This window comes from Nodosilinea sp. P-1105 (assembly GCF_012911975.1).
Taxonomy (GTDB): domain Bacteria; phylum Cyanobacteriota; class Cyanobacteriia; order Phormidesmidales; family Phormidesmidaceae; genus Nodosilinea.
Map to the genome: position 1 here is coordinate 1 of NZ_SMDQ01000040.1, position 51777 is coordinate 51777.

The 51777-nt window shown below is 55.1% G+C and carries 37 protein-coding genes; 12 read left to right on the forward strand and 25 right to left on the reverse strand.

From position 1 onward, the window contains the following. Window positions 1-405 precede the first annotated feature (405 nt). The 4 genes from E1H13_RS16450 to E1H13_RS16465 all read right to left on the reverse strand — a co-directional run bounded on the left by E1H13_RS16450 (window position 406) and on the right by E1H13_RS16465 (window position 4985). Window positions 406-1383 carry an ABC transporter ATP-binding protein gene (locus E1H13_RS16450; protein WP_206070607.1) on the reverse strand — a complete coding sequence of 326 codons (978 nt, stop codon included), beginning with the start codon at window positions 1381-1383 and terminating at the stop codon, window positions 406-408. An 18-nt stretch (window positions 1384-1401) separates the two neighbouring features. Next, window positions 1402-2310, reverse strand: coding sequence for a nickel transporter permease (gene nikC / locus E1H13_RS16455; protein ID WP_240966678.1), 909 nt, complete (start codon window positions 2308-2310; stop codon window positions 1402-1404). A gap of 2 nt (window positions 2311-2312) precedes the next feature. Beyond that, a complete protein-coding gene (locus tag E1H13_RS16460; RefSeq protein ID WP_169614624.1) occupies window positions 2313-3236 on the reverse strand; it encodes an ABC transporter permease in 924 nt (307 codons plus the stop codon). Between the two features lie 102 nt (window positions 3237-3338). Beyond that, window positions 3339-4985 carry an ABC transporter substrate-binding protein gene (locus E1H13_RS16465; RefSeq protein ID WP_169614626.1) on the reverse strand — a complete coding sequence of 549 codons (1647 nt, stop codon included), beginning with the start codon at window positions 4983-4985 and terminating at the stop codon, window positions 3339-3341. A gap of 450 nt (window positions 4986-5435) precedes the next feature. On the opposite strand from E1H13_RS16465, the gene E1H13_RS16470 reads away from it, so the two are divergent. Beyond that, on the forward strand, window positions 5436-5753 hold the full coding sequence (locus tag E1H13_RS16470) for a hypothetical protein (RefSeq protein ID WP_169614619.1): 318 nt from the start codon (window positions 5436-5438) through the stop codon (window positions 5751-5753). A 186-nt stretch (window positions 5754-5939) separates the two neighbouring features. On the opposite strand, the gene bcsA is transcribed toward E1H13_RS16470, so the two are convergent. From bcsA to E1H13_RS16490, 4 genes are all read right to left on the reverse strand, one after another. Then, the gene (gene bcsA / locus E1H13_RS16475) at window positions 5940-8471 is read right to left on the reverse strand and encodes a UDP-forming cellulose synthase catalytic subunit (RefSeq protein ID WP_169614628.1); all 2532 of its coding nucleotides are present in this window, start codon (window positions 8469-8471) and stop codon (window positions 5940-5942) included. After that, the gene (locus E1H13_RS16480) at window positions 8471-10981 is read right to left on the reverse strand and encodes a cellulose biosynthesis cyclic di-GMP-binding regulatory protein BcsB (protein WP_169614630.1); all 2511 of its coding nucleotides are present in this window, start codon (window positions 10979-10981) and stop codon (window positions 8471-8473) included. Before E1H13_RS16480 ends, bcsA begins: the two co-directional genes overlap by 1 nt. Before the next feature lie 107 nt (window positions 10982-11088). Continuing rightward, complete coding sequence (locus tag E1H13_RS16485) at window positions 11089-13362, reverse strand: tetratricopeptide repeat protein (protein WP_169614632.1); 2274 nt, start codon at window positions 13360-13362, stop codon at window positions 11089-11091. A gap of 17 nt (window positions 13363-13379) precedes the next feature. Then, window positions 13380-15119 carry a carbohydrate porin gene (locus E1H13_RS16490; RefSeq protein ID WP_206070609.1) on the reverse strand — a complete coding sequence of 580 codons (1740 nt, stop codon included), beginning with the start codon at window positions 15117-15119 and terminating at the stop codon, window positions 13380-13382. 145 nt (window positions 15120-15264) lie between these two features. Between E1H13_RS16490 and E1H13_RS16495 the strand changes: the two genes are divergently transcribed. Further along, window positions 15265-15993, forward strand: coding sequence for a hypothetical protein (locus tag E1H13_RS16495; protein WP_169614634.1), 729 nt, complete (start codon window positions 15265-15267; stop codon window positions 15991-15993). Window positions 15994-16002: 9 nt separating this feature from the next. Here E1H13_RS16495 and E1H13_RS16500 read toward each other — a convergent pair whose 3' ends face one another. Next, window positions 16003-16656 carry a hypothetical protein gene (locus E1H13_RS16500; protein WP_169614636.1) on the reverse strand — a complete coding sequence of 218 codons (654 nt, stop codon included), beginning with the start codon at window positions 16654-16656 and terminating at the stop codon, window positions 16003-16005. 555 nt (window positions 16657-17211) lie between these two features. Between E1H13_RS16500 and E1H13_RS16505 the strand changes: the two genes are divergently transcribed. Beyond that, window positions 17212-18117, forward strand: a complete 906-nt coding sequence (locus E1H13_RS16505) for a lysophospholipid acyltransferase family protein (RefSeq protein WP_240966679.1) — start codon at window positions 17212-17214, stop codon at window positions 18115-18117. A 401-nt stretch (window positions 18118-18518) separates the two neighbouring features. Next, window positions 18519-19961 carry an FAD-binding domain-containing protein gene (locus E1H13_RS16510; protein ID WP_169614638.1) on the forward strand — a complete coding sequence of 481 codons (1443 nt, stop codon included), beginning with the start codon at window positions 18519-18521 and terminating at the stop codon, window positions 19959-19961. 14 nt (window positions 19962-19975) lie between these two features. Here E1H13_RS16510 and E1H13_RS16515 read toward each other — a convergent pair whose 3' ends face one another. Together E1H13_RS16515 and rpe are read right to left on the reverse strand one after the other, a co-directional pair. Then, window positions 19976-20152, reverse strand: coding sequence for a hypothetical protein (locus tag E1H13_RS16515; RefSeq protein ID WP_169614640.1), 177 nt, complete (start codon window positions 20150-20152; stop codon window positions 19976-19978). Between the two features lie 410 nt (window positions 20153-20562). Further along, window positions 20563-21264, reverse strand: coding sequence for a ribulose-phosphate 3-epimerase (rpe, locus tag E1H13_RS16520; protein ID WP_169614691.1), 702 nt, complete (start codon window positions 21262-21264; stop codon window positions 20563-20565). A gap of 221 nt (window positions 21265-21485) precedes the next feature. Here rpe and E1H13_RS16525 point away from each other — a divergent pair, with 221 nt between their 5' ends. Beyond that, window positions 21486-23441: a GTPase gene (locus E1H13_RS16525; protein ID WP_169614642.1), complete on the forward strand. Its 1956-nt coding sequence runs from the start codon at window positions 21486-21488 to the stop codon at window positions 23439-23441. Here E1H13_RS16525 and E1H13_RS16530 read toward each other — a convergent pair. Both E1H13_RS16530 and E1H13_RS16535 read right to left on the reverse strand, forming a co-directional pair. After that, window positions 23398-23718, reverse strand: coding sequence for a hypothetical protein (locus E1H13_RS16530; RefSeq protein ID WP_169614644.1), 321 nt, complete (start codon window positions 23716-23718; stop codon window positions 23398-23400). The two genes, E1H13_RS16525 and E1H13_RS16530, sit on opposite strands and share 44 nt — an antisense overlap. Window positions 23719-23885: 167 nt before the next feature. Further along, window positions 23886-24476 (reverse strand): SRPBCC family protein, encoded by a 591-nt coding sequence (locus E1H13_RS16535; RefSeq protein WP_169614646.1) that lies wholly within the window; start codon window positions 24474-24476, stop codon window positions 23886-23888. A gap of 100 nt (window positions 24477-24576) precedes the next feature. Here E1H13_RS16535 and E1H13_RS16540 point away from each other — a divergent pair, with 100 nt between their 5' ends. After that, window positions 24577-25077, forward strand: coding sequence for a pyridoxamine 5'-phosphate oxidase family protein (locus E1H13_RS16540; protein WP_169614648.1), 501 nt, complete (start codon window positions 24577-24579; stop codon window positions 25075-25077). A gap of 152 nt (window positions 25078-25229) precedes the next feature. After that, window positions 25230-27332 carry an FAD-dependent oxidoreductase gene (locus E1H13_RS16545; RefSeq protein ID WP_169614650.1) on the forward strand — a complete coding sequence of 701 codons (2103 nt, stop codon included), beginning with the start codon at window positions 25230-25232 and terminating at the stop codon, window positions 27330-27332. Window positions 27333-27394: 62 nt separating this feature from the next. Here the strand turns inward: E1H13_RS16545 and E1H13_RS16550 are convergent, their stop codons facing one another. Further along, the gene (locus E1H13_RS16550) at window positions 27395-28006 is read right to left on the reverse strand and encodes a superoxide dismutase (protein WP_169614652.1); all 612 of its coding nucleotides are present in this window, start codon (window positions 28004-28006) and stop codon (window positions 27395-27397) included. A 417-nt stretch (window positions 28007-28423) separates the two neighbouring features. On the opposite strand from E1H13_RS16550, the gene E1H13_RS16555 reads away from it, so the two are divergent. From E1H13_RS16555 to E1H13_RS16570, 4 genes are all read left to right on the forward strand, one after another. Next, the gene (locus tag E1H13_RS16555) at window positions 28424-28666 is read left to right on the forward strand and encodes a hypothetical protein (protein WP_169614654.1); all 243 of its coding nucleotides are present in this window, start codon (window positions 28424-28426) and stop codon (window positions 28664-28666) included. 26 nt (window positions 28667-28692) lie between these two features. Continuing rightward, window positions 28693-29640, forward strand: coding sequence for a class I SAM-dependent methyltransferase (locus E1H13_RS16560; RefSeq protein WP_169614656.1), 948 nt, complete (start codon window positions 28693-28695; stop codon window positions 29638-29640). A gap of 108 nt (window positions 29641-29748) precedes the next feature. Continuing rightward, the gene (locus tag E1H13_RS16565) at window positions 29749-30753 is read left to right on the forward strand and encodes a protochlorophyllide reductase (protein WP_169614657.1); all 1005 of its coding nucleotides are present in this window, start codon (window positions 29749-29751) and stop codon (window positions 30751-30753) included. A 232-nt stretch (window positions 30754-30985) separates the two neighbouring features. After that, entirely contained in the window at window positions 30986-35107 is a 4122-nt protein-coding gene (locus E1H13_RS16570) for a TIR domain-containing protein (protein WP_169614665.1), read from the forward strand. Window positions 35108-35247: 140 nt separating this feature from the next. Here the strand turns inward: E1H13_RS16570 and E1H13_RS16575 are convergent, their stop codons facing one another. The 9 genes from E1H13_RS16575 to E1H13_RS16615 form a co-directional block, all read right to left on the reverse strand. After that, entirely contained in the window at window positions 35248-35790 is a 543-nt protein-coding gene (locus tag E1H13_RS16575; protein WP_169614667.1) for a hypothetical protein, read from the reverse strand. Between the two features lie 2 nt (window positions 35791-35792). Continuing rightward, window positions 35793-36842 (reverse strand): ATP-binding protein, encoded by a 1050-nt coding sequence (locus E1H13_RS16580; RefSeq protein WP_169614669.1) that lies wholly within the window; start codon window positions 36840-36842, stop codon window positions 35793-35795. Between the two features lie 171 nt (window positions 36843-37013). Further along, the gene (locus E1H13_RS16585; protein WP_169614671.1) at window positions 37014-38477 is read right to left on the reverse strand and encodes a DUF1802 family protein; all 1464 of its coding nucleotides are present in this window, start codon (window positions 38475-38477) and stop codon (window positions 37014-37016) included. A gap of 6 nt (window positions 38478-38483) precedes the next feature. Then, window positions 38484-40370 (reverse strand): hypothetical protein, encoded by a 1887-nt coding sequence (locus E1H13_RS16590; RefSeq protein WP_169614673.1) that lies wholly within the window; start codon window positions 40368-40370, stop codon window positions 38484-38486. 62 nt (window positions 40371-40432) lie between these two features. Further along, entirely contained in the window at window positions 40433-41152 is a 720-nt protein-coding gene (locus E1H13_RS16595; RefSeq protein WP_347404175.1) for a hypothetical protein, read from the reverse strand. A 721-nt stretch (window positions 41153-41873) separates the two neighbouring features. Then, window positions 41874-43190, reverse strand: a complete 1317-nt coding sequence (locus E1H13_RS16600; RefSeq protein WP_169614695.1) for a DUF58 domain-containing protein — start codon at window positions 43188-43190, stop codon at window positions 41874-41876. A gap of 5 nt (window positions 43191-43195) precedes the next feature. Continuing rightward, the gene (locus tag E1H13_RS16605; RefSeq protein ID WP_169614674.1) at window positions 43196-44146 is read right to left on the reverse strand and encodes a MoxR family ATPase; all 951 of its coding nucleotides are present in this window, start codon (window positions 44144-44146) and stop codon (window positions 43196-43198) included. Further along, window positions 44143-45333 (reverse strand): hypothetical protein, encoded by a 1191-nt coding sequence (locus tag E1H13_RS16610; RefSeq protein ID WP_169614676.1) that lies wholly within the window; start codon window positions 45331-45333, stop codon window positions 44143-44145. Before E1H13_RS16610 ends, E1H13_RS16605 begins: the two co-directional genes overlap by 4 nt. Window positions 45334-45335: 2 nt before the next feature. After that, window positions 45336-45920 (reverse strand): DUF4129 domain-containing protein, encoded by a 585-nt coding sequence (locus E1H13_RS16615; RefSeq protein ID WP_169614678.1) that lies wholly within the window; start codon window positions 45918-45920, stop codon window positions 45336-45338. 159 nt (window positions 45921-46079) lie between these two features. Between E1H13_RS16615 and E1H13_RS16620 the strand changes: the two genes are divergently transcribed. Continuing rightward, window positions 46080-46520: a hypothetical protein gene (locus tag E1H13_RS16620; protein ID WP_169614680.1), complete on the forward strand. Its 441-nt coding sequence runs from the start codon at window positions 46080-46082 to the stop codon at window positions 46518-46520. Here the strand turns inward: E1H13_RS16620 and E1H13_RS16625 are convergent. After that, window positions 46517-50677 (reverse strand): PAS domain S-box protein, encoded by a 4161-nt coding sequence (locus tag E1H13_RS16625; RefSeq protein WP_169614682.1) that lies wholly within the window; start codon window positions 50675-50677, stop codon window positions 46517-46519. The two genes, E1H13_RS16620 and E1H13_RS16625, sit on opposite strands and share 4 nt — an antisense overlap. Before the next feature lie 40 nt (window positions 50678-50717). Next, entirely contained in the window at window positions 50718-51710 is a 993-nt protein-coding gene (locus E1H13_RS16630) for an EAL domain-containing protein (protein WP_169614684.1), read from the reverse strand. Window positions 51711-51777: the final 67 nt, after the last annotated feature.

Consider the following 51777-nt stretch of genomic DNA (forward strand, 5'->3'; position numbering starts at 1 on the left):
TGCTTCCCCCGATGGCTGGTGCCGTTCTTGGAGATATCGTGAGACCCACAGGTCGGACAGGTCATCTCAATAGCCATGCGCTTGTCTCCCTGGTTATCGTGGTGGCGTAGTCTGATTTTCCTCCGTCCCGTGCATTAATGCACTACCGAAATGGTAATAGGGGTGGATGGGTGGGAAGGGGGTTTCGGGTTTCGGGTTTCAGGATCCCCTCTTGGGAGGGGTAGGGGTGGGTGGGTCGGGGTTTCGGGTTTGCGGTTCTCAATTTTGAATTTTGAATTTTGAATTTTGAATTTTGAATTTTGAATTTTGAATTTTGAATTTTGAATTTTGAACTCTTTGCTCACTTCATTCTGCTGCGCCCGAGCTACGCCCAACGCTTTTCCCTCTTCGTTCTTCGTTCTTCCCTCATGGCCGCTCGGGCTTGACCCAGCAGGCGACCTGGTGCTCGGGGCTAATCGCTTCTAGGGTGGGATCTTCGGTGGTGCAGCGGTCGATGGCATATTGGCAGCGGGGGGCGAAGGGGCAACCCTGGGGGTAGTTGGCCAGGTTAGGGGGCAAGCCAGCGATCGGGCGCAGGCGGGTTTGCTGGGCGGCGTCGAGGCGGGGAATGCTCTGCAGCAGGCCCAGGGTATAGGGGTGGCGGGGATTTGCGTAGAGGTCAAGCAGGGGGGCCTGCTCGACAATTTGACCGGCGTACATCACCAGAATCCGATCGGCGAGCCCTGCCAGTAAGGAGAGATCGTGGGTAATCCAGACTACGGCCATGCCCAGGTCGGCTCGCAGCTCTTTAATCAGCTCCACAATTTGGGCTTGAATGGTGACATCTAAGGCGGTGGTGGGTTCGTCGGCGATCAGTAGCTTGGGGTTGCAGGCCAGGCCCATGGCAATCATCACCCGTTGCCGCATGCCCCCAGAAAATTGGTGGGGGTAAGCGTTGATTCGCTGGGCGGCGTTGGGGATGTGTACCCGCTGCAGGAGATGAATGGCATGGGCCTTGGCGTCAGCGGAGCTTAAATTGGTATGGCGACGGATGGCTTCTACCAGTTGTTTACCAATCCGCAACACCGGATTCAGGGAAGACAGCGGATCTTGAAAAATCATTGCCATCTGGTTGCCGCGAATCTGCCGCAATTGCTCAAGGGGGAGCTTCAGCAGATCTTGCCCCTCAAAGTACACCTGGCCACTGACAATTTGGCCGGGGGGAGAGGGCACCAGCCCCATCACCGAGAGCATGGTGATACTTTTGCCCGACCCCGATTCCCCCACAATGCCGACGGTTTCCCCGGGGTTGACCTGAAAGGAGACCTGGTTGACGGCTTTGACCGTGGCCGCTTTGGTGACAAAGTGGGTGCTCAGGTTTTCCACAGACAGTAATGGGGGCATAGGCACAGGTTAAGCAGGTTAGGACTGGCGCTGCTGGGGATCGAGGGCGGCCCGCAGGCCATCCCCCAGCAGGTTAAAACCCAGGACGCTAACGGCGATCGCCAGGCCTGGAAAGGTGGTAATCCAGGGAGCACGGCGGAAATAGTCCCGCCCGGCGGCCAGGATCGCCCCCCATTCGGGGGAAGGGGGTTGAGCCCCCAGCCCCAGAAACGACAGGGCCGAAGCCGATAGCACTGCCACCGATACCCCCACCGTGGCCACCACAATGATCGGCGACAGAATGTTGGGAAACAGGTGACGGAAAATTAGCCGACCATGGCGAGCCCCGAGGGTTTTGGCGGCCCGGAAGTACTCTTTGTTTTTCTCGACCAGCACCGCCCCGTAGGTGATACGGGCATAGTAGGGAATGGAGCTGATGCCCACCGCAATCACCGCATTGCGCAGGCTCGGCCCCAGCACCGCCACCGTGGCCAGGGCGATCAGCGTTTCTGTGAAGGAAAACAGCACATCCATGGCGCGCATCAGGATGTTGCCCAGCCAGCCCTCGGTGTAGCCAGCCACCAGGCCCACCACCACCCCGACAGTCATGGAAATGCCGACGGCCACCAGGCCGATCATCAGGGTAAGACGGCTGCCGTAAACAACTCGGCTAAATAGGTCGCGGCCAAAGTTGTCGGTGCCAAACCAGTGTTCGGCACTGGGAGGCGATAGGGCGGGGCCGACGTTCATCTGGCTGGGCTCAAAGGGGGCGATCGCCGGGGCAAAGATGGCCACCGCAAACAGCAGGAGCAAAATCACGGCACCGACCTTGGCCCCTGGGCTGCGCAACAGGGCCTGCAAAAACTGCCCCAGCCGCTGGGCGCGGGACGGGGGAGTGATGGCTTCCAGGGACTGATCGGCGACCATTGCTGGCTTTAAGTTGGCCATAGTTACTTGTAGGTAATGCGAGGATCAATCCAGACGTAGAGCAGGTCGAGCACCATAGAGACCACCACCACGACCGTGGCAAAGATCAAAATAAACCCCTGGATGGTGGGGTAGTCCCGCTGAAAGATGGACTGAATCGCCAGGCGACCAATGCCGTTCCAGGCAAACACGTTTTCCACCACGATCGCGCCCCCCATCATATAAGTGAACTGTAACCCCAGCATGTTCACTACGTTGACCAGCCCATTGCGCAGGGCATGGCGAGACAGCACTGTTCCCTCTTTCAACCCCTTGGCCCGGGCCGTGCGCATGTAGTCCTGGGTGAGCACATCAATCATCGAAGACCGGGTCAGCCGCGACACCGATGCTGCATTGGCCAGCCCCAGGGTGATGGCAGGTAAAATCAAATTGCGCAGGCTGGTGCCCGACACCGGCAACCAGCCCAACTGCATGGAAAAGATATACATCAACATCAGCCCCAGCCAGAAGCTGGGCACCGAAATCCCCAAAATTGCCGCCGTCATCAGGGTGCTGTCGATCCAGGTGTCCCGCTTGTAGGCCGCAAAAAACCCTGCCGTCACCCCCACTACAATGGTGACCACCAGACTGGCGGTGGTCAGCAACAGGGTATTGGGCAACCGCACCAGCAGCAAATCCAGTACGGGCTGATTGCCGCGAATGGTGGTGCCAAAGTCCCCCTGCAAAATTCGCCCCATATACATAATGTATTGCTCGTAAATGGGGCGATCGAGCCCCAGGTTGCGGCGAATCTGCTCCAGTTGTTCCGGGGTGGTGGACTGGGACTGGGCATACATGATCTGCACCGGGTCCCCCGGTACCAGGTGGATCAACAGGGTAACTGCGATCGTGGTGATCCAGATGGTGAAAATGCCGCTGAGCAGGCGTTTAAAGAAGTAGCGGGTCATAAACAGGGGGTAAAAATCGCGATCGCGTCCAGCAGCGTCTGACTTAGGCCGTCGTCTACTGGCTGGGGAAATCCTAAAAGGACTTCCCCAGCCAAATTGTATCTACTGCAACCGCACATCATTGAACAAGGGGCGGTTAAACGGACCCACCTTGTAGCCCTCCACCTCGGTGCGGGTGGCATAGACCCACAGAGAGCCGGGGGTATAGAGGGGCACATGCACTGCATTGTCCAGCAGATAGGCCATGGCCTCCTCCACCGCCTCTCGCCGCTCATCGGTGTCAATGGTGGTGCGGGTGGCTTGCAGCAGCTCGTCTAGCTCCTCGCTTTGGTAGCCGCTGTAGGCCCCAGGGGAGTGCCACAGCTGGTGCAGAATGTCGGGGTCAAACCAGGCCCAGTCCATCATGTCGAAGGTGCTGGTGCCCGTGGTGCGCTCATTTTCCTGTTTCACCCGGGCGTTCAGGCTGCCAATGTCCATGGTTTCGATGCTGGCGTCAATCCCCACCTCCGCCAGCTGACTTTGGAACACCTGCACCATGTTTTCCCGGTTGTCCCCGGTGGAGGTCATCAAAATCACCTGCATCGGGTTATCAGGGCCGTAACCCAGTTCCTCTAGCAGTTCCATGGCCTGTTCTGGGTCGTGGTCATAGCCATGGTCGGCACAGAAGTCCTGATCGTTGCCAAACACCCCCCGGCTGATGGGGCATCGCTCCCGCTGCACCAGATCTTCGCCAAAGGACACCTGAATGGCCGCATCCACATCCACGGCGTAGGCCACCGCCTGCCGCGCCCGAATATCGTCAAAGGGAGGGCGAGAAATGGTGAATTCAAAGAAGAAGTTTTGGCCAGTATTTTCAGCCACATGCAGATCCAGGGTGTCGTCATCCCGCACCACGTCGAGATCATCCAGGGGCGGGTTGACAATTAACTGCACCTCGCCAGTTTGCAAGCCCCCCAGGCGCGCCTGGGCTTCGGGAATTTGCCGCACCACCAAGCGATCGAGATAAGGGGCACCAGAATTCTCTACCGGACGGCCAAAGTTTTGATAATCGGGGTTTCTCTCCAGCACAATTTCGTCCCCCCTGGCCCAGTTGACCAGCATCCAGGGGCCTGTACCGATCGCCGTGGAAACCCCAAACTGTCCCTCAGCCTCCTCATTGCTCTCACAAATCATGCTGGCGAAGGGATCTGCCATAAACGATAGAAAGGCCCCAAAGGGCTGCTCAAAGTTGAATTCTACCGTCAGGTCATCAACCACATTTACCTCAGAAATCGGCCCCCAGGCCCCAGCGGTCACACTGGGGTTGCTGTCATCGAGGGCGCGATCGGCGGTGTATTTGACGTCGTTAGCATCAAAGGGGGTGCCATCGTGGCAGGTAATCCCCTCATTCAGCAAAAATGTCACAGACTGGCCGTCTTCACTCATCTCCCACTCCTGGGCCAGGTTGGGCACAATGTCCCCATCGTCGTCAAAGGCCAAGAGGGTGTCGTAAAGCTGGTCAAAAATCTGCCAGGACAGGGTAGTGGTCGTGCGGTGAGGATCCAAAGAATCCGCATCTCCATAGCGAGCCCACACCAGGGTTCCCCCCTCAGGGGCCTCTCCAGTGGCGTCAGGATCAGGGGTTGTGGTGGTCTCTGGTGTGCAACTGGCCAACAGGGTCAGAGCCAGGGCCGCACCCCCTAGAACTTGTCCAGGACGAGGGGCAATTAAGGCTGACCAACGGGGGCTTGGGGAAGTTCGAGCTTTCATAGGTTTGTGGATAGGCTGATTAGCAAAATGACTTAACGTCAGCGAGGAGGGATATCTCGTCTGCACCCATGAAGCAGGCCACAGTCAGGGCTAAACGCCTCGGACATTAAGGCTAGTGAAGTGGTGGTAATGTATCGCTAACAACAACCCTATTGAGCAAATTTAGACTTTTCTTTACGCTAATTTACTCGGCGCTGATTCCTGAATAGCCGTCACCGCAGGGTTTGCAGCCTGATTACAAGGCCTGTCAGCCGGAGGCTACTGCCTATGCAATTCCTGCATAACTGCACCCTGGCGGTGCGAGCCTAAAGCATCGCTACAGTAACTCGAATTGTAGATTTGTCATGCTTCCGAAGCATGTTAGTTTGCCAATCAAAAGCATTTCAGGAGGTAATAATGCCAGGGAAAAATGGTTCAGATCCTTCGAGGAAGCCGCGACGAGAAGTGCCTATGTCACTGCCTTTAGGATTGGCGATTGGCGCAGCGATCGGGGTGGGGCTCGGTTTAGTGATGTCAAATTTAGCCCTGGGTATCGGGATCGGTTTAGCTATGGGGGTTGGTGGCGGCGGCGCTATGGCCTACCTTGCTTCAGGGAAGCCGCGACGGGAAGCCTCTATGTCGCTAGTTTTAGGACCGGCGATCGGCACTGCGATCGGGGTTGGGCTCGGTTTGACGATGTCAGATTTAGCCCTGGGTGTATTAATGGGCTTAGCGATCGGGGTTGGCGGTGGCGGCGTTACGGCCTACCTGTATGCTATGGGTAGCTAAGGCGTCGGATACAGATGTGCTACTGGTGGATGCACAGGCTACTTTGACTTGGGAGCTTTGACCGTATGTTTACTCAGTTGTCGAAGGCATTTCACTAATTAAGTTGCCCACATGATTCTGGAATGCGACTAGGCCACCTTTTGCGTCCCAATGTGGAAAGCTGCCTTTCTGCCCTAGCCGTGGGGGTCAGTTGGCAGCGGGTAAATCACAGAGCAGGGCTTTGATCCGGTGGCCTTGTTGAGCGTTCAGTACCTTGGGGAAGGAGAGATCGAGGGTGACCGCAGTTTCAGAGCGGTGCACCCGATCTAGCTGGGCCACCAGGCGTACAGGCTGCTTCCCCTGGGAGTTGATCAGTAACCCTACCGGCTCTCCAACACCAAAGATTTCGGGATGCAGCACCAGCCTGGGGTCTTGCTCTAGCGCCATTTTCAGTCCCTGACTGTTGACCGCCTGGGTCGTCGACCCCAGATAGTGCCCCTGACTATAGAGTTGACTGGGCGCCTGCACCTGCTTAAAAACTGGCGGTGATAGGGATGGTTTGGGGTCATAAAAGACCCGAATCAGACTGGTCAGCAAAAACCGAATGGACTCCAGGGGCTTATCGGCATTGTGGCGCACTTGGGAATACCACTGATTCACATCCGAATACAGGACGAGCACCAGGGCATCTTGCTGGGTTTGGTCCAGATGGTCAAAGGCCACGGTGACCACCACCTCTTGCTCACTGCGGGGGACGACCCGCAGTACCTTACCACTGAGAAACACCCGACGGTTGCTGTCGCCACAAATTTCCAGATCAACCACATCGGGTAGATTGGGCCAGTCCGGCAACCGCAACTGCGCCCCAGTTTCGCTAATGTCTATGGTTTTCCCGGATAAGGTTGTCTGCCCCGAAAACAGGGTCACGGCCAATTGACGATCCAGGCGATGGGACTCGCGCATTTGGGGTTGTTCCAGGGCCACTAAGATGGCTGCACTCAGCAACATGATATTGATCACACACCAGGTGGCATTGATGATCACAGCATCCACATCCTGGAGCTCTGTAATTATCCAGTAGGGGACCAGCACCAGGGAAATTAAGCTGAGCCCACCGATGATCAGCAGCACCTGGACGGAGTGCCAATCAAAGCTGCGCTTGGACACTTGTAGTCCTTTGTCGGTGACATTGAAGCGCCCCATCTTGGGATTAACCAGGGCCATAAAGGTGACCAGGCCGTCCTGAAAAGCCATGGCATACTCAAAAATTTCGTTCCAAAAGGAGAATCGCACCCCTTTGTAAACGATAAAATTAGCGTTCAAGGCCAGCAAAATTGACGGTAAGGCATAGGTCAGGGTTTCAAGTCCCAGCCCTCGCACTGAGTTAATGCCAAACATCAAAAAGGCAATGGGGGCGATCGCATACATCAGCCGCGGAAACCCAAAGAAAAAGTGAGTTGTCGCCGAGGTGTAGCAAATCCGCTGGGGAATAGAGAGTTGGCGGTTAAACAGGGGCCACTCCAGGCGCAAAATTTGCGCCATGCCCCGAGCCCAGCGCACCTGCTGCCCCACATAAGAAGAAAAGGTTTCTGGGGCCAGACCTGCCACCATAATTTTGTCGTAGTAAACCGTCTCGTAGCCCTTCGAGTGCAGACGCAGGGAGGTGTGGCAATCCTCGGTCACCGTTTCTACGGCGATCCCCCCCACCTCTAACAGGTGACTTTTGCGGACCACCGCTGCCGAGCCACAGAAAAATGAAGCATTCCAAAAGTCGTTGCCTTTTTGCAGCACCTTATAGAACAACTCGTTGCCCACGGGTATTTTGCCCTGGGTCAGCAGGTTGCGCTCGAACGGGTCAGGATTATAGAACCAGTGGGGGGTCTGCACCAGAGACACCTTCGGGTTTAAGAAAAAGCCCACGGTTTCCAGCAGCAGGTTGCGGGTGGGAATGTGGTCACAATCTAAAATCAGCACCAGGTCCCCTGGGGTGCGCCCCAGGGCATGGTTAATGTTGCCGGCTTTCGCATGGTCATTATTGGCCCGGGTGACCAGGTGGCAGCCCAGGTCCTGACAGATTTGTCCCAGTTTTGCCCGACGTTCAGGATACTGGCGGCCATCATCCAGGATGTAAACCGCCTTTTTGTCCACAGGGTAGTCAATGGCTAGGGCCGCTAGGGCCGTCTTCCGCACAATCTCCACATCTTCGTTGTAGGTGGGGATGTAAATATCCACCCTGGGCCACTGGTCTTGGGGCACCGTTGCCATGGAAACCGGTTGCCGCTGGCGCAGCTTTAGGGTTTGAAAGTAGGCCAGCAGCAGCGTGGCGATCGCGTAGAGCTCAGCCCCATAGAGTAGCAGGCTAAAGGTGGTATTGAGCCAACCGTCAAAGTTTAGGGTATAGACGGTGCGGTAATACAGATAGCGGGCGGTCACCACCAGACTCAGCCATACCAGCAGCAGGTGAAGTTGTTCACTGAATTGGTGGTCTTGGTAGCGCTGCTCCAATCTGACTAGAAGCCACCCCAGGGCAATCAGAAACACCGCCAGGGCAAACTGTTGACCCAGGGGTAATGGCGTCACAATCAAAGGGATTGCCAGCACCAGGGCCAAAGCCATCAGCACCAGGGCACTGCGCTGACTGCCGCCAAGGGTCGCCTCCAGTCGTTTGGGTAGGCTGGCAATCAAGCGAGTCAGCCAAGACCGTGGTGGCTGAGACAGCTCAGGGGACACGTGGGTCATTAGATTCCCTCCGATTGGCTAAGGCGGTTCAGAAACAGTTGGGACAAGCTATAGAGCACTAGCGCCAGGATCACTATGCTGCCCGGTACCAAGAACCAGTTCGCTTGCAAAAAGGTGATTATTCTTGCCCCCAAACCACTGCGATGAATGGTGCGCGGTGATTGTTGGGCTAGGGTCGTAACCTGGTAATCGGCCTGGTTATATATCGAAGGGTTCGGTGTCGTCCGTTGGATGATAGCGGTATCGCCAGTCAGCCGAGAAAACAGCCCATCCTGACGCAGGGTTGCCTGTACCTCCTTCAGGCCTGTGGGGGTTTGAGCCGTCAGCCCTAGCAATACCCGATCCTGGCGCCAGGGGGACACTGTCGCCATAATCACCCCGGCGGAGTCTGGTAGGGTCTGCAATTGGGTTTGGTTGTGTTGACGGCTAAATTGGTCCCCCAAGCTAAACCCTGACTTGCTTTCTAAGGCTTCAGGTAGGGGAAAGTCATCTTGTAAGCCAATGGCCACCACATGCCCCTGGCGAGCTTCGCTGGGCAAGTCCCTAGCTGCATAGGCCTGCAGTTTGACGGCTTGCCCCTGGCTTAAGCGCCCCAGCCGCCCGCTAGCAGTCAAAAGCGTGACGATATCTTCGTCCGAGGGGGAATCTGGCAGCACCAGGGCAACAGCGGATAAATCTTGGGGGGCCGTAAACGGGAATCCAGTTTGCAGCAGTTTTAGATCTGGCAACTGAACCTGATTGATTCGATTTAGCTGAAAGCTGCTGTTACTGTGCACGGTGCCCCAGGTGGGTTGGTCCGGCAATTCACCACAGGCAATGGGGGCATCGGGGAACGTGTAGAACTGCACCGCCAGCTTGGCATCCGGGGTAACCAGATCCGGGGGAATATCAACGGTGATGGCGTCAGTGCCTCCATTGGCCGATCGCAGCCTTTCGCCGCCAATCCCTTCGCCGTTGAGCAACACCGACACGGACGATCGCTTGGGGTCAATCCCAGGGCCATAGCTGTAGCGCAGGGTAAAGGTACTGCCCCGTTGCAGTTGCTCATCGGGCAAGATTTTGAAGGGAATGTCCACAGATGGCGGAATGGGCAATCCATTGACGGTGACATCTTGGAAGGGTTGACCGTTCGCCCCTTGCAGATCACCCAGTTGTAGTCGCCGCCGGTCCTGGGGTAAATAACCAGGCCAGTCTCGCGGCCCAGGAGAGGCCACTTCAGCCACCTCATTTACCAGGGCCGCTTGCCCGGTCAACAACTGGCGATCGCCCGTCTGGGTCAGGGCCTGCACTGCCTTAAGCACGGCTTCTGGGGCATTCCCCGTGGCCACCAGCACGGGCACCTGCCCATTGCTGGTGGTGGTCAACATCAACACACCCACCGTATGGGGCAGCGGGTTCCCCCCTCCGTCCAGCACCTGCTGGTCCTGGATGGTAAAGGGCAGGTCTAGGTCGGCGAGCAGGGGTTGTTCCGCTGGGGTGCCAATCACCACCAGGCTATCCCCGGCTTTCACCTGGTTCATCTGGCTGGCTAGTTGAGTGTCCAGGGGCCGACTGTTGGTTAACCGGCTGGCCACCGCCTGATAGCGACTGGCGGCTGTCAGCCACACACTATCGACGGTTTTGGGCCGCAGGTAAGTGAGCCGGTCTGCCTCTAGGCCCAGGGGATCTAAGAAGGGGGAGGGGTAGCTGGCGAGATCTAAGGTCATCGGTTGGGGCCGATAACTGATCACCACCTGGGAGTCGGGCAAAATTTCTGTCCAGAGGGTGGGATCGGTGGGGTCGGTGCAGGCATCAGAGGTGTGCTGTTGCACCACCATGATCAGCGTATTAAAGTCTTCAATCAGATCAGTGGGTACATCGAACAGCACATTGCCAATCTCACTGTCCTCACGGTTGAGGGGCACGCTACCCAGGTGGCGATTGTTCAGCCGAATGGTCAGGTTAGAGCGATCGCCATAAAGGGCGGGAGAATGGCGAAAGCGAACCAGTACCTTGGCCGACTCCACTTGCCAGTGGCGGGGGCGGCTAAAGCCCAACCGGGCCTGGGATAGCACCCCTTGCAGTTGGAGGGCATTCCCCACCACCGGGGCGCGGTTGAATTGCAGGACATATTCACTGAGGGGCTCGGGTTCAGGGGAGGTGGCCTCCGCAGGTTCTGATGTAGGGGGCGCGGCTGGACTGGGTGCTGCCGGAGCCGGTGCTGCCGGAGTCGGTGTTGCCGGAGCCGGAGCCGTTGGACTGGGGCGGGGGGCGGGAGCCGCAGGTTGAGGGGCTGGTCTTGGTCGAGGTTGAGGCCGCACCACAGGGGCCTGGGGGGGGGATTGAGGCAGTCGATGTCGTTGGATCACGGCATCTTCCTGCTGTTTTACGGCATCGCCTGACTGGGCTTGGATAGGGCTGAGACCCACCAGAGAGACCAGCAAGGCCAAGAGTAGACCGGCCCCTAATAACCCCCAGCGTCGCCCATGGCGACTGGGGCGAGGTAGCAGACGGCTTAACCAGTTACGCATAGATGGCTCCTTATATCGGCTCTGATCAGAGCGCTCGCTTCCCATGAGGGTGGACAGTGACTAGAAACTTTGGACTAGAAACTTTGGATAAAAGCGGGATAACCGCCTCAAAAGCGTTCCCACGGGGGCTGAATGCCCCGCTGCTGAAGCAGGGTTTCTTGAATTTGTTGCCGCTGGCGAGACACCTGGCCATCGACGATACCCCGGGCCCGCTGGTCTTGCTGCCAAGCCCGCAGCTGCCCCAGGGCGGCTAGGGGCCTACCCTGTACGGCATTGAGAGCCGCCAGGGAAGTGCGGGCCGTGCTGTTCTGGCTGTCCTGGGCCAGAGCCTGTTGGTATAGCCGGTCAGCCTGGTCATAGTTGCCCAGCTGAAATTCCAGTCCCCCCAGGGCCAAAAGGGCATCGGGGTTGGTGGGCTGGCGCTGAAGTATCGCCTGGTAGCTTTGACGAGCTTGCTCATCATTTCCGGTTTGCTGGGCAATTTCTCCCTGCACAAAGTACAGGTCCAGATGGTTGGGGTTGGCGGCTACCAATTGAGCGGCCTGGGCCTGGGCCTGGCCAGGATTGGTGGTGGCTAGTACTTGCAGCGATCGCAGTTGAAGCTGCCCATTGCCGGGGTCAACGGTCAGCAGGCTCTGGTACAGGCCCGCCCGCTCTGGGCTGGGTGGCAACACAGTCACCAGGGTGATCAGCTCGGTTGGCGGCGGAGCCGTGCCCAACTGTTGCAGCCCCTGGGTGAGCCCAGCACTGGCCTGGGCTTCGGTGATCAGCCCCGCCTGGTAGGCGAGGGCCGTGCGGCCCAGGGGATAGGCGACATTCTGGGGGTGGGCCGCGATCAGCTGGTCGTACAGGGCCAGGGCTTCGGTAAAGCGGCCCTGGGTTTGGTAGACCGAGGCCAACCCCTGGGTGGCCCCAGCGCGAATGGGCGGTAGCTGGGTGGTGTTGAGTAGGGCCTGGTAGCGCTGGCTGCTCTGGGCTAAATTCCCCTGGCGTTGCTCAATATCCGCCAGCAGCAGTTGGACCGTATCTGGGTCACGACGACCGGCGGGGGTATTAGTGTATGTGGCCAGACTGGCCTGGGCCTCAGGCAAGCGCCCCTGCTGGGTGAGGACTTGAGCGATGCGGAAATGCAGGAAGGCGGCATCACTGCCCCCCGCCGCCAAACTTTGGTAGAGAGGTAATAGCTCGGGGAGGGGCGGGTTGAGTCGGCTGAGCAGTTGGCCCATCGTACGTACCTGCACCCCATCCCCAGGCAGAGAGGGAAATGTGCTGCGCACCTGCTGGACCAGGGCGGCATGGCTCAGTTGACCGGTTTGGTAGCCCAACAACTGTCGCTGTAGGGTCAGGCTGGCATCAGCGGGCTGTTCTGTGGCCAGTTGGTCCACCAGTTGCAGCGCTTGCCGCTGGTGTTCTGGCTGGTTGCCCAGGGCAAAGCTGGCTTCTCGACGCACACCAGGGGACAAATCAGCGGTAGTGGCTAACACCTGACCGTAGAGGTTCGCGGCCTCCTGGTTATAGCTGGGCTGCTGGCTGTAGTCCCCCACCGCCGTCAGGGCCCTCGCCAGGGTAAGGCGGGCATCGTTGCGGTTCCGTAGCGGTTGGAGCAGCTCCAGGGCCGCTGGAAACTGGCGGTTGGCGGCATAGGTGCTGGCCAGGGCACCCCGCAGCCGCATCTGCTGGGGATTGGGGTCTGGGGTGCGGCGTAGCTCTTGTTCCAGAATTTGAACAGCAGCGTCTATTTGTCCACTTTCCCGCAGGGCCTGGCCATAGGCGATGGCGCGATCGCCCTGAATGGTGCCCCCGGCTGAACGATAGCGATCAAATAGGTTGAGGGCAGTGCGATAGTCGCCGCTAAAGGTGTGAGCTTCTGCTGCTGGCCCCAGGATGGTGGCGTCATTGGTGTGGGGTAGCACCTGGCTATAGTCAGCCAGGGATTGGGAGAACAGCCCCTGATAGTAGTAAAGCTTGGCCCTTTGGGCCCGGGCCGTTTGATCCTCTGGCTGCAACCGCAGTAGCCGAGTCAGCGCATCAATGCCCAGGGGTTGCCACTGGGGCCGAAATTCCCCCAAGAAGCCAATGGTGCTGAGGGCCAGGCGGTTATCTGGGTCTAGGGTCAGGATGCGTTGGTAGATGTCTAGCGCCTCCGCTTCTCGACCGGCTCGGCGGTAGGCAATGGCCAACCCCTGGAGCGCCTCAACGTCGTTGGGATTTTGCTGGGTCAATCGCTGAAACGTGGCGATCGCCACGTCAACCTGTCCCTCTGCCAGTTGGGTATACCCCCGACTGAGGCTGGCTGAGCCCTGAGCCCAAGCCAGGGAACCGGTCCCCAGCCATAGGCCCGCCGCCAGGATCGTCATCGTCAGGGGTTTGACTATAGCCATGGGTTTACAGTTCGACATTACAGCCCTCCTCCCTGGAAAGAATGGCCCGGCAAAAGATTGACATTGCCTCGAATTCGGAATCCGGCATAGGATTCACGAAACTGGTCTCGCTGCTGAAAAGTAAAGCCCAACCGAATGTTGGGGGTGACTTCAAAGTCGTAAAACGCCTCCAAGACATCTGGGCTGCGGCCAGGCTGAACGCTGGTGGGCAGGTTGCGGCCATAGGCTAACCCCAGCCGGTCATTGGGCATAAACACATCCAGGGCATTGACGCCGAAACTGTAGGTATCTCCAGCAAAGCCCAGGGTGCTGTTATTCAGCCGCCCATAGCGGCCAAACAGACCAATATTGGCCTGGGGAATAAACCACTCTGCATTGACCCCGTAGCCCTCCAGGCGATCGCCAGTGCCTTGAAATTGGGTATCCCGCGAGCTGATGTAGGTGCCTCGCACAATCAGGTCCCCGGTGCGGAGCCCCACTTCCCCGGCAAAGCCGTCTAGGGCAAAGTCGGAAAGGCTTGGGGAGGAGGAAAACACCGCTGCATTCGCCGTAATATCGTCGGTGATCGCCCACTGTACCAGCCCCCCAGGGCGGGAAGCGGTGGCGTTGGCCCCGGCAATCAGAGCTGGATTGGTATGGAAGGTGGCATTGAAGAAATCTCGAGCAATATCTTTGGCAAAGCTGTTGCGATCGAAATAGGAGGTCAAGTCAAGCTGGCCGAGGCGAAATCTGACCCCCGGTGCCCCAGGTAAGGCGGTGGCCAGATAAAGTTCTGTCAACTGCACCCCATCCTGGTTGGTCAGGTCGGGGCCAGTGGTCAGGTCAAGGGCCCCACCCACCAACACGTTGGGGGTTAAGAAGGTATCTCCCGACAGGCGGGCCCGAGCTGAGGACTGATCCCCCTGCAAGACATACAACCCCTGCAGGTTGAGGTTGGGAGTAGTCACGGCTTCAGGTTCCAGATCGGTCCCCGAAATGGCGGTGGCCGTCCCAATGGTATTCGTCCCAGTGGGATGACTACCACTTGGGGCTGCAGACAGGGGCGGTTGGGCAGCTCCCACCTGCCAGGCTTCAGGGGCAGCCATACTCGGCCCTTGCCAGCCAGAGGCAGCCGGGGTTGATCCAGGGGCGAGGGGAGCCGACGTCGGTGGAGGTAGCGAGTCTTGGGCAACAGGGTACTGATGCCAGGGTGGGCTGGGGGCTGGGCTGGGTTGACCAGCCGGGACTTGCGGAGCAGGGCTATATCCCCAAGGGACCATGGTCCCGGCATAGGGCTGGCCAGGGGGGGGCGATGTTACCCCCGCCCCCGGTTGTCCCTGGCTGGGGAATGCCGCCGCTGGTGGCACCCAGGCCGGAACATAGCCCCCGGCCCCCTGAGCATCGGCCCCAGGGGGCACCATGCCAGGGCCATAGGGCAGCCAAACCATCACCCACTGGCCTGTCGGTGGCAGGGTGGGATAGGCCGGATAGGGCATCCCTTGCCCCTGGCTGCCCTCCCAAGGGACACCTGGGTACCCTGCTGGCGGCATGACCGGCGGGGTGGGCGTTTGGCTGGGCATCTGCGCCAGGGTAGGGGGATCAAAGTCATGACCTGCCCAGTCAACCTGCTGATCAAATGCCAGGTCCAGGGGAAGGTCGAAAGCCCCCCTGTCGGCCAAAGCTGGGTGAGCCACCGTCCCCAAGGCCACCATCAAGCCGGGCAGGGTACCAACGAAATGGTAGGGCAAATTGTAAATAGGTTTAGAAAGGAGGGGCATGATAGCGTATGTCTCCGTTTTTATAAGCCTGGCCGTGGGAGCTCGAACTAAGGGCAGGAATCATTAGGCCATTGCCAGGAGAGTACCCAGGGGGCTGTCCAAAAGCCCAAATTGATTTCTGTTTTGTTGTAAATTGCTGAGAATTATGAAAAGGTCATTTATTGCTATGGTGCTGGTGGCGGTGCTGGTGGCGGCGATCGCACTCCTGACCACCGCCTGCACCTCACTCCCCTTCAACCGCAATCAGACAAATGCCCAGCCATTAATTGCCATTGATCAAATTACCGAGGCAGGCGGCCCCGGCAAATTCAGTGTATTTGGCCAAGCGGCTGTGCCCGATCAAACATCGGTGACCCTATCGGTTGTCCGCGATTTAACCAAACCCACCGATCAACTCGATGCTGAGAACACTGAGTTGTACAGCATTTTGGATCGAGCGTCAGCGGTGGTGACCGATGGCCGCTGGCAAGCTGATGTGTCCCTGTGGCAGGTGACTGACGCAGGCGACTACCAGGAAATGTGGCAACTCATGAACCCTGCTGCGGTCGTCCCCAGTGAAACCATCCACTTTTTAGTCACCGTAGATCCTCAGACGTTTGCTCAAACCGTGGCCCCTACCCTGTCCCAAGATTTCAGTACCAGTTCAAGCCCTCTGCTTAACGTCACCCCTGAGGGTGAAACCTACCTAAGAGTCAGTCAGGACTGGCGGCTGGCGGCTCCTCAACCCCTAAATGGGGAAGGCATTGACCCCTCGCCGCCAGCCTGGGACCGAGCGGCTTCAGACTCAACCCAGTCAGCCTTGACTTCAACCCCTGAACTGCCTTTCTCAGAGTCGGATAACTTACCGTTGTCGTCAGACAATGTACTAGAATAATCGGCTGACCTAGGCCGCTAGATTGCCAGTACGATGCCCCCGCAGCTCTTCTACTTGCTGGGAGAGCTGCTGCAACTGTTGCAACAGGCTTTCTAAAGGCTCGGCAGCGGTTTGGCGAGCACTCCCCCCTTGCGGGCTGCCGTAGACTGGGGCTGAAGCCTTGCCATAAACCATCTCTAGCGGTGGCTCAGCTGGGTTGACTGCAGCTGCCACCGGCAAGGGTTGAACCTGGGGCTCGGGCGGCATCACCAGGTCTTCAGCGGCGGCAGCCAACGGTAAGTCAGGCTGTAGAAAAGGCTTTAAGTCGTGGAGTCCCAAGCGGGCCTCTGAAAACTTAATGCGTTCCAGTTCCGCCTGATGAATGGTTAGGCTTCTGGTCAATTCGGCATTGTTCGACTCAACGGTGGCGAGCTTGCGAGCTGAATGCCGCCATCCCAGCAGGCCAAATATCCCCATCCCAACCGCTACACTAAACCCACTGGATACGGCCAGATAGGGAGCCGCTAGGTGTTGAATTTCAGATGAATAAACTGACCGATTTTGCAGCTCGATATTAATCGTATTGGACTTAAATAGTGCAAAAGGAATAGCCGAAGCTGAGAAAATAGCCCCCGCCACACAAGCAGAGGTGAATAGGGAACAAGCAAATGGCGAATGACTCATTTCAGGTAAACGTAAATGTGGACAGGAGCATGACCAAACCCATCTCTACCTGGAGCTTTCCCACAGGTAGACCTCCAGGTCTGGACTTGGATTTGGTTTAGATGGCATCGAATAGTTTATCCAAGGGATTTTGGAGTATTCCATCAAAGAAATATCTATGCCTTAGATGCTAGACTCCATCAGAGAAAATGGTTTTGCTAAAAACCTCGGTAGGTGCTCTGGATAGATTCTTGATTGAAATACTATTAATCAAGCACTATTAATTAAACACTGCCAATTAAACACTGCCAATTAAACACTGCCAATTAAACACTGCTAATTAAACATGCTTGATCAAATGAGAGAGCGATCCCAGTGCCAATGCACTTTGGATAATTGGGGGCTTATGAAATACCTTAGCAAAGGTAACTGGCGGCTATGTAAAAAAACTGTAAGTGATTTCTAGGTTGAGTAAAGAAAAACTAAGGATTTAGCCCTAACCCTATAATCTTGGCATCAACCGGATGGTGGCTACCGTGGCCTGCTATTCTGGCAAAGCCTTTCTGTGGATTGGGTATGCCCCCTCAAACCAAATTTACTGACCTGGGTCCAGCGGCCATGGAGATGGCCAATCTTTTGATGCAAGCGGCTCAGGCTCCTGAGGGTAGCCTGACGGGTTGGTCGTTGGCGGATCGTAGCCCAGCGTACATCGACCGCATGCTGCCGTTTATGGACTGGGTTTACCACTACTATTTCCAGGTCAAGACCGATGGCTGGGAGCACATTCCGGCGGCGGGGCGACTGCTGCTGGTGGGCTCCCACAATGGTGGCCTGGCCGCCCCAGATACGGTGATGATGACCTATGACTGGCTGCACCGATTTGGGGTCGAACGTCCGGCTTATGGCTCGATGGATCAGCGCATGTGGCAGATTTTTCCAGCGGTGGCCCGGATGGCCACCTGGGTCGGGGCGGTGAGGGCTACCCCGGCTATGGCAGTAAAAGCCCTGCGCCAAGAGGCGGCAGTGTTGGTATACCCGGGTGGCGCTCGGGATGTGTTTCGGCCCTACACCCAGCGGGGGCAGGTGTGCTTCTTTGGACAGAAGGGGTTTATTAAGCTGGCCCTGCGGGAACATGCCCCGGTTGTGCCCCTGATTTCCCACGGAGCCCACGATACATTCCTGGTGCTGGCAGACTGGTATCCCCAACTGTTAGCCCTGCACCAGCAGGGGCTGCCCTGGTTGTTTGGGGTCGATCCAGGCACAATGCCAATATATCTGGGCTTGCCCTGGGGGCTGTCGGTGGGACCTTTGCCCCATATCCCGCTGCCAATACCTTTGCATACCCGGGTTTGTGCACCCATCAGGTTCACGTGGACCGGACCAGAGGCGGCCCGCGATCGCGCCTATGTGGATGCCTGCTATGAACAGGTGCAACAGACCATGCAAGCCGAGTTAGATCAGCTGTTTGCCCTGTATGGCTAGGGATCTTAATTAATCAGGCGATGGCAGGTGCCGGGTTCTAGGTGTCAGGTATCAGAACTGGTTCGTCGACTTAAGGGCCGACTCAGATGCAAGCATTGCTGGATTGAGGGATGAACCTTCAAAAGCGACACCCCCGCATGGCCCCCTTTTCTGGTATGCCCGTAGGGCTATAATCCCCCCATCCGGGGGGACTTTGAAGTTTTTACCCCCCAGGATTGGGGGTTGGGGGGCAAATCATACCTGTGCTAAGCAACGCCCAGATATATACCCCCTAAACGTTTGAGCAACGTTAACATATCCAACGTGGGCTTCTGGCGGTCAGGGATGGCTGGTTAACTCCCCCTAGGCCAGGGACCCTACCTCGTTTTTGGCCAGGTGTCGTATAAAAATTTTAGGGTGGTATGGGCGACCTCATTTTGTTTTGGCACCGTCGGGATTTGCGCTTGACAGATAACCTGGGGTTGGCGGCGGCGGTTGACCGTACGGCCCAGGTGGTGGGTGTTTTTTGTCTTGACCCTGGCATTTTGCAGGAGGATGACATCGCCCCCGCCCGAGTCGCCTATATGATCGGCTGTTTGCAGGAACTCCAGCAGCGCTACAGCAAGGTGGGCGGGCAGTTGCTGGTGCTGAAGGGCGACCCCCGACAGAAGATCCCCGCTTTAGCCCAAGCCCTGCAGGCCGCTGCCGTCTACTGGAATCGAGATGTGGAGCCCTATTCCCGCCAGCGGGATAAGGCGGTGGTGGAGGCGTTAAAAGAGGCTGGCATTGAGTTTCAAACCACCTTTTGGGATCAGCTACTGCAGCCGCCAGGGGCCGTGCGGACGGGGGCGGGGGAGCCTTACTCGGTCTATACCCCCTTTTGGCGTAACTGGGTGAAGCAACCTAAATCGGAGCCAGTGCCAGCCCCCCCTACCCTGGAACCGCTGACCTCGAATCAAGTGCAGGCGGCAGAGCAGGTGGGCTGTATGGCGCTGCCTACGGCCCAAGACCTGGGGTTTGGCTGGGATAATGGCTTTCCGGTGGAGCCTGGGGAATGGGCGGCCCAGCAGCAGTTGGAGACGTTCTGTGAGGCTGAGCGGGCGATCGCCAGCTATGACCAACAGCGCAACTTTCCCTTCGAAGATGGCACCTCGCGCCTGAGTGCAGCGCTCAAATTTGGGGCCATTGGCATTCGCAGCGTCTGGTCTGCCGCTGATGCCGTTTATCAGCGCTGTCGCAGCGATGAGTCTCGCCAGAATGTGCAAACCTGGCAGCAGGAGCTGGCCTGGCGGGAGTTTTATCAGCATGTCATGTACTTTTTCCCAGAGCTGGCAGCAGGCCCCTACCGAACCCAGTGGAAGGACTTCCCTTGGGTGAATAACCAGGATGATTTTCAGGCCTGGTGTGATGGTCGTACCGGCTACCCAATCGTCGATGCGGCCATGCGCCAGCTGAATCAGACTGGCTGGATGCACAACCGCTGCCGCATGATTGTGGCCAGCTTCTTAACCAAAGACTTGATCATTAACTGGCAGTGGGGGGAAAAGTACTTTATGCAGCACCTGGTGGATGGGGATTTATCCGCCAATAATGGCGGCTGGCAGTGGAGTGCATCCAGCGGTATGGACCCTAAGCCCCTGCGGATTTTTAACCCCGCTAGCCAGGCTAAAAAGTTTGACCCGGAAGCGGAGTATATTCGCCAGTGGCTGCCAGAGTTGAGGACCTTGGACACAGGTTGGCTGGTGACGGGGAAAATTCCACCCCAGGAACGGGAGCGGGTTAATTACCCGGCCCCAATTGTGGACCATAAAACCCAGCAGGCTTACTTCAAAGACAAGTACAAGGCCCAAAAAGCGGCCAGCTAACCCCTGCTACCCCCTTAGTCAACAACCCGTAACCGGCCTTGGCTCAGGGCGTCATACACTCGATTAATTAAAGCAGCATCACTAGGACTCAAATCACGCTGGGAAAACAGTGCCATCAATGTTTGTTGATCGTGACGGGTGAGTCGACGGGTGGCAAACATTCTTTCGATGGTCTGCTCTAGGTTTGACATAGTCATGCACTCTGATGGTTATCTACATCGATCCACCCTGGGATTGGGATCAGTCATTACCCAAGGTCCGTAACGCATCCTAGCGTAATGACTCAATTTTATAAAAAGAATTCTTAAGCTACCTCAGCAAAATAACTGATTTCAGCTGCGTAGCCTGGTTGGAAGCCCCGGAAGAATGGGTGGTTTCACCGCTTCGGATGCTGCTTACCTAAGGCAGCGACTGACAGAATGGCGTAAAAATTGACTACCTTTGCTGAGGGTATCAGGAAGGGTTAGCCGACCTATGCCCCAGAGGACTAGGTGGTTGATCCTGCTTTGGGTGGGTAGTCAATGGGTGCAATTTAAGCGGGGCAATCCTGAACCCTACTCAGGATTGCCCCGCTTTAAGGAATACGCCGCATGGGCTCGACCTAAACCGTAGCCAGTTCAGGAGCGGGGCGTTTGCTGTTGCGGATGCCAGCGATCGCCTCGGCATAGTCGGCAGCTTTAAATACAGCTGACCCAGCCACGATCGCATTGGCTCCGGCTTCCAGCACCTGCCAGGTGTTGTTCACCTTCAAGCCACCGTCTACTTCAATCCAGGGATCGAGGCCCCGCTCGTCGCACATCTGCCGCAAAGCCCGGATTTTGGGCACCATGGTCGGGATGAAGCTCTGGCCACCAAAGCCGGGGTTAACGCTCATAATCAGCACTAAATCACACAGATCCAGCACATGCTCGATCAGCGACAGGGGGGTGGAGGGGTTAAGCACGACCCCTGCCTGCTTACCCAGTTCTCTGATTTGGCCCAGGGTGCGGTGCAGGTGCGGTGAGGCGTTGTGCTCAGCGTGGACTGAAATAATGTCGGCCCCAGCTTTGGCAAAGTCAGCCACATACTTTTCAGGCTCGACGATCATCAGATGTACATCTAAGGGCTTTTGGGTGAGGGGCCGAATGGCGCTGACCACCAGCGGCCCAATAGTAATGTTGGGCACAAATCGTCCATCCATCACGTCTACGTGAATCCAGTCGGCCCCGGCCTCATCCGCCGCTTTGATCTCTTCCCCTAGACGGCCAAAGTCGGCAGACAGAATGGAAGGGGAGATGACAACGGACTTTTTAGACGTCTGAATCATGATGGAGGGTTCTCCTAGGTGCGCGTTTGTGACTATCGTAACAAAGTCTTAAAATTTCTTGGTGCAAACGGTCAAGATTTTGCCTTGCCAGCAATCGGCCAAGTCAGAAGTGATGGGTCAAGGGCTACGGTTCACGGTCTACGGTTCACGGTCTACGGCTCGCCTTAAACCGCTTACGATAAAGTTGCCTGGAGCAAATTTTCTGTGGAGGTAGGGCGATGGTGCGACTCCAACCTTGGCAGTGGGTGGTGCTGGGGTTACCCCTGGTGGCGATCGCTGGGTTTATGGTGGTGGCTGCTGGTAGCCAATTTCATGCCTGGGGGGTGAATTGGATCTGGGCGGTGTTCGTGCTGGTGTTGGTGGGGTGGCGGTGGTTGTTGGCCCGCTGGACTCGTCCGGCCCTGAAGGATATGGCGGCGGCAATCGCCAAGGCTGAACAAGAACTAACCACCACGATGGCAGATCTCCCCTCCTCTACTGCAGCGGGGAACCTACCCCAGGCAGAGGCTGCTTTAGACCAGATCCTGGTTGAGGCTCGCCAAGATCCGCCTCTGTGGGAAGATTGGACCCCATTTTGGCAGCGATGTCGGGATGTGGTGACGACGGTGGCCCAGGCCTACCATCCTGAGGTCAAGTACCCCCTGCTAAATATCTATGTACCGGATGCCTATGGTCTGTTGCGGGGGACGGTGGATGACGTGGACCGCTGGATGGCTACCCTGACCCCAGTGCTGGGGCAGGTGACCGTAGGACAGGCAGTGGAAGGCTATGAGATGTACCGTAAAGTCGAGCCCTCTGCCCGCAAGCTATGGCAGGCCTGGTCTTGGGCTCAGTGGCTGGTGAATCCGGCGGCGGCGGCGGCCCGTACCCTGAGCCAGCCGACCAGTAACCTGGCCAACCAGCAACTGCTGGGCAACCTCAGTGCCCTGCTGCGGGAAGCGACCCTGCGCAACCTCTACCGACAGGCGGTGGCCCTCTATGGCGGCGAGTTGCCTGATTTGCCCTTGGGAAATTCTGGTCGAACCGGGGTGCCGTCAGCCCAGACCCAGACCCTACAGGAGATTCTGAACCGGGCTGAACCGGTAGAGCAGGTGCAGCTCCAGCCGGTGAACATTTTGCTGGTGGGGCGTACGGGGGCGGGCAAGAGTAGCTTGATCAACACCCTGTTTGCGGCTGATCAGGCAGAGGTGGATGTGTTACCCAGCACTGATGCCATCCGTAGCTACCACTGGGCGACGGAGACTGGCGATACCCTCACCCTGTGGGATTCCCCTGGCTATGAGCAGATTGACCGGCAGGACTATCGAGACCAGCTGCTGGACTATAGTCGCCAGGCGGATCTGCTGCTGTTGGTCACCCCAGCCCTCGATCCGGCCCTGCAGATGGATGTGGATTTACTCCAGGCTATGGGCCGAGAGGTGGCTGACCTGGGGGCGATCGCCGTCGTTACCCAAGTGGATCGACTGCGGCCCTTGCGGGAATGGGCACCCCCGTACGATTGGCAGACTGGGGAGCGGCCTAAGGAAATTTCGATGCGAGAGGCTACCCAGTACCGCCAAGAGCAATTGGGCCATGTCTGCGATCGCGTTCTGCCCCTGGTGACCGCCGATACCGCCAGTCAGCGGCAGCCCTGGAATGCCGATGCGCTGGCCACCACCCTGATCGAGTTGATTGATCCGACCAAGGAGTTGCGCCTGGCCCGATTTTTGCGCGATCGCGATGCCAAGGTCGTAGCTGCCAGTCGGCTGATCGATCGCTATATCTTTCAAATGAGTACCACCCAGGGGTTAGCGGCTTTTCTCAAGAGTCCGGTACTGAAATTTATCGCCACCCTTACCACCGGTACCCCAACCCTGGCCTACCTGCTGGCCGAACAAATTCCAGTAGAGCAATTGCCGGTGGTAATTGGCAAGCTACAGCTGGCCTACGACCTGTTTAAGCTGCTGGCGCCAGACACGGCCCGGCTTGATTTACTGGCCCTATGGCCCCTGCTGCTGGAGCATAACCAAAAGCCCGACCAGGCCGCCTGGGCCTTTGGCCAAGCCATGGTGGAATATTGGAGCCAGGGGTTAACGGTGGATCAGGTGCGATCGCGAATTGACCACTATCTCGCCCAGTATGCGGGAGGGACTAGTAATGGTCTTCTTGACCCGTCCAAGTCGGGTAAGGCATAAGGGCAATTTTGCCTTTGGGGGGCAGGTGTTGATCGGCGGCCAAGATGCCACCATTCAAGGCCACATGCAACCTTAGGTAAGCCTCGGCCTCGGCCGCAGATGTTAGCTGAATATTCAAGATATATACGTAGGGAGATTGGTGTTGAGTGGCGTGACTCGAATAGTCTTCCCAGATGCGTAACTGGGTACCCTCTGAATCAGTGGAAATTTTATAAAATAAAAGAGGTTCGACGGCCTGGGGATGCATCAAGCCATCGGATGGAAAGGACGGAACCATAGCCGTAAAACCCTAAGCCAGCAGCAATTTTCCTCAGCATATCCGGTAGATTGCAGTGACACCCCAGGGGAATCACCCCTTATCTGATCATACGCACAATTAAAGTAAGGACAATCAAAGTTGTGTTACAACTTATTTTTTGAACTTGTCTCCCCCCTGGAACAGCCCTATGACTTAACCGTCTCTGAGGCGGCCGCCCGTCGCTCCATTTCTGCTCGAATCGCTTTGACGGTGTCGACTAAGCTGGTTTCAAACAGGTTGTAAAACATAGACTTAAAGGGACCAACATCAGCTTCGGCATGCACCTGTTGGGACACCAGCAGGTGAGCAGCTTTACCCACCAAGGCCTCTGGCGCGGCATCCAATCGCCAATGGCCATACATGTGCTGTAAGTTCCCTTCCAATAGGCGGAAGCTAATCTGCTGGCGATCGATTTCTAGGTTCTCGGTACGCACCGTAGACTCTACGGTCGATAGCAAAATGCGGCGGCGATCCAGTTGTTCCACAATAGTACGTCCCCCTTCAGATTGAATCACCCGGCTTTCCACCACCGTGGGCAAAAATCGATGGAAATTATCATAGTCGGTCAACACCGCCCAGGCGGTCTCGGCATCGACGGGGGTGGCCACCATCACGCCATACTTCCCTTTGCCGCCCTTCAGCAGCACCCGCCGCTTAGCCAGGGTGGCCCAATCTGCCGAGGTCAACTTAGCCAAGTAGGTTTCGGCGGGCTGAACCTGGCGAGATAATAGGGACATAATGGTTGAGGAACTCAAATCAAACCTGTTTACTGTACTTTAGCGAAACGCGCTCTTGACCGCTGAAAAATCCTTGCTTGTGGACTATTCCGCCTGACCTATGCCCAGCTTTGATGCCGTTGTCGACGCCTACCACGCTCTCCCCCGACGGGTAGAGAGCTTGATGTTAAGCACCACGAACACCGATGGTTCTCCCCAGGCCAGCTACGCTCCTTTTATTATCGACGATGCTTATCAGATATACATTTTTACCAGTGGCCTATCGGCCCATACCCATAATCTCTTAAGAACTGGCCAGGCCAGCCTGCTGTTGATCGAAGATGAAGCGGCGGCCCCTCAGATTTTTGCCCGACAGCGTCTCACTTACCAGTGTCAGGCCAAGCCGTTGCCCCGCCAGAGCGATCAGTGGGCGGCGATCGCCCAACGATTCGAGGACCGCTTTGGTCAGATTATCGACATGTTGCGCTCTCTGGAAGACTTTCAAATTTTTTGCCTCAGCCCCCAGTCGGGGCGGTTCGTGATGGGATTTGGGGCCGCCTATGCTGTGGACCCGACGAATTTGAGTCAGCTAGCCAGTGCTCCCGAGCGGGGCAGTGGCTGAAGCCAGTCCCAAAAAGACTTATGCCAAGTCCAGATCGGGAACTGGAATTTTCCCTCAGGCAGAACTCCAGGTCTGGACTTGGATTTGGTTTAGATGGGAACTATTTGCCCGTAAGCTAGAACATACAATCCATTAATTCTGTTTGGTTTGCCATGACTCGCCCCCGCTACACCGTTACGGTTTCAGCCCTTGCTGCTGCGCTGGCCACCAGCGCCCTGTCTGTTTCCCTCACCCAGGCTCAGGCTCAATCCTCCGCATCTCCTCGCATTGCCCAACTCCCCCGCTCTGCCGATCAGGTGGTTGAGTGCGAGATTTTGGTTGTCGGTGGTGGCCTAGCCGGTACTGCCACCGCCTACGAAAGCCTGTTGATGGGGCATACGGTGTGTATGACCGAGCTCACCGATTGGGTGGGGGGGCAGCTCACCTCCCAGGGGACCACCGCCCTGGATGAATCGCGGGAGCAGCGTAATCGGCTGTTTTATGCCCGGGGCTACAACGAGTTGCGGCAGCGGGTTGAGCGCAAGTACGGAGAACTGAACCCTGGCAATTGCTGGGTCAGCCTGGCCTGCTTTATGCCTGCCGATGCCAATGCCATCTTGATGGAGATGCTGGCGGAAGCCCAGGCCCGGGGCGGTGGAGAATTGAAGTGGTTTCCCCACACGGTGGTGAAAGACTTAAGCCTGAATGCCCAGGGGGACCACATCGAAGAGGTGATTGCGATTCAGCATGGGCCGGCCCCGGGCACACCGCCGTTGAATACTGACTTTTTGTCGGAGATTATTGCAGACGCTTACACATACGCCGATTCAGACCGGTTGTCAAAACAAATCATCCAGTTTGTGCCTGCGGGCATTGTGGCCAAGCGGGCTGCCGGAGAGGTGGATGAGCGGGTGGATTGGTACGTGGTGGAAGCCACTGAAACTGGGGAAATGGTGGCCCTGTCCGGTGTGCCCTATGAGTTAGGACTTGATCCGCGATCGCCCCTGAACCCGTCATCTCCGGTGACCGAGCGGGACCCCTACTGCACCCAGGGGTTCACCTACACCTTTGCCATGGAGCACACGGCAGAGCCCCAAACCTTTGACGTACCCGACTTTTACTCGATCTACGAGCCTTACTACAGCTGGGAGCAAGAGCGCAACTTCCTGCAAACCGCCGAAGACCACTTTGACTTTGTCTTCACCTACCGGCGGCTGTGGAACGCCCACCCTCGCGCTAGCGAGACCAATATCTTTCGGATGCCAGTGATGGGGGTAGGGGATATCTCCATGCAGAATTGGACCTGGGGGAATGACTATCGCCCTGGCACCAGCCGCGACAACCTGATTCTCACCCATGGCCAGCTTCAGGCATCGGGGCAACTGGAGCCGGGAGGCTGGATGGGGGGTCTGCGCACTGACACCCTGCGGCGAGGGGAAGAAAATGCCATTGGCTTCTTCTACTGGCTGACCACGGGCACCACCGACTCCCAGATCGACGATCGCTTCAAAGAACCGGATCCCTACCATCGCTATCTGAAAGGGTTTGATGCCCCGATGAATACGGCCCATGGCCTCTCCAAGTATCCCTACATTCGCGAAGGACGGCGGATTATTGGTCGTCCCTCCCCGGGCTATGAGCGGGGGTTTATGATCAGCGAAATTGACTTTTCCTGGAATGACTTTGGCTCTGAGTTTTACCAGGAAAACTTGGATAGCCGTATGTACACCACCATGCGCCGCTTCCTGGCTGGGCTGTACACCCTGGATACCTTCATGCCTGGGGCCGATCCCGATGACTTTCACATTCGGGGGCGATCGCGCATTTACCCTGATTCCGTGGGCATTGCCCAGTACGCCATCGACTTCCATCCCTGTATGAAGGAGTACCCCCACGAAAAGCCGGGCAACATTGAACGGCCTGGGGTGCGTCAAGCCCACGGGCAAGCCTATCCGGCTCAAATTCCCCTGCGGGCCATGATTCCCCAGCGCATCGACAATATGCTGGTGGCCAGCAAGAGTATTGCCGCCAGCTATAGCGCGGCGGCGGCCTACCGGGTGCACTCCTTTGAGTGGTCGGTGGGGGCGGCGGCGGCCCACACCATTGACTTTGCCCTGCGTCAGGGGGTGCTGCCCTATGAAATGGTGCTAGATCCGTCGCGCCAAAACCCGATGCTGGAGGGGCTGCGGGCTGAGTTAGAGGGCAGTGGCAATCCGGTGCAGTTCCCTGATACGTCTATCTTTAATGAAGATTGGACTGATTGGAAGCCCTGGTAATCAGATAAAAAACAGGGTGATTTTCTAATCACCCTGAGATCTTGACATACTGCACAGACGCTCTACGCAGTCTGCTTAGCGGCTTCCAATTGGCTGGCGACAAACGACCAGTTGACCAGGTTATCAAGGAACGTGTCGGCGTAGTTCGCCCGACCATTTTGGTAGTCAAGGTAGTAAGCGTGCTCCCACACATCCATGGTGAGCAGAGGGATTTGACCATTCACAATTGGGTTAATGGCGTTCAGGGTGTTGACCACCTTGAGGGTGCCGCCATCTAGCACCAGCCAGGCCCAACCGCTGCCAAATTGACCAGTACCAGCGGCCTTAAAGGCTTGCTTAAACTCATCAAAGCTACCGAAGTCAGCTTTGATTTTATCGGCCAGTTCGCCCGTGGGGGCACCACCACCGTTGGGCGCCATGCAATTCCAGTAGAAGCTGTGGTTCCAGGCCTGGGCAGCGTTGTTGTGCAGCCCGGTCAGCTCCGGATTGTTGTAGGCTGCCTTGATTACGGCTTCGATGGCTTTATCAGCCATGCCTGCATCGGCAGCCATGCTGTTGTATTTGTCGACGTATTTAGCGTGATGCTTGTCGTGGTGGAATTCTAAGGTTCTGGCAGAAATGTGGGGCTCAAAGGCGTCGTAAGCATAGGGCAATTTAGGAAGTTGGTAAGCCATAGTTGTAATAGTCTCTCCTTGTCTTGCGTCTCTTTGCGCCTCTTCTCTAGTGATGTGCTGGTTAAGATCTGCGATTAATTAATCAAACTTGCGATCGCATATCCTCTTTGCACAGTCAGCCCATCACCCAAGGGCACTGTTGTCGATGCATGTCATTACTTCCAGGTTCTGGCATTTCCCTGCAAACGTCGCCCCTCACAAGGGGGACTTTTCCCTGACATCAGGCCTGCCTATCTATAGATGAAATCAGCAGATGAAATCAGCTGTTGGCCCCAGATGATGTCCTGAGCTTGGCGAAGGAGGGGTAACCTGTCGACGTCGGTAGGGGTGAGTCAATATCTGATGGCTGGGCGGCAGGCAGCTTAAACGGTAAGGTATTATCAGCAGTAATCCTTAGCCGCTAGGAGGATCAGACTGATGTTACATCTGTACTTCGGGGCATTTGATGTGTTTCTCTATTTAGGGGGCATCTACTTTGCGATCGCCCTAGCCAATGCCTTCTGCGACCAAATGGATGAGGCTGAGCTCAGTCAAGACGTCAATCAAGCGGCTGCCAACGGCGATGCCGCAACGGTGGCTCCCATCCAACAGATTCCATCCCATCTGACTGCACCGACTGCCAAGCGGCAGGATGTGGGGGTCAAAGTGGCCGCCAGGTAAGTGACTCCCCGCCAATACATTTGATTATGACCACCACCAAACTCAAACCCGACTGGGCTGGCGATGATCTGCTCTCCCAGGTGGTGAATCGGCTGATTCAAACCAAGCCGATCTACGCCCTGATGAAGCAGCAGGCTCGGCAGGTTTTGATCAAAACCGCCGAGAAAAACGGTGTCCCCTGGCGACAGACCTGTCGTGAGCTGGATACCCCTGCCATCAAAGCTCAACTGGAGGCCCTGAGTAATCCCGCCGTCACCTATCCCGACTATTACCAGGTTCCCTTCCACGCCTACAGCGACGGTAACCTATGCTGGCAGGCGGCCTTTGAAGCGGCCCCAGCCACCTACGCTATGGCTTTGCGGGTCTGGCCCCAGGAGCAACTCACCTGGGAGGCAGCCCAAGCGCGCCTACGCAACAGCTTCCACCAGGTGCTAGCCCAACATGGCCCCCAGCAGGTGAGTGATATTTTGGATTTGGGCTGTTCTGTGGGCATTTCTACCCTCAGCCTGCATCGTTACTATGCCCAGCAGCAAAATCAACCGGTGCGGACGGTGGGGCTAGACCTTTCCCCTTATATGCTGGCCGTCGCCCAAACCCAGGATACCGAGGGCGAAATTGCTGAGTGGGTGCACGGGCAAGCCGAAGCCACCGGCTTCCCCGATGCCTGCTTTGACCTGGTCACCCTACAGTTTGTCACCCATGAGTTGCCCCGTCAGGCCAGCCTGGACATTTTTCGCGAAGCCCGGCGACTGTTACGTCCCGGGGGTGCCCTGGCGATCGTGGACAACAACCCCCAATCCCCGGTAATCCAGAGTTTGCCGCCAGTGCTGTTTACCCTGATGAAAAGTACTGAGCCCTGGAGCGATGATTACTATACCTTCGATCTGGAGGCTGCCCTGGTCCAGGCCGGGTTTGAGCCCCCTGTGACCGTGCCCACTGACCCCCGCCATCGCACCATCGTGGCCCGCTGTTAGTTGTTCCATGTAACAACATCTCAAAAAACATTAAGAGTTGGCATGATTGCATGGAGAATCCTTAAGACTGGACAGTGAGAAGCGATTCATTCACTCTTTAAAGTAGCTATGGAACAGCAGAGAACAGTTATCGTTACCGGAGCCTCGTCTGGGGTGGGGTTAAATGCCGCTAAGGCCCTGGCTGACAAGGGTTGGCATGTGGTTATGGCCTGCCGCAATTTAGACAAAACCCAGCAGGCCGCTAAGGATATTGGCATGCCTGAAGGCAGCTACAGCATCATCCACCTGGATTTGGCCTCTTTGGCCAGTGTGCGCCAGTTTGTCAGCGACTTTCGAGCCACGGGTCGCTCTTTAGAGTCCCTGGTGGGCAACGCCGCCGTGTACTTACCCCTAGAAAAAGAACCGATCTACAGCGAAGATGGCTATGAAATCAGTGTCGCCACCAACCACCTGGGGCACTTCTTGCTGTGCAACCTGCTGCTGCCCGACCTGCAAGCCTCTCCAGCCAGTGACAAGCGGCTGGTAATTTTGGGTACGGTTACCGCCAACCCCAAAGAGCTCGGGGGCAAAATTCCCATCCCCGCTCCCCCAGACCTGGGCAACCTGGAAGGGTTCGAGGCTGGCTTCAAGGCACCGATCGCAATGATCAATGGCAAGAAGTTCAAGTCAGGTAAAGCCTACAAAGACAGCAAGCTGTGTAACGTGCTGACTATGCGGGAACTGCATCGTCGCTACCACAATGAGACGGGGATTACCTTTAGCTCGCTGTATCCTGGCTGTGTGGCGGATACACCTCTGTTCCGTAACCACTTCAAGGCATTCCGCACCATCTTTCCCTGGTTCCAAAAGAATATTACCGGTGGCTATGTGACTCAGCAACTGGCTGGGGAGCGGGTAGCGGCGGTGGTGGATGATCCTGACCTGAAGGAGTCAGGCATCTACTGGAGTTGGGGCAATCGCCAGCAGCCGGGCCGCCGCTCCTTTGCCCAGGAGGTGTCGAATGAGGCTCAGGATGATGCTAAGGCTCGGAAACTGTGGGATCTGAGCGCCAAGCTGGTGGGGTTGGACAATGAAACCACCCAGACAGTTCCAGCGACGGCAGGGTCAGTGTAGGGTAGAGATTCCCCCTAAACGGTCTCAGACTAACGGTCTCAGACTATAGTTGATTTCAGGTCCAGTGCTGCTGTCAGTGCTGGACCTCGATCATGGTGGATTCATGCCGATAGGACGAACATCTTGCCCTTTAGGTGAGACGCCTCACCTAAAGGGTGTCACGATTTACTCAGGATTGCTATACCCTAAGCAATGATCGGATCACAGGGGTAGCCCATTGCATCTGCCATCGATGAGCATGGACAACTTTCATGACGTTTTTATGTCCTATGGACGGCCTGATAGCCAAGAGTTTGTTATCCAACTGAGTCAGCGACTGGCCGCAGCTAAGCTTAAGGTTTGGGTCGATCTCACCAGCATTCCCCTGGGGGTCGACTATCAGCAGCAAATTAATCGCGATCTGGAAAGGGCTGACAATTTCCTGTTTGTCATTTCTCCCCATGCCATCAACTCGCCCCACTGCGCCATCGAACTGGACCAGGCGCTGCGCTGCCACAAACGCATCATTCCTCTGCTGCATGTTAAGACGATTGACCGTGACACCTGGCAGCAACGCTACCCTCAGGGCACCGAAGCTGACTGGCAGACCTTTGTGGCAGCGGGTAGGCAATCTAGTTTAGTCAATATGCATCCGGCCCTGCGCAAAATTAACTGGGTGATGGCCCTGGGGCAGGACAAGCCGTCGGCGGCGGTTGTCAATGACATTCTAGAGCTAATCCAGCGGCAGCGTTCCTATGTGCGACAACATACCCTATGGCTGGTCAAAGCTCTGGAGTGGCAACGTCATCAAAAGCAAAGCCAGTTCTTGCTGGTGGGGGAAACGCGACAGCAGGCGGAAACCTGGCTTAAAACCCGCTTTGCAGATCAACAGGCCCCCTGTATACCCACCGATCTGCAGTGTAGTTTCATTACTGAAAGCTCAAAGAATGCCCATAACCTGATGACTCAGGTGTTCTTGGCTTACGCCGAGGAAGATAAGTCGGTCATGGAGCAGGTGCAGCGATTTCTGTGCCGCCAGGGCATCACCGTCTGGACCAACACAACCAGCTTGCACACTGGCGAAGACTTTTTGGCATCCATCGACCGGGGCATCGAAGCGACCGATAACCTGATTTACCTCTTGTCTCCAGCCTCGGTAGATTCAGGCTATTGTCAGCATGAGCTGGACTATGCCCTGGCCCTGAATAAACGAATTATACCCATTTTGGTCAGCCCGATGGCTGGTGATCAATTGCCCGCTGGGTTACAGGAGTTGCATTATATTGACTGGTCCCATGGGAGTGAACAGAGCAAAGGGCTAGATGACACAGAGCTGCTGAAAATTTTGTATCAGGACAAGACCTACCACCGGCAGCACAAATGGCTACTGACCCAAGCTCTGAAATGGCAACGGCAAAACCAAAACCCTAGCATCTTGCTGCGGGGGTATAACCTACGTCGCTCCGAGGCCTGGTTGAAAGTGGCTCAAACCCGGCAGCAGCAACCCCCGACCTCCTTGCAGGTTGCCTTCATCCAGGCCAGCTTACGCCAACCTGAGTCACCCTATTTAGATGTATTTATTTCGTATTCTCGGACTGATTCTGAATTTGCCCGGCGGCTCAATGATGCGTTGCAGATTCAGGGTAAGACCACCTGGTTTGACCAAGAAAGCATTGATGCTGGGGCTAACTTCCAGCAGGAAATCTATCGCGGTATTGCCAGTTCCAATAACGTTGTCTTTGTGATTTCCCCGAGTTCAGTGAATTCCCCCTACTGTGCTGAGGAGGTTGCCTACGCAGCTGGGTTGAATAAGCGGTTGGTGACGGTGCTCTACCGGCCTGTGGCCGCAGAAACATTACCGGCTCCGCTAAAGACCATTCAATGGATTGACTTTAGACGCCACCAGGACGACTTTTACAGTCACTTTAGCGAGCTGGTGAGAACCCTGGATATGGACCGGGAGCATGTTCAGCACCACACCAAGTTGACCCAACGGGCGATGGAGTGGGCCGCGCAAGATCAGCATCCCGATTTGCTGTTGCGGGGGAGTGAATTCGCGATCGCCCAGACCTGGCTACAAACCGCCCAGCACGATCAAAAACAGCCACCTCCCACTGATCTCCAGCGAGACTTCCTAGCCACCAGCCAGGCCAGTCTGGCCGCTGAAGCCCGACAAGAGAACCGTCGCCAGGTGATTTTGCGATCGCTGCTAGGGTTGATCAGTCTGGCGTTTTTGGCTGCCGCTGGACTTGGCCTTTGGGCCTTTTCCCTCTGGCGTCAGTCAGAGATTGCCCAACTACAAGCCCTGGTTAGAACATCTAATGCGCTATTTTTAGCGGAACAAAAGCCAGAGGCACTGGTCACGGCCTTAAAAGCCGGACAAAACCTAGAGCGTACTGCCGAAGCTAACCAGGCATCAGTGCTGAGCATGTTACAGCAGGCGATCTACGGCATTAGAGAACTGCGACAGATAACGAACCATGGCGATCGGGTGAACGACGTGGCCTATGTGCCCGATGGGGAAATTTTTATCAGTGTCAGTGATGACAGCACCGTTACCCTTTTCCGTCAGGATGGCACTCTGATTCAGGCATTGAACGATCATCAAGAGCGGGTGCAACGGGTGAGCGCTAGTCCTGATGGGCAGCGTTTTGCCACCGCCAGCGCTGATGGCATCATCAATATTTGGGCCAGGGATGGTCTAGTGCTGCAATCGTTAACAGAGCATCAGGCGGCGGTAACCGGGCTTCACTTTAACCCCAACGCTGACGACGATGCCGATGGCACTACCCCAGCTCTGGTTTCAGCGGGGGCTGACGGCACCATCAACCTGTGGACCCCTGACGGGCAGCTCATCCGCAGCTTTGACGATCCATCGGGGAGGGTAAACCAGGTGATCTTTAGCCCCGCCCACGGTAATTTTTTGCACGACAATCGGCCCACCTTGGCCACCGCCGGGGCAGACGGGAATCTTCGGCTGTTTAGTCTGGATGGCGAGTTGCTACAAACCTTTAGGGGCCATCGGGATGCTGTCAATGATGTTGCCTTTAGCCCCGATGGCGAAGTTCTGGCCTCTGCCAGCCGCGATCGCACCGCTAAGCTGTGGCACCGTAACGGTCAAGAACAATACGCCTTGATCGGCCACGACAACGAGGTTAATGCTATTACCTTTGCCCCTGATGGTCAAACCCTGGTCACCGCTGGAGAAGACAGTAACGTTAGACTTTGGAACCGGGCAGGACAGGATGTGCAAAGTCTCAGCGGTCATTTAGCTGGGGTTAGAGGCATTGCCTTTGCCCCCGAAAGCGATATTCTGGTCACGGCCAGTGCCGACAACAGCCTCAAACTCTGGGATCTGGCAGAAGAGCCGCTGCAAACCCTCAAGGGCCATAGGGATTGGGTCCTGAGTGTGGCCTATAGCCCTGATGGCAGCACTATTGCTACGGCTAGCGGCGATCGCACCGTTCGGCTCTGGAACCCCCAGGGAGAACTACTGGCCACCCTGGAGGGGCATACTGGCTGGATCAATACCGTGGCCTTCAGCCCCGACGGTCAATACCTGGCCACGGCCAGTGACGATCAAACAGCCCGGCTATGGAGTCTGGATGGGGAAACCCTAGCTATTTTCCAGGGGCACCAGGACCAGGTGAGCGACCTTGCCTTTAGCCCCACCCATACCGGCTCTTCTCCGGGGCAAAGCCCCTTTTTAGCCACCAGCAGCGCCGACCAGACTATCAAACTGTGGACCCAGGACGGCACGCTGTTAAATACCCTGGTGGGTCACCATAGCTGGGTCCGTAGCGTTACCTTTAGCCCCGATGGCGACACCATCGCTTCCACCGATGCTGATCAGGCCCTGAACCTGTGGAGCCGGGATGGAGTGCTGCTTCAGTCTTTCCGAAACCATGACAACTGGGTACGAGAGGTGGTCTTTAGCCCCGATGGTCAAACTCTGGCCACCGCCAGTGCCGACAACACAGCCAAACTCTGGGACCGCAGTGGTAACGTCCTAGCTACTTTGATGGGGCACAACTACTGGGTGGTTGGGGTAGCTTTTAGCCCCGATGGGGAGACCATAGCCACTGCCAGCGCCGACAACACTATCAAGTTGTGGAACCGCCAAGGAGAAGAACAGCAAACCCTATATGGCCACCGGAATTGGGTGGTAGACCTGGCCTTCAGCCCCGACGGCCAAACCCTGGCCAGTGCCAGTGGTGATCAAACCGTTATTTTGTGGAACTTATCGGCCTTCACCCTAGAGGCGCTGCTAGAGCGGGGCTGTCGTTGGCTGATGGATTTTGGCGGGGACGATCGCAATCCTGAGATGGCTGATGTCCTGCGGACTTGCCAGCAAAATACTGACCCAGAACTGTGACTCAACACAGACACGTCTAATTCACAACAGGCCTAATGTAAGACGCCTGCGTCACGCTATGGCCACCGTTAAAGCTGAAATTCCTTTGCCATTACAACCGCCGTTGTATTTCCTGATGATACTTACTTGATATAGACGGTCTACACAAATGGGGGGTTTGAGTTTTTGGGTGATTGTTTAGAAGCTACTGTCCAAGATAGGCTTCGCATTTTAGTGGATTCAACGACTACGGGATGCGGATCAATGGGTTTGATTAATGTTCTTAGTTTGAGCTGTATATTTGAAGGCTCAAAAGCGCGTGGAAATAACTTCGAACTCTTCAAGGGTTGTTCAAGATGCAACACAACTCGTAGTTGCTGACCCTTTACAACTTCTTCTGCAAATTGGCATTCGTCTGAGTTTGAGGCATTAAACTTTGCAGGCAACATTGCAGCCAGGGTACAGAAAACTTTCTGGGCAACTTCATCAACCAGATCTATAACCTTAGTTCGTCGCGATTGGCGATAATCCTTGACCTCAATGAACCAAATCATTTGACCTTCAACAACTAAAAAGTCAACGGCTTTAATGCCATCCCACATTGCTGAGAACTGATTACGGTAAAAGGCCCAGTCATCATACTTGCTGACCTTACAAGAGTCAGGGAAAGTGAATATCAAGTCATCAACTTCGATGCTTATCATACTTAGACTCCGCTAAGCATAAAGCGCTCAGATTGTTCAAGCTCTTCGTCAAGGGATACTATTTCACCAATCTCATCAACGACGTCTCCTTGTCGAACTTCTACGCTATCACCTGAGAAATGCAGACCAAAGAATTTTGACTTGAAAGGAGTACTTTTTTCAGTATCAATCAAAATCTCAAGCTCACGCAGCAAAAATAAGCTGTGGGTCGCCAGAAACACCTGAATACCTGCGTTACTCAAGCTAATAATACTCTGAGCGATCTGTTTGATCAGGCGTGGATTTAAATTTGCTTCTGGTTCATCCCAAAACAAAAAGCCCCTATCTAGTAACACACCTGTTGCAATTAAACGAGCTAACATTGCCAGCTTACGTTGTCCTTCTGCAACAAGGGGAATTTCAAATCGGCCATTTTCAGTCTTTAAGTAGAAACGTCCATTTTTGTCGAGTATGATTGAGCCTCCCATTGCCAACTCAAGAGGTACCAGTAATTCTTGAATACGTTTCTCTTTAGTACCTCGTTGTAAGGGAGCACCAAGAAGAATACATGTATCTCGCCAGGTTTCCTCAAATTCAAGATAGTGACTTTCATAAACGGAAACGAAATTTGGAAAAATACTTAGCAACTCTCGCGTAGGCAGATAAACAGAGGCTGCATCAAGCCAGAATTCTGGGACTTTTTCGAGGGAAACTTCTGTTTTGCTATTTGTAGCAAAGCTAAAGCCAAAATCATACTGAGCATTCTCAAAACCCAATCTAATATCACATCTTGCACGCCCCTGCTTGCGCCGGGCTAACCGCCCAAGAGATTCGGGCTGAAATACGCCAGTAATCTTGTCCGCCAGACGGGCTTGAAGCAAGGTTTTGGTAGGTGAGTTGCTGGATGGCTTTTTGCCTTCCTCCCAACTAGTTGAAAGGGCTGAATAGGCTATTTTTAGCAGATGAGTTTTTCCGGTACCATTTTCACCAACAATGACGTTCAATTGTGGTGAGAACTGAAGGTTAGCCTCAGGGAAGACTGTAAAATTGCGGATATTTAAGCTACTCAACATGAATTACTCCCAGATGCCAACTCCAGCTCATCAGGCAAAGTGCTATATCACATAGTAACAAAATCCCTCAAAGTAGGCGTGAATTGAGGTCTGCTCACCTGGAAGCAATGCTCACTAATTTGGAAACAAGAGGTTCGTGTAAGTAATTCAGGTAAATGTCCACCCTACCAGCTAAATTTCCAGCTCTCGAATAAAGTAAAAGCGATCTTTGCCATCGCGGTCCTTTTTTCGCCCAAGATAACCCGCTAGCGGAGAAGACAGCTCTATTAAAATCTCATAGTATTCTTGGCGACTCAAAGAGGGAGTATGTTTGGAAACAATATACACAGCATGGAGAGAGTCGACATTAGCATCATCCGCTTTAGCATCTTCTAAATAATGTCGAATCTGACTAACGATAGAAGATCGTAATTCTAACTTTGATCTGACTTTTTGGATATATTTATCAATTTCATCATCGGCACGACCATCAGCCAGATATTCCTTAAGTTGGAATAGGTCAACTGAACCAGGATATTTATGATGGAGTTGAACGAGATTTTCTAGGGTCCTTGGATTAATGATTGACATACCATGTACTTTCGCAGCTTTGTCTAATTGGGAGGTAGGTGTCCCAGGACCAATAATGAGTTTTGCGGCGTTTCTATAGGTTTCTTTATCAGCTAACTTCAAGGTGCCTAAATTGAGAAGCTGCACCGCAGTATCATTGGGAATTTTCTTCCCAGCTTTACACTCGCCAATCAGAGTATAGGGTTTGGAACAGGCTAAGTCTAAACCACCGGCCCCTCCCTTATGAGCAAGTTCGATTTTAAAGCCTAGATACTGCAAACTAGCTCGTACTGCGATTTCAAAATCTGTCCCTGCTTGGTAATTGCTCTTATTTCCATCTTCCTCTAAAGTTCGATTTCCCAAGGCAGATATCTCATTGATCCATGCAAGGCTTGGATCTAGTCTGTTAATAGGTTTATGGCTGTTCCAACCTAAGAGAGTACGAGCTTCGTGTCTTAAAACTGCACCTGCAAAAGTTGGTTTTGTGTGCATGGCAAGAGCAGCATCTAATTTTTCCAACTCAGGATGCGGTGGCGGTTCAAGTTGTTCCAGACGTTGATACTGGCGAGTAAATTCCTGATCATCTAAAACTGGTGAAATATCATCAACTGAGAGAGATTTTGGTAATTGTATGAATCGCCCGTTTCTATCAGGACTAACCCAACTTGGCTGTGTTTCAATTGATTGGTTTAGTCGATAAACACGCAGTGAAGCCAAGAAAAATCTATGACTTTCATCAACAATGCTTTGTAGCCCTTCGACCGTCCAAACTGTTATTTTTGAAAGTATCTTCAGATCTTCTTTTTCGCTATATATTTTACACTCCTTAAACTTTGCCCAGGCTGTAATGGGAGGTGTTAAATCTTTAAAGAGAGACTTTTCTGGATTTAGGGTCGACAGAAATTCCTGCCGATAGAATCGCTTTGCGTATAGGCTATTTTCTGTACTTAAAACAGGACAAAGTAAGAAGCAGGGAGCACAGCGAAATGCTTTTGGTATCGCAACGATAGTGCGCCCTTGAATCAAAGCTTCTAAGTCATGTACTGGTACGCAAAGAGCTTTAGAAATTAGAAAGGTTTTACTCATAACGAGTCATCCTGCTAATAGAAGCTCTTCAGCATCATCACTGTCTGATTCAGATACTTCAGCAACAGCCCGCTCAAATTCTTCATCTTCATCATTAACTTCAACTGGCACTTCGCCAGATGGATCACTCAAAATCTCCCTGATTAAAGGATTTTCAGTAATGATATCTTTGTGTCGCTCTAAAAACTGATCAAATGCGTCTTGATCTAAATCATAATCTTCGAGAGACTTGAAAACTTCTCGAAGTGCAATTAATGGTCTAATATCATCTGCTTGAAAACTAGCCCATTCGCCTCCCATTTCCTTGGTCAATTTCCTTAGAAAGGTATTCGCAGTGCGCCACCGTGGAGGCTCAGGAATTGCTTTTGAGCGTACAAGGCACCCCCTGGTTAAGTCAAAATCTTTGTACCAAGTCAGGCGCTTAACTCCTGCACCTACAGTCCTTCCATGACAATTTTGTATCACTCCAACGCCAATTTTAACTTTTTCATTATTTTCTTTACCAATGATTCGAAGTTGTATATACCCATTGCTTTTATATTTTGGGGAAACTTCTCTATCCACTGATTCAATAGTCACACTTTCGAGGGTTTGACCAATGAGGTTATGGAAGGCAAAAGCAAGAGAATTGGAGATTGTCTGGTTATTGTCAAGCAAAACTTCCAAATTCGATTTGATCTCCTCATAAACCTCACTTACTTCTTCTACAGGATCGACGGGCACCGCAGGAAACTTTTCGGCGCATAGTTTCAGAAATTCTCGGACTGTCGGTTTCTCCTTGCCAATTTCTCTCAGTTCGTCTTCATCAAAAGGATATAGCTCATAAGGCGGCTCTAGATTATGTATTTCGTAAAATCTATCAAGCCAGCACCTTACTAACTCAATGACAGTATTTTCATTGAGTGGGCGAAGATCAATTTCCAACTCAGCAATTCTATCTTCCACTGCTTCGTTTCCAGGCAGAGCTCTAACCTCTTGTTGCCAAGTACTAGGATACATGGCAGTCACCAAAACACCACGTCTTAGATTGTTATAGACATCCTTGCCAAGACTAGAAACGACCATCGCCCTAGTGAATCCACTTACAGAAACAATATCTTCATCCCCACATTCAGCACCATCTAGCTCATCAAAGCAAATAACTGGTGTCTTATAATGACTAATAAAATTAATGATCTGCATAGCCTTATTAAAGGCATATATCTCCTGCTTACTTTCACTAATCTCAGGTAAACCTAATACATTAGCTTGATATTCTGTGATTTCTTTACCTGATAGCCAGTTAAGGGCATAGGGTGCATGGACAGCAGATAAAGTCCAGAGTAAAGCTTTAATGATATAAGGATCTTCAACGCCAATATTTAACTGAAAAGCCTTGGTGATAATCCTTTCAATGATTTGAGGGTCTTTAGCTACAACTTTTGGGAATAAAGCAATTAGCTGGTGAGGTGAAAAATTCCTTCCTAATGCATGATTCAGAAAATCTGTAACAACTTCTTGACACTGCATTACTTCCTGATGGCCAGGCTTCCTTAAACTCACTACTACTTCTTGTAAAAAATGGTGCTTTACAGCACTGAGGTTTCCGTATTCGCTCAAATATATAAAGACACCATTTCCATTAGTTCTTAGGCTCTGCCTAATACGACCTAATATATGAGTTTTTCCTCTCCCTTTTGAAGCAAGGAAGGCAATTCCAAGTGTAGAAACGTTTTCTTCTTCAATTTCTTTTACGGCATCTAAAACTGCTTTAGATGCATGACCATTTATAGATGGAACGTCAGGAAGTTCGTTAGCCCAAATTTGTTGGGTTTTAACTACAAAGTGTCGACTAAAGGGATTATGGGTTTGAATGATACGATTGATTGCGTCTAGGGAAGTGAAGACAGACATATGCATCTCACGAATGGAATGCCAACAGATATATTCGGAAATTAGAAGTAAGAATTAATTCTCTAATTATTTAAGCGCTTAGCATAGCAGCGAAGTTTTCCAAAGCTTGTGGTTATTGAGTCTTCAATTTTATCGAATGAACTATCTTCTACACTGCCTTCTAGGAATTCGAAAATATCATTGTTTTGCATTTCTAGCATCCATTCATTGAACTGGGAGCGAGTGACGCGATCACCAATCTGTCGCCGGATGCGGTAGATTGGCACAAAGTTATCTAGATTGTAGTCTCGATTAAGTTGATCAAAAGTCTTGGATGCCAACCGTTTGAATTCCTCATATGAGTCAATTGGTGCAACAGCCTCGCCCTGATCATTTATCTTAGATAGGTCAGATTTTCCCTGTTTCCGTATCCAGCCTAGCAGGGCATTGACGGTTCTAGCACCGACATTACTATCATATTCAAACTCTTGATCCAGCAAATGCTGATTCAGCAAGGTTAAACCAGAGGCCGTGAGAGAAAACTCATTGTCGGAGATCGTAATTGCCCCTGCGGCATCTAACTTCTCGATGATCGGTTGAAAGTCTCCAGATCTCTCGCTTCCGCGTGTTGCAAACGGCATCAGTTCTCCTTTTCTTATACTATCTCCACCTAAAGCCCATAATGCAAGAAGAAAGCGAGTTTGAGCATGGTTGACATCATTATTCCTTAAAGCCATCGATAGTCCCTTTGAACTAGTTTTGGGATTTTTCTGCACGGAAAATATGATTGTGATCTGAATCACCTTCAGGCTATCCGTGTCAATCCAGAGATTTTCTTCAATTATTTACAAACTATCTAGATAAAATCAGAACGAAACACCTCTAGTATTTTCTTTAAGCAAGCTTATCGAAAACTTTAAGTATTTGCCAATCTCGCAGGTAGTAGCAGAGCGATCGCAGGTCTCTTGCAAGTTGAGTTGAGGAAACTCAGCTTGATTCCCACAGGGCACCTCGAAAATCCTATCTGCAAGAATTCTGTTTTTAGCCACCTTTGCCTGAAAATGTTATTTCTCCATTTATGTCAAGTCGTTGTTGAGGGTTTCAGGTGAAAACAGTGAATAAGTAAGCGATATCAGGAGTTTCGCCTCGACGGTACTGAATCGGAATAGCCTGTTGGCCGTAGGATTAGGAATAGGAATAGACAGATTAGACGCTCAAGTAACAGTAGGTGTCGGGTTTCACTCCGTTCCCCCCAACCTACAGTGTTCAAGGTTTACGTTTGCCCAATACGCTTGAACTCCCAGCGGACTTGGCGTACTATACCTTGCGGGGAATGGTTTCTAGGCGGGGAAGAGAGGAGCGGCAACTCCTCAAGTCCCCTGAGACATCCCTCTTATCGTGGGTAAGTGAGATGCCCTTAGGAGCCATTCTAAAAGCTAGCGTCTTGTTTTACCTTCCCTTGGGACCGCTAGATAAGTTCCCCGTTTTCCTCAACCGAAAACGGAGACACCCGTATGTGATTGACTACAATTTTCCCTGGGTTTTAATCCGCAGGTAAGCCTCCACTAGCGGCTCAGAAATCTGATCGGCTGGGGCATCCAGCACCAGTACCCCCCGCTGCTTCAGTCGCGAGAACGCCCCCTGGCGCTGGGCCAATACATCGAGCGCGACGGCCCGCTGGTAGGCGGCATCCACCTGGGTCGTCCGCTGCTGAGCCTGGCGATCCACCGCTGGGTCCCGCAGGGTGATGCAAAAAGGCAGGTGGCGGGGTCGCAGCCGGGCCAGGGCAGACAGGAGCTCGGCACTGGCGGTCTGGTCCACAATGTCGGTGATGATTACCACCAGCGCCCGGCGGTGTTGTTGCTGGGCCGCATGGGTGGCGGCAGCCAGGTAATCGGACTCCTCCAGCACCGGTTGGATGGGGGTGAGCCGCTCGATCAGTTGCTGAAAGTTGGCTCGCCCCCCCTTGGGCGGAATCCAGGTGTGCAGGCTGCGATCGAAGACGCCCAAACCGACGCGATCGCCCCGAGAAACCCCTGCCAACCCTAGGGATAGAGCCGCATTCAGGCCCCAGTCAAACCGGGACAGTCCCTGCACCGGGGCGGTCATGAGGCGGCCCCGGTCCAGCAAAATCAGCAGGGTTTGCTCCCGCTCGGGTTCCAGCACCCGCACCAGGGGTTGACTGAGACGAGCTGTGGCCTTCCAGTCAATGAAACGGGGATCGTCGCCAGTGCCGTATTCCCGTAGTTCAGCAAATTCGGTACCTACCCCCATCCGCCGTTTTTGTTTCAGGCTGCCAGTGGCCTGCATAGCCAGCTGCACCGACAACTGGCGCAGGCCAATTAAATCAGGATAGACGGCCACCGTTTCAGCCTCGGCCACGGTCCAGTCGGCCCAGGCTAATCCCCAAGCTCCCCGCTGTTGCACCTGAAGATCGCCCCAGGGGTATTCTCCCCGGTGGGTGGGGGTGACGGTAAAGGTGACGGTTTGAGACCCGGGTGCACCTAGGTGCACCCGTAAGGGCAGCGGGTCTCCGGCAAAGGCGGTGGGATAGTGGTCGTAAAGGCGCAGGTCGGCTGGGCCGGGGGACTCGATATGTAGGGTTATGAGGTTGTCTCGGCCAATGGAGAGGCGGTGCAGTGGCTCGCGGCGAACCGTTGCCCGCCGGATTTGGGTTTGCAGCCCATCCCACACCATGGCGGCCAACACCGCCCCATCAAACAGCAGCAGGGCCGCCAGGGCAATGCCCAAGCGATCGGGGGCGTCGGAAAAGTTGCTCAGTAGGGTGGCTACCAGGCCGCCCCCCAGCAGTAGCCCGTAAGTCCGTCCAGTGGGCACCATCGCCATCATCGGGGTACCGCCACACTATCTAGCACCCCCTGGATCACCCGATCCACCGTCAGGCCATCCAGCTGAGCTTCAGCCCCTAAAATCAGCCGGTGGCGCAGTAGGGGCGGGGCCACCGACTTGATGTGGTCGGGGGTGACATAGTCCTGCCCGGCCAACCAGGCCTGGGCTTTGCTAGCTTGCAGCCACTGCACCACCGACCGGGGAGAGGTGCCCAGTTCCAGGTCGGGGTGCTGACGGGTTTTTTGGCCTAGGGCCAGCAAGTAGTCGAGGACAGGATCCTGGACGGTGACCCCCTTAACCGCTTTGCGGGCTGCCAGCACATGGTCAGCCTTGATCAGGGGCTTAATTTGCTTCATATCCAGCCGCTTGGCCTCAAATCCGGCCTGGGCATTCAGTAGCATTTGCTTCTCGGCGGCTGGGGCCGGATAGCCGACCACGAGCTTGAACAAAAATCGATCCAGTTGGGCTTCGGGTAGGGGGTAGGTGCCTTCAAACTCTAGGGGATTTTGGGTGGCCACCACCCAGAATAGGTCGGGCAAAGGGTGACTGGTGCCATCTAGGGTCACCTGCTGTTCTTCCATCGCTTCTAGCAAGGCCGCCTGGGTTTTGGGCGGGGTGCGGTTAATTTCGTCGGCCAGTAGCACTTGGGTAAAAACAGGCCCCTGTTTCAGGGTGAAGGTGCGGCTTGCCAGGTCAAACACATTGGTGCCGGAAATGTCGGAGGGCAAAATGTCGGGGGTAAGTTGGATGCGGGCAAAGTCAGCCTGCATCAGGCGAGATAGGGCGCGTACCAGCAGGGTTTTGCCAGTGCCTGGCACCCCCTCTAAGATCACATGGCCCTCGGCCAGCAGGGCCACCAGAAGCTGTTGCACCGGCACCTCTTGGCCAATGACAATGGTACTGAGCTGTTTGCCGATGGTGGTGATGGCGGTGTGCAGATTACTCATGGCCGGAGATCCTTGGGTCGGTACAGGGATTGTAGTTGCTGGAGCCAGGTTTTGAGTTGGGCTTCGGTGCGAGGCCGAGCGGGATGGATGATGGGCTCTAGATCCTGGGGGTTCCCCCCGTTGTGCTGGGTCCAAGCCGTGACCAATTGCTCATCGGCCACTGGGGTCTCCCCTAGGCCCAGCTGTTTTTGTAGGGATAACCGTTCGGCTTGGCTCAGGGTTTGCACCACAAAGTCGTGGCTGTTGGCCTTATGCAGTACCCCGGCCAGAGCCGTGATATAGGCCTGGCTGTTATTCACCGGGGGCTCTAAAACAGTTTGGCGGGGTCCTAGGCGGCGGTTCAGGGCGATCAGGGCCACCAGGGTAATAAAGAGGGCTTGCACCCCCAGCACTAGCCATGGGGTACGGGCCAGATAGTCTAGCCAGTTGTCGCTGCCCAGTTCCTGGGCGATCGCGGCTTCATCCCGATAGCCATGCAGGTATTCATCCACCCAGACAGTTCCTTGGGCAGCGGTGACCCAAGCGGTGAGTAGGGCAAGGTTACCGGCGGCATCCTGGTAGGCATTGGCGGCCAAGTGGGGGGTTGCCGACAGCAGCAGATTTTGGTCTTGATTCCACACCACAGCGCCATAGTCATCCCCCAAAAGAATCTGACTGTGCTGTTCCTGATGGCGACGGCGGGTATGGATCTTGACGGTGCCCCAATCACTAGCGATCGCCTGGGCAAAAGGAGCCGACGTTACCGGCATCTGCACCCCCAACACCGCTAAGCGGTGCCCCGCCTCTAGCCACTCCCCCATCCAGGGCAGCCACTGGGTCAACTCCCCCTGCCCCACAAACCCTGGCAACACCACCACCAGCGTCACCACCCCATCACCCCCATCACCCCCATCACCCCCATCACCCCCATCACCCCCATCACCCTGATCTCCCCCATCTCCCCCATCTCCCTCCACCCGGGCCAACAACTGCCCCACTGGCCGCTGCCACCGCTGCACCGCCACCCCCTGCTGCTGCAACCTGGCGTACCAGGCGCTATACCCCGCTGGTCCCCGATTCCAGGTGGAGCCACTCTCCAGTTGATTGGTTACCGCCCCACCCATCCACAGGAGAGTTAACAGCAAGACCAGAGCCCCCAGGCTCAGCCACAGCCAGCGGTTATTCCAGCGCAGGGGCGATCGGATCACAGTTAGGTAATCTCCTCATAGGCGCGACGGCAACGGTGGTAGGTTTCTGCGGTAGCCTGATCGGCCCCAAAGGTGAGCCGTTCGTGGGTGCGAATTAGCAGTTGGTAGGGCCGGGTCTGGGTCCGGGGATCTAGGCAGCGCAGATATTCCCCGTCGGTGCGGCTGACTTGGTAGGGCACGGTTTTGGTGTCGTTGAGCCGCACCAGAGCCGCCATATATAGAGCCTGACAAGCCCCGGCAAAATTCCCCTGCTGGGCCAAGGTTTGGGCCTGCTGCCACCATTGCTGGGCCTGTTTCAGCACCGCTTCTGGACTGGGGCTGGCTGGACTCTGGGGGGCGCGATCGCGCCGTTGGCCCCGATAGGTTTCCACCGCTCGATAAATCAACCACAGACTAGTGGCGGCTAATGCTGTCACCGCTAGCCAAAATAGTCCCCGCCCCAGCGGCTCTAGCCAGGGCCAGTGGGGCAGCTCAGGGCCGTCTATATCCATCTGGGCAAATTGATACTCCACCCATTCCCCAGCCCGTTGCAGCCCCTGGCGCAGTTGCCAACCCAGAGAATTAGAACGGTGAGACAGGTCAGCCATGGCGATTGTCCGTCGTATCTGCCCCATTATGGCGGCTGATGGCGGCGTTGGGAACGTATAGATAGCGGCTTCAATGGTTTCAATTTAAGTAACCCCACCCTTGTTCTGCCACTAACCCCCTAAAGTGTAATCTAAAGCACTTTAAGGAGAACGAACCCTATGCCCCGTCATTCAATTGCTTTGCTGTCTATGGGCCTGCTGGTGGTCGGTACCGCCTGTGGCACTGGCCCCGACCTGACAGAAGATGTAAACGAAACCCATGATTTGGCCGATCGCTCTGCCTACAGCGAGGTTGAACTGCCCGCTGAAGCGGAGGTGGTGGGGGTAGACCCGAACCAAATGGCCCTGGATTTGTTTGGTATGCAGGAACCGGTGGAAGGTAACTTTTCAGAAACCGTGGTAATGGTTGTGGAGTCGGATGATGAAGCGATCGTGGAACTCACCCAAACCGGCTTGCCCGATGACTCGGTGGAAGGGCAGCTGTATCGCCTTGACTTTGTGCCCGTCGGTAACGAGTGGCAGTTGGATTGGGCAGGGGAGCAATGGCGCTGCCGTGAGGATCGTGGTCCTCAGGAATGGACCACTGAACGCTGCCTCTAGGACACTGGCGGACGGGGCCCCTCCCCTGGGGCCGAAACAGGGTGAATGCAGTAGCGATCGCGGCCTTGGTGCTTAGCCTGATAGAGGGCGGCATCGGCGGCATCAACTAACACCTGGGGGGCGCGATCGCGGCTGGGAATGGTGCTGGCAATACCCAAACTCAGGGTGATGCGTTGACCAATCGGGGAGGCCCCGTGGAACAAATTCAGGTCAGCGATGGCCTGCTGAATCGCCTGGGCGATCGCCTCGGCCCCCGCCTGGTCGGTACCGGGCAGCACCACTGCAAATTCTTCGCCCCCATAGCGAGCCACCAGGTCGGCGGGGCGTTTGGCCTCCTGAGCAATGGCCTGGGCCACCTTTTGCAGGCAAACATCCCCGGCGGGGTGGCCATAGGTGTCGTTGTAGGGTTTGAAGTGGTCGATGTCGCACATGATCAAACTCAGGGGAGCCTGCTCCCGCAGCAGCCGACTCCACTCTTGGTTCAGGTGAATATCAAAGCTACGGCGGTTGGCTACCTCTGTGAGACCATCGTGGGTGGCCAGATGTTCCAATTGCCGGTTGACGGCTTGCAGGCGCTGGTACAGCTGGGATTGCTGAATCGCGATCGCCAGTTGTGTCGCCAACCGACTCAGCACATCTAGCTCGGCCGCTTCCCACAGGCGAGGAGCCTGGTGGTGATAGGCCAGCAGCATGCCCCACAGGCGATTACTTTGCACAATCGGTACAATCACCTTGGCCCGGGCCTGGGTGAGTCGATCCAGCGGGCAAGGCCAGGCGGCTTCCGTTTGCAGATCCGTAAAACTGCGCACCTGTCCCTCTTGGTAAAACGCCACTTGGGTCTGATCTAGTGGGGTGTGCACCCTATGCCCGAGCAATGTGGGCAGGGTAGGTGTTCTGGCTTCAGCAATAACCGTGCCATGGCCATTGGGCTCAAACTGATAAATCAGCACGCGATCGGTATGCAAGAACTGCCGGACCTCCTGGGTGGTCGTTTTGAGAGTTGCCTCTAAATCTAAGGTTTGGCGAATCCGCTGGGCAATATCACTGAGCAGCCGTTCCTGGGCCGCTTGCCGTCGTAGGGCGGCCACCTCCGATCGCCGCAGTTCTGTGACGTCGGTAAACGACACCACCGTGGCATAGGGCTGAGTTGCTTGCTCCCGAAACAACGGCTGGGTATTAATCGAGAGCCAGGTGGTGCCCTCCGGAGTCTCTAGGCCCAAGACCTGTTGGCTAGTCGGCTGTCCCAAGCGCAACGTAATGGCCAGAGGAGTCTGCTGAAAAGGACAGCGGGAACCGTCTTCTTGCACTAACCGCAGGTTTAAGTCCAGCACAGACCGGCCCAGCATCTGGTCGTCTGGGACGCCAAGGATATGGGCGGCACTAGCATTACAAGCAGAAATGGTACCGTCTGCCTGCACCATCACCACCCCCTCTGACAGGGCCGCTACCACCGAGCGATAGCGTTCTTCACTTTCTTGCAAAGCTTCCAGAAGGGTGGTTTTGGCCTCAAACTCCGTGGTTAGATGCAAGCTGGCCGCCAATAACCCGGCCAAAAGCTGCAAGGTTTGCTGGTCAGATTCGCTAAAGGCCGCTGGCTGAGTGGAAAACACCTTTAGCACCCCAACCGACTCTGTTTTATAGGTCAGGGGCACCAGCATCACGGTGTTCACCCCTAAACAACAGGCCAGGGATTGATCGGGGCAATGGTGACAATCCACCTCCTGGCAACACATTATCTGCTGGGTGGTGAGGCATTGCTCAGCTAAACTCTGCTGTAACGGAAACTGACCGCCCACGTAGGGTTGGGCCAGGCCACTGGCCGCCAGGCAGACGAGCTGATCCCCCTGGAGCAATTCCACCACCGCCCCGTCCGCTCCAGTTAGTTGCTGGGCTTGTTCAGTCACCACATCCATCACCCGATGGCCCCCTGGGCCGGTCATTCGACCATCGCGATTGGAATTAGCCACTGCCACCGCCTGCTGAGTTGCAATCACCCCTGACAGGCGCTTTAACTCTTGTTTGAGGGCGATATCGGCCCGCTTTCGTTCCTCTTCTAGTTTGATGCGGTCAGTGACATCTTTCATGAAGCAAAAGTGACCATTGGGACGCTGCTGATCGTCGTAGGTGGTCACCATCACCAATTGCTTATGAATAATTGAGCCATCTTTGCAAACCCCTCGGGTTTCTGCACTGACTTTGCCCTGGCTCAACATCTGTTGATAGGCCTGAGTCATAGCCGATAGATCATCAGGATGGACGGTGACCGACCAGGGCTGACCCACCAGCTCTTTAGGGGTGTAGCCCAGCATTTGGGCATAGGCCTGATTAACGGTCAGGTAACGCCCAGCCAGATCCAGACGGGAAATTCCTTCCACCGCATGGGTGAGGGCGGTACTCATTGCTCGCAGGTCTTGCTCTGCCTGCACCTGTTCGGTAATATCCTGGGTAATGCCAAACAGACGCACCACCTGGCCGGCGGCATCCCGCTCCACCTGGCCGCGATCTTCGATATAGCCGATCGAGCCATCGTCACGGGTACACCTTAACCGCACGGTGTAGGGTTCCCCCTGACTCAGACTGCGTTCCACCACCTGGCGCAACTGCGCTCCATCTTCGGGGTGGTACTGTTGCAGCAACTGTTCAAAGCTGGGTTCTCCCAGCTGGGGATCGCGGCCTAAGATCCGAAATTTTTCCGCCGACCAGGAGATTTTGTCCGTTCGCATATCGTGTTCCCAACTGCCAATACGGCCTATTTTCTGAGCCTCTAGCAGCATGGCCTGGCTTTTTTGCAGCTCTAGTTCAGCCCGTTTGCGATCGTCAATGTCTTGAATTTGAGCCACAAAGTAGAGGGGGTGCTGGTTCGCGTCCCGCACCAGGGACACACTCAGCAAAACCCAAATCCAGTGGCCCTGTTGGTGGCGATAGCGCTTTTCGATGTGGTAGTGCTGAATGGTACCATCCAGGACCTGCTGGAGTAGATCCAGGTCAACCTGGAGGTCGTCGGGGTGGGTAATGGCCTGAAAATCAGTCTTTAGCAAAGCTACTGCGGTATGGCCCGTAATCTGGCAGAGGGCCGGGTTAACCTGCAACCAGCGCCCTTTGGGGCTAACTAGGGCCATGCCAATGCCCGCATAGTCGAAGGCGTTGCGAAAGCGCTGATTGCTGAGATGCAGGTCACGGTTGCTGGCTTCCAGCTCTTGGTTGCGTTGGGCCAGTTGGGCGGTGCGTTCAGCCACAGTGGCTTCTAGGGATTCGTTGAGTCGTTGCAGGGCCAGTTCTGCCTGCTTGCGATCGCTGATATTGTGCAATGTCGACCGGCTTTTGAGATAGTTGCCTTCGATGTCGTACTCGGCCCTGGCGTTTATCAACACGTAAAGCTGAGAGCCATCGGCCCGCACCAGTTCAAATTCCAGGTCGTGGACATAGCCCTGCTGCTTAAACCGGGGAAAGTTAACCGCAAAAATGGTCTGGCTTTCTGGGGTAAGTAAATCGGGGAACCGCATTTGGCCGATCACCTGGTCCCGGGTATAGCCTAGCCATTCCAGTTCGGTGTCATTAATGTCTACGAACTGGCCCTGGGCATCAAGGGAGTGATAGCCACAGGGGGCATGGTGATATAGATCGTCGATGCTGACTCGTTGGGCTTCGGTGGTGGCAATCAACTTTCGGGCCGACAGCCGCAATTCCATTTCATCCATGACGATGGCGGCCAGGTCTTTTAGGGTTTGGCACTCTTCAGGCGTGGTGGAGCGGGGGTGGCGATCGATCACACAGAGGGTGCCCAGGTTGTAACCATCCTGGGTGTTGAGCGGGGCGGCGGCATAGAAGCGCAGGCCAAATTCGCCCCGCACCAGGGAGTTGGTCAGGCTGCGGGGATCGTCCAGGGCATTGGTAATGGTGTAGACCTCATCGTGCAAAATCGCCGAGGCACAGAGCCCTGGCTCGCGGTCAATCTGCGGGATATCCAGGCCGTAGCGCGATTTAAACCAGATCCGATCGCGGTCAACAATGGTGACCAGGGCAATGGGTACTTGAAATAAGCGAGCGGCGATCGCCGTTACCCGATCAAAAGCCCCATCTGGCGGGGTGTCTAAAATTTGGTAACGCTGAATAGCCGCCAGCCGTTTGGCCTCAAAGGTCGAACCAGCCGCATCCATAGGACTCCTGCTTCACTATTTCTTTATAATGCCCCAGTTCTCAGTTAGGGCTATCAGTCGATGATGGGAGACGGGTTAAATGCTGATACTGGGTTGAAAGCCACTGGTCTAGGGCCGCTGGGGCCATTGGACGGCCAATATGATAGCCCTGGGCCAGATCGCAGCCCACCTGGCGCAAATAGTCTAAGGTTGCCTCATCTTCGACCCCTTCAGCGGTGCAGCGCAGCCCCAAACTATGGCCCAAATCGACAATAAACTTCACTACGGTGCACGACTCTTGGGATTGCATCGTCGTCATCACAAAGGATTTGTCAACTTTGATTTCGGAAAAGGGCAGGCGCACCAACTGCAACATCGACGAAAACCCAGTGCCAAAGTCATCGATCGACAGGTGAAAGCCCATGACCCGCAGTCGAGTCAGCAGGTCTAAGGAGGCCACGGGGTCATCCATGGCGCTGGTTTCAGTTAATTCAAAGATCAACTGGTCGGGGGTAATGTGCATAGCTTGGCACTGCTGCCGCACCCGCTCAAACAAGCGGTCATTACTGAGGGTTCTGGCGGAAATATTCAACGATAACTTTAAGTCGGTACAGCCCTGGGTTAACGCGGGAGTCTGGGGTTTGCGGCAGAGGTTGGCAAACCAGTCTAGGGATTGTTCCATCACCTGTTCGGTGAGGGCGTCTATCAGGCCACAGGCTTCTGCCAGGGGAATAAATTGCATAGGCGATAAGACACCGCGATCGCCATGCTGCCACCGTACTAGGGCCTCAAAACCCGCTAGGGCTTGGGTGTCGCACAGCACCTTGGGCTGATAAACCATGAAAAAATCACGCTGCTTTAAAGCCTGCTTGAGGTCAGCTTCGGTCAACTCAGGCCAAGGGGGTTGGTGCGGCCGTGGTGCAGCCCTGGCGGTGGTCGCCACGGTCAAAGCGCTTGCTTCCCCATTCAAAAGTGCCCGTAACGTGGCTGGAGAAAAGGGCTTGGGCAGCACCCCGGAAATGTTTAACCCATGTTCGGCAGCGGGGTAGTGCATTTTAGTGCAGGCCAGAGGAAAAGACCGGATGACCTTGCTTGGCCAGCTTCTCTCTGATGCAGCGATT

Coding starts and splice junctions, on each gene's coding strand:
- E1H13_RS16505 (WP_240966679.1), top strand. CDS start 17,212: ATGCCCCCTCAAACCAAATTTACTGACCTGGGTCCAGCGGCCATGGAG.
- E1H13_RS16485 (WP_169614632.1), bottom strand. CDS start 13,362: ATGGCTATAGTCAAACCCCTGACGATGACGATCCTGGCGGCGGGCCTA.
- E1H13_RS16500 (WP_169614636.1), bottom strand. CDS start 16,656: ATGAGTCATTCGCCATTTGCTTGTTCCCTATTCACCTCTGCTTGTGTG.
- E1H13_RS16460 (WP_169614624.1), bottom strand. CDS start 3,236: ATGACCCGCTACTTCTTTAAACGCCTGCTCAGCGGCATTTTCACCATC.
- E1H13_RS16530 (WP_169614644.1), bottom strand. CDS start 23,718: ATGGTTCCGTCCTTTCCATCCGATGGCTTGATGCATCCCCAGGCCGTC.
- E1H13_RS16600 (WP_169614695.1), bottom strand. CDS start 43,190: ATGGTGCCCACTGGACGGACTTACGGGCTACTGCTGGGGGGCGGCCTG.
- E1H13_RS16590 (WP_169614673.1), bottom strand. CDS start 40,370: ATGTCTGTCTTCACTTCCCTAGACGCAATCAATCGTATCATTCAAACC.
- E1H13_RS16605 (WP_169614674.1), bottom strand. CDS start 44,146: ATGAGTAATCTGCACACCGCCATCACCACCATCGGCAAACAGCTCAGT.
- E1H13_RS16560 (WP_169614656.1), top strand. CDS start 28,693: ATGACCACCACCAAACTCAAACCCGACTGGGCTGGCGATGATCTGCTC.
- bcsA (WP_169614628.1), bottom strand. CDS start 8,471: ATGACCCACGTGTCCCCTGAGCTGTCTCAGCCACCACGGTCTTGGCTG.
- E1H13_RS16470 (WP_169614619.1), top strand. CDS start 5,436: ATGTCACTGCCTTTAGGATTGGCGATTGGCGCAGCGATCGGGGTGGGG.
- E1H13_RS16585 (WP_169614671.1), bottom strand. CDS start 38,477: ATGAGTAAAACCTTTCTAATTTCTAAAGCTCTTTGCGTACCAGTACAT.
- E1H13_RS16550 (WP_169614652.1), bottom strand. CDS start 28,006: ATGGCTTACCAACTTCCTAAATTGCCCTATGCTTACGACGCCTTTGAG.
- E1H13_RS16630 (WP_169614684.1), bottom strand. CDS start 51,710: ATGCACTACCCCGCTGCCGAACATGGGTTAAACATTTCCGGGGTGCTG.
- E1H13_RS16450 (WP_206070607.1), bottom strand. CDS start 1,383: ATGCCCCCATTACTGTCTGTGGAAAACCTGAGCACCCACTTTGTCACC.
- E1H13_RS16510 (WP_169614638.1), top strand. CDS start 18,519: ATGGGCGACCTCATTTTGTTTTGGCACCGTCGGGATTTGCGCTTGACA.
- E1H13_RS16480 (WP_169614630.1), bottom strand. CDS start 10,981: ATGCGTAACTGGTTAAGCCGTCTGCTACCTCGCCCCAGTCGCCATGGG.
- E1H13_RS16620 (WP_169614680.1), top strand. CDS start 46,080: ATGCCCCGTCATTCAATTGCTTTGCTGTCTATGGGCCTGCTGGTGGTC.
- E1H13_RS16555 (WP_169614654.1), top strand. CDS start 28,424: ATGTTACATCTGTACTTCGGGGCATTTGATGTGTTTCTCTATTTAGGG.
- E1H13_RS16565 (WP_169614657.1), top strand. CDS start 29,749: ATGGAACAGCAGAGAACAGTTATCGTTACCGGAGCCTCGTCTGGGGTG.
- E1H13_RS16535 (WP_169614646.1), bottom strand. CDS start 24,476: ATGTCCCTATTATCTCGCCAGGTTCAGCCCGCCGAAACCTACTTGGCT.
- E1H13_RS16545 (WP_169614650.1), top strand. CDS start 25,230: ATGACTCGCCCCCGCTACACCGTTACGGTTTCAGCCCTTGCTGCTGCG.
- E1H13_RS16495 (WP_169614634.1), top strand. CDS start 15,265: ATGAAAAGGTCATTTATTGCTATGGTGCTGGTGGCGGTGCTGGTGGCG.
- E1H13_RS16515 (WP_169614640.1), bottom strand. CDS start 20,152: ATGTCAAACCTAGAGCAGACCATCGAAAGAATGTTTGCCACCCGTCGA.
- E1H13_RS16575 (WP_169614667.1), bottom strand. CDS start 35,790: ATGATAAGCATCGAAGTTGATGACTTGATATTCACTTTCCCTGACTCT.
- nikC (WP_240966678.1), bottom strand. CDS start 2,310: ATGGCCAACTTAAAGCCAGCAATGGTCGCCGATCAGTCCCTGGAAGCC.
- E1H13_RS16525 (WP_169614642.1), top strand. CDS start 21,486: ATGGTGCGACTCCAACCTTGGCAGTGGGTGGTGCTGGGGTTACCCCTG.
- E1H13_RS16625 (WP_169614682.1), bottom strand. CDS start 50,677: ATGGATGCGGCTGGTTCGACCTTTGAGGCCAAACGGCTGGCGGCTATT.
- E1H13_RS16490 (WP_206070609.1), bottom strand. CDS start 15,119: ATGCCCCTCCTTTCTAAACCTATTTACAATTTGCCCTACCATTTCGTT.
- E1H13_RS16465 (WP_169614626.1), bottom strand. CDS start 4,985: ATGAAAGCTCGAACTTCCCCAAGCCCCCGTTGGTCAGCCTTAATTGCC.
- E1H13_RS16615 (WP_169614678.1), bottom strand. CDS start 45,920: ATGGCTGACCTGTCTCACCGTTCTAATTCTCTGGGTTGGCAACTGCGC.
- E1H13_RS16570 (WP_169614665.1), top strand. CDS start 30,986: ATGAGCATGGACAACTTTCATGACGTTTTTATGTCCTATGGACGGCCT.
- E1H13_RS16580 (WP_169614669.1), bottom strand. CDS start 36,842: ATGTTGAGTAGCTTAAATATCCGCAATTTTACAGTCTTCCCTGAGGCT.
- E1H13_RS16540 (WP_169614648.1), top strand. CDS start 24,577: ATGCCCAGCTTTGATGCCGTTGTCGACGCCTACCACGCTCTCCCCCGA.